The sequence below is a fragment of the Methylobacillus sp. DLP286 genome (assembly GCF_056636515.1).
This window is the reverse complement of record NZ_CM153145.1, coordinates 2,675,565-2,729,920: the sequence shown is the minus strand read 5'-3', so window position 1 is coordinate 2,729,920 and position 54,356 is coordinate 2,675,565. Positions and strand designations below refer to the sequence as shown.

Below are 54,356 nucleotides of genomic sequence, written 5' to 3'. Positions count from 1 at the left end.
TGCGCGCGGTATCGCCCTGCATCAGCAGCGGGTACTCCAGCCCCTCGGCCGCAAAGACATCCTTGAGCAGCGCATGCAATTCGCGCATCGCGCGCAGGCTGGTGCAGAGCACGAACGCACGCCCGCGGCTAGCCTTGATCACCGGCAACGCCATGGCGGCGACGGCGGCCGCATATCCGGCGCTATTGGGCTCGGGCATGCCCTGCGGCACGTAGAACAAACCTTGCCGGCCGTACTCGAACGGGCTGTCCCAATGGCCGGTGGTGGCCTCCTGCAGGCCCATCTGCGCGAGGTAATGGCTGAAATCGCTTTTCACCGCCAGGGTCGCGGAGGTGAAAATCCAGCCGCGCGGCTGGGCGTTGAGCTGCTTGCTGAACCCTTCGGCCACGGAAAGCGGCGTGGCATGCAACTGCACCGACTGGCTGAACACTTCGACCCAGCGCACCAGGTTGTCATCGGCGGCGGCATGCCAGCGTTGCAGCAAGGCCTGCAACGCAAGCGCGCGCTGCCAGCAGTTATCGACGGCCGGATCGCGCTCCGCCTGGGTTTCCAGGACGTTTGCCAGCTCGGCGAGCTTTTCCTGCATCGTCGCATAGGCGGCCTCGAAGTTGCGCAATGCCAGGGCTTTCTGCACCGGCAAGCGCGCGCCCTCGTAGGCGAAGATCAGGCGGAAATCGCGCACGGCTTTTTCCAGCGCGGCCGTCGCCTCCGGCAATGCCGTGCAATCCTTGACCGTGGTGAGGTATTCGTTATGGGAGTCGCGCGCCAGCTCCATGAGCTGGCTGGTGGAATAGCCCTCGCCGAAGAACATGCCCGCGACTTCGGGCAACTGGTGGGCCTCGTCGAAGATCACGGTATTCGCCGCGGGCAACAGCTCGGCCACGCCTTCGTCGCGCAGCATCACGTCGGCGAAGAACAAGTGGTGGTTCACGACCACCACGTCCGCGGCCAGCGCGCGCTTGCGCGCCTCCATCACGAAGCAATCCTTGTAGAAGGCGCACTCCTGCCCTACGCAATTGTCGCGGGTGGAAGTCACCGCGGGCCAGACGGTAGCGCTTTCGGGCACCGAAGTCAGCTCGCTCTTGTCGCCCGTGGCGCTGTTCTCGGCAAAGGCCTGGATCTTGTGGACATAGGCCGCGTCTTCGCGCGAATAGAAGCGGCCCTCGCTCATCGCGCGCTGCAGGTGGAAATGGCAGACGTAATTGGCGCGCCCCTTGAGCATGGCGACGGTGACCGGCACCTTGAGCGCGTCGCGTACGGCAGGCAGATCGCGGTTGAACAATTGGTCCTGCAAGGTCTTGGTGCCGGTGGAAATGATGACCTTGCCGCCCGACAGCAGCGCGGGCACGAGGTAGGCGAAGGTCTTGCCCGTGCCGGTGCCGGCCTCGGCTACCAGCTGGCGGTTGTGCTTGATCGCCTCGGCGATCGCCTGCGCCATTTCCTGCTGTTGCAGGCGCGCGCGATAGCCTGGGATGGTTTCCGCCAACGGGCCTTGCGCGGAAAATACATGGTCTAGGTCGCTCAAGCGGGACTTTCAGGGTGATCTATCGAAAACCCTGACATTATACTGGACTTGCGGCTGGATTCCGTGCGGTTCTTGACCGCGGCACATCAACACCAGTCCGGGTTGGGCAAAGCGGCAAACACCTCGCGCAGGCCGTCGGACCAGCCCTGGCGTATGGTGTTGTAGTAGGGGTCGCTTTCGGTAAGGCGCTGCCTGCAATCCGCATGGAAGCTATCCGTGCGGTAGATCAGCAGGTCGATCGGCGCGGCTACCGAGATATTGCTGCGTATAGTCGAATCGAAGGAGATCAGCACGCACTTCACCGCCTCCATGATGTCGCTCTCGTGCGTGATCACGCGGTCGATGATGGGCTTGCCGTACTTGGTCTCGCCGATCTGGAAGTAAGGGGTTTCCTGGCTGGTCTCGATGAAATTGCCCGCGGCGTAAATCGAGAACAGCTTGGGCGGCTCGCCCCGGATCTGCCCGCCGACGAGGATGCTGGCGTTGAAATCGGTGTTATGGTTCTTCAAATGCTCATGGTCGAGCTCGTACACCACCCGCAGCTGCTCGCCCACCAGCTGCGCGGCATCGAACATGCTCGCGACGTTGTGCAATGTCGCGCCCTCGTTGAGCTTGATCGCGTCGCGCAGACGGTTGATCACCGCCTGAGTGATGGCAAGGTTGCCTGCCGTCATCAAGGTAATCACCCGCTCTCCCGGCACGTCGAACACGCTCATCTTGGGGAACACGGCCACCTGGTCGACGCCGGCATTGGTACGGGTATCGGACGCCAAGACCAGCCCCTGGTCGAGCAACAAGCCTACACAGTAAGTCATGCGGAAAACACGGTGATTGAGTTGGGTTCATCATACGCATGCGCGCAGGGCTCGACAATACCACAAGGGGAGTAGTGCCACCCGCCTACGCAAAATGACGTACACTTGCCTTTTTCCCACAGACTCAGGGACAGTCACATGGAATACCGCAAGCTAGGCAAATCAGACCTCGACGTATCCGCCATCTGCCTGGGCACCATGACCTTCGGCGACCAGAACACCGAAGCCGAGGGCCATGCCCAGCTCGATTACGCGCTATCGCAAGGCATCAACTTCATCGACACCGCCGAGATGTACCCGGTGCCGCCCAAGGCCGAGACCTATACCCGCACCGAAAGCATTATCGGCACCTGGCTCAAGCGCCAGCCGCGCGACAAGATCATCCTCGCGAGCAAGGTGGCGGGCGGCAACCGCAAGCTCGACTGGATACGCGGCGGCCCGAGCGCGGTAGACCGCGAAAATGTGCGTTCGGCCATCGAAGGCTCGCTCAAGCGCTTGCAGACCGACTACCTCGACCTCTACCAGATCCACTGGCCGGAACGCAATGTGCCGATTTTCGGGCAATACCAGTTCGACCCAGCCAAGGAAACCAAGGCCTGGGTGTCGATCCAGGAGCAGCTTGAAACCTTGGCCGAACTGGTGAAGGAAGGCAAGGTACGCTACGTCGGCGTGTCCAACGAACAGCCTTGGGGCGTAATGGAATTCCTGCGCGCTTCCGAGCAATACGGATTGCCGCGCATCGCCTCCATCCAGAACAGCTACAGCCTGCTCAACCGCGGATTCGAGTTCGGCATGACCGAGATTGTCTACCGCGAGCAAGTGAGCCTGCTTCCCTACTCGCCCCTTGCATTCGGCCATCTCACGGGCAAATATATCGACGACCCGCAGGCCAAGGGCCGCGTCACCCTGTTTCCCGGCTACGCCCAGCGCTACACCAAGCCCAACGTCACCCCTGCCAGCGCGGCCTATGCGGGGCTCGCACGCAAGCATGGCCTCAGCCCTGCCGAACTGGCGCTCTCGTTCGTCTACCACCGCTGGTTCGTGACCAGCACGATTATCGGCGCCACCAGCCTGGATCAGCTGCAGGAAAACATCGGCGCCTGGCAAAAGCCTCTTTCGCAGGACATTTTGCAGGAGATCGAAGCGATCCACCTGCGATACATGAACCCCGCGCCTTGAGGCGATATTCCTAGCGGCATGCAGTTGCCCAGCCTGAATACCGCACGCTTGGCGCTGCGTCCCTACGTGATCCAGGATGCGCCAACCGTGCAATCGATGTTGGAAGACCGGCGAATTGCAGCCATGTGCGCTTCCATTCCCTGGCCTTACCCGCCCGATGCAGCCGAGGAATGGTTCGGCACCCATGAAGTTCATCACGACCAACTGACGGGCGTCATTTTTGCCGTGACCAGGCGGCAGGACGACGTCCTGCTTGGCACTGTCAGCCTGCTGGATATCCATGCCGCCGACCGCCGTGCGGAAGTCGGCTATTGGATTGCCGCCGAGTACTGGAACCAGGGTTACTGCACGGAAGCCTTGCAGGCGCTCATGGCGTTCGCGCGCAACACGCTGGGCATTACGCGCATTACCGGGCGCTGCCTAGCGCATAACCGGGCATCGGCACGCGTGCTGGAAAAATGCGGCTTGCTCCAGGAAGGTGTGCTGCACGCGCATGCCCGCTCAGAAGGGAAATACCACGACGTACTGGCCTTTGGCGTTTGCTGGCCAGAGCGCGTGTACTCTGCGGACGGTTGAAGACTTATTGCCAGCATCCGCTGGCAGTTCGCATCAGCCTAATTTGAACCTGCCCACCGCCAAAGCCAGCTCGTCCGCCTGCTGCTGCAATGAGGCTGCCGCTGCAGCCGCCTGCTCGACCAGGGCTGCGTTCTGCTGCGTGACCTGGTCCATCTGGCTGATCGCGATGTTCACCTGTTCGATACCGCTGGTCTGCTCGCGGCTGGCGACAGTGATTTCGGCCATGATATCGATGATGCGCTGCACGCTCTGCACCACTTCCTGCATCGTCGCTCCCGCTTCCGTCACCAGCTTTTCCCCGGTGCCAACACGCTCCACCGAGTTGCCGATCAGCTCCTTGATTTCCTTGGCAGCCGAAGCGGAACGTTGCGCCAAGCCGCGCACCTCCGCAGCGACCACGGCAAAGCCCCGCCCCTGCTCGCCAGCCCTGGCGGCTTCGACTGCCGCATTCAATGCTAGGATATTGGTCTGGAAGGCAATCCCGTCGATCACGGCGATAATATCGACAACCCGCTTGGAAGCCTCGTTGATCGATTCCATGGTTGATACCACCTGCGACACCACATTGCCGCCACGCAAGGCAATTTCGGAAGCGGAGGCGACAAGCTGGTTGGCTTGCTGGGCATTATCCGCGTTCTGGCGCACTGTAGCGGTGATTTCCTCCATGGAGGACGCGGTCTCCTCCAAGGCGCTGGCCTGCTGCTCGGTACGGGAGGATAAATCCAGGTTGCCTGCCGCGATCTCGCTGGAGCCAGTCGCAATCGCGTCGGTGCCTTGGCGCACCCTGTTCACGATGCGCACCAGGCTGTCATTCATTTCCTTCAATGCCGAGAGCAGCTGGCCGGTTTCGTCCTGAGACGATATGTTGATGTCAGCTGTGAGGTCGCCGGCGGCCACGGTCTTTGCGATTGCAATAGCGCTGTTGAGCGGGCGCGTCACGCTGGTGATGATCCAATAGGTCAGCCCGGCGCCGGCAGCAGTCAGGATAAGCAGTGCCAGCAGAATCGACGAGACGGCAAGATCGTGCTGCTTCTGCGCCGATGCTTGATTGCGCTCGCGAATGCTTGCCGAGTGCTCGCTGACAAACGCCACGATCTGGTCGATCTTTTGAGTAGGTTCGCGGTCCATGCCCTTGACCAGCTTATCGACGGCCTGCGTGCTCTCGAGGCGGGCGCTGTCGAACTGCTTGAGCGCATCAAGATAATCGAATTCAAGCTTGGCAAGCGAACTTTTCGCCTCGGTCACCATGTCCTCATCCAGGCCGAGCTTAGCGAAAATAGTCTGCAGCCTGCCTAACTCCTCTTGCGTCTCTTTGCCGCTCTTGATGAAGGCATCCCGGTATTTGGCAAACGCTTCCATATCATGGCCGCGTAACAACGTGTTCTTCCACTCCTGGATCTGTATCTTGAATATGACTTGTGCCTTGCGGGCAGTATCCACTGCCTCTTCCGAGGACGCGGCCTGTTCCAGCGTAAGCTGGAGCAGAGCGTTCGTTTTCGACAGCGCGATCCAACCCGTCAGCCCCAGGATCAGCGACCCCAGCAGAAGAAACACGCTCAGGCCGATCAAGCGCGTGGAGATTTTTATATCATGGAGTTGCATTGTCTTACTCGGGAGTTGGAACAGGTTGGATGGGATGAGGCCACACTAGCGGCAGCTTCGTCATTTACGGCATTCCCCAGCGAAACTGAAGACATAAAGCGCGTTGCCCGCATGACAATTTCGCCACATAAATATTGCAATTTAATGTCATTTTGACGAATTGAATTAAAGACCCATCAACGGAGCGCCTATTAAGTACTCGAGAAGATAGAAAATAACCATATAAATACAAAATCTTATGGAAATATTTTTATCAAGGGGTGTCCTTTTTTCATTCTCGCGTGTCATTACTAGTAGAAGACCTGAAAATTTCAGAGTGATCGGCATAACAATTTGAAGCGAAGCTCATTCGCCGGCACATTTCCCTGACGTTGGACGTATCCACCCTCCCCTCGCGGGAGGGCTTGTTTTGCGCTTGGCCGCGCGGCTGCTTGGCTGCGGCCTGTATTGATGTTTTAATCAAGCCATCGAGCCTGCCGCCCGCCAATGTAAAGGAGTCCGATGCGCATCGTCTTTTTCAGCACCCAGGTATACGACCGGGAAAGCTTTCTTGCCTTTCCCAAGCCCCAGAATACCGAATTCATCTTCCAGCAGCCCAAGCTCACGGTGGATACCGCCGTGCTTGCCGCAGGAGCGGAAGTCGTCTGCGCCTTCATCAATGACGACTTGTCCGCCCCGGTGCTGGAGAAGCTGGCAGCCAACGGCACCAGGCTGGTCGCATTGCGCTCCGCGGGCTACAATCATATCGACCTGGAAGCCGCACAAAGGCTCAACCTCGCCGTCGTGCGCGTGCCCTCCTATTCGCCGCATGCGATCGCCGAGCATACCGTCGCATTGATCCTTGCGCTCAACAGGCACCTGACGCGCGCCTACAACCGTACCCGCGAAGGCGATTTCAGCCTGCGCGGATTGACGGGGTTCGACCTGGTCAACAAGACCGTAGGCATTGTCGGCACGGGGCAAATCGGCGCAGCGTTTGCGCGTATCATGGCAGGCTTCGGCTGCAAGATACTGGCCTACGATCCCTATCCCAACCCGGAAGTCACTACGCTGGGGGCCAGCTACCTCGAGCTCGACGCATTGTTGGCGCAATCCCATATCGTCAGCCTGCATTGCCCGCTGAGCCCTGCGACCCACCACCTCATCAATGCCAGCTCGCTCAGCCGCATGCAGCAAGGCAGCATGCTCATCAACACCAGTCGCGGCGCATTGGTGGACACGCCCGCCGTGATCGACGCATTGAAGCGCGGCCACTTGGGCTACCTTGGCTTGGACGTATATGAAGAAGAAGCGGACTTGTTCTTCGAGGATTTATCCGATTTCCCATTGCAGGATGACGTGCTGGCGCGCCTGCTGACCTTCCCCAACGTCATCATCACCGCCCACCAGGCTTTCCTCACGCGTGAAGCGCTCGATGCGATCGCCGGCACCACGCTTGCCAATATCAGCGCCTGGACGGAAGGTAAGCCGCAAAACCTGGTCAGGCTGGAAACATGAGCCTGATTCCCAGCCAGCTTCCCGAAGGGCTGGAAGCCTACAAGCGTACCCCGGACTTCACGCCGGACAACCTGCCAGCCGCCCTGCAATCGCAGCATTCCACCAAGGCCGGCGTCTGGGGCCTGCTGCATGTGTTGGAAGGCCAAGTCGTCTACCGCCTGGCGCCGCCGAATGAAGCATCAGCGATTGCCAATGCGGGGGAAACCATCGTCATATTGCCGGAGATCGTCCATTGGGTGGAATTCGGCATCCCCGGCAGGTTCTATGTTGAGTTTTACCGCGCAGCGGCAATTGAGTAGCAGCTTTCACGCTTCGCGGCGGCTCGGTCACGGCTCCGCGCTCTACCGAAACTGCGACTGCTACCCATCAGGCTAGAGAACAGATAGCGCTAAACAAGCACTATCCTCAAGTATCGAAAGGCTGATGACGCCTTTGCTTTGTCTAGTCCCTTTCCACGACCCAGTCCAGCAAGCGATCGATCCGCGGCGCAATCAGGATAATGGACAGGAACACCACGGGCCATGCCGTGATGAAAGCATGGGCCCATTGATGCAGGAAGAGAGGCGCAGGCACGCCGCGCAACGCCAGGATCACCGCCGACACGATCAGCGAGGTTACCGCCGACATGACAAAGGCGAACAATGGCTTGCGGTACCGGGAGTGCAGGCGCCTGCCATGCGGCGGCAACCTTACCAAGGCAATGCTTCGCCCTGATGGAAGAATCCGCCGGTTGGCCCTTCCGCGTCCAGCGTGGCGAGTTGTGCGCTGGTCTTGCCGCTGCCATCCACCTCCATCGGGGCGTTGGCGCCGCCAAGCGCTGTCTTCACCCAGCCGGGATGGGCCGCATTGACCTTGATCGCCGTATGTTTGAGCTCGTGTGCAAGATGCACGGTATAAGCGTTCAAGGCAGTTTTGGATGTGTTGTAGGCGACGCTCTTCGCCTGCTCGATAGGCGAATCCGGCATGCTGTGCAGGCTGAGTGAAGCGAGGATGCTGGAAAGGTTGACGATCCGCCCGGCCGTGGAGCGCTTGATCAAGGGCAGCAAGGCCTGGGTCAGCTCGATAACGGCGAAGAAATTGACCTCGAAGGTATCGCGCAGCACGTTGCCTTCCACTTGACTGCTGTTGTTGCCGCCGACCAAGTTCTCTTTCAAGATGCCTGCATTATTCACCAGGATATCCAGCTTGCCGAAATGCTGCTCGACAAACGCCGCCACCTGGGCGGCGGCCCCTGGCTTGCCCGCCTCGTAAGGCACCACGACAGCCTTGATGCCTAGCGCCTGCAATTTTTCCGCTGCGGCTTCGCCGCCTGCGGGGTCGCGCACAGCCAATATCACCTGAATGCCTTGCTCCCCCAGTTCCTTAGCGGTTTCGAAGCCGATGCCGCGGTTGGCGCCGGTAATCAATGCAACCTTGCTTTCCATGTTACTCATGCTGATCTCCTATATTTATGTACCAAACGGTAAATAAATATTAAACGGTGCGGAATTACATTGTCAAATAATTTTCAACCAAGTGGTACAATATTATTAATTCGATAGTGACTGCGAGTATGAACATGGCTGACACCAAGAAACCACGGGGCCGCCCCAGCAAATTCGACCCGGAGGCATCCCTGGAGATTGCGATGCGATTGTTCTGGGCCCATGGCTATGAAGGCACCTCGGTCGCAGAATTGACCGATGCCATGGGAATCAACAAGCCAAGCCTGTATGCCGCGTTCGGCAGCAAGGAGGAATTGTTCGAGAAAGCGCTGCAGCGATACATCGCCGGCCCGATTGCATTCGTTTCGGCCGCGCTCGGCGAACCCACTGCCTACCGCGTGGTGGAAAAGCTATTGTCGGAAAGTGCAAAGTCCCTGACCGAGCCTGACCAGCCCCATGGCTGCATGATCAATACGGGATCGTTAAGCTGTGGAGTGCAGGCCGAAGCAGTCAAACAGCTGCTGATCGAGCGGAGACAAGCATTGGAAGCGGCACTCATTGCCAGAATGCAGCGCGCCAGCCTGGAAGGGGAGCTAGACGAAGACACCGACCCAGCCGCCTTGGCGAAATATATCGCCACCGTGCATCAGGGAATGAGCGTGCAGGCCGCTTCAGGGGCGAGCCGTGAATCACTGCTCGCAGTTGCCCGGACAGTATTGAGCCTCTGGCCAGGGAAACGCTAAGCCGGGCGCTTCGCGAAAAACTGCACCGGTTGCGGTTGCGGCAGTTGCAGCACGTTCTTGCGCACCTTGCCCATCACGTGCATTTCGCAGCGCTTGCAGTCGAACTTGAGGCTGATCCTGTCCTTGCCGCTGACGAGGGTCATGGGTTCGGCGGTAATCGTGCCCTGCACGCCGATCACGCCTTTGGCTTCCTTCGGGCACATGGCGAAGCTGTAGCGCAGGCAGTGCTTGGTGATCATCACCGGCACTTCGCCCAGTTCCTCGTTCGCCTCGTAGGCGGCGGCAATCGCCTGCACGCCGTGCTTTTCGTAGAACTCGCGCGCTTTCTTGTTGTAGACGTTGGAGAGGTAGCTCAGCGTATCCTGCGGGTATTGCGCAGGCGGCTCGGCGGGCTTGCCGGGCCTGGGGCGCTCGTAACCGAGCAAGCGCGTGGCCTGCAGCTGGGCCACCGCCTCGCGCCGGAGCTGGTTGACGACGGAACTGGGAATGAACCATGCCGCCTTGAGGTCCAGCGCAACTTCGCCAGCTGAAAACTCGGTATTGCCGAGCTTGGCAAGATTGTCGCGGATACTGGCTTGCGCCTTTTCCGCCTGCTCGGCCGGCTGCTTTTCCGCGCTGGTTTGCACATAGGCCATGAAGCCGTCTTCGTCCTGCATGCTGAGCGCGAAGCCGTCCACCGTTTCATGCAGCGTCATCGCCACACTGATTTTTCGCTGGGCGGAATCCTTTTCCAGCAAACGCAGGAAGGCATGGTCGCGGTTGCGGTAGACCTTCATGTTGCGGCGCATGTCGGCGGGCATTTCGTTCGGGTAGAGGCGCTTGCCCTGCACGGTGTTGATGCGCATGCCGGTGAGTTCCTTGTGCACGTCGAAGAAACACACGCCGTCGCCGTTGTGCAATTCCAGCGAAGTTTCCACTTCAAAATAATCCGGCCCGACCTTGGTGACGCGGCCGATTTCCTCGCCCGCGAACTTGGGCGTATCGAACGCGCCGACGTCCTCGCCGCGTCCGTGCAGGAAGTATTCGGTGGTGCTGCGGTTGAAGGTTTTTTCCGGCTGCGGCACGAAGCTGAAGATCGCGCGGCCCGAGGAGGCGCGGCGGTAATGCGGGTTGTCCTCGAGGATGTCGTCCAGCAACTGGCGGTAGTAGGCCGTGGCGTTCTTGACGTAGGCGATATCCTTGTAGCGCCCCTCGATCTTGAAAGCGCTCACGCCCGCCTCCGCCAGCGCGCGCAGGTTGGCGCTCTGGTCGTTGTCCTTCATCGAGAGCAAGTGCTTATCCTTGGCGAGGATGCGGCCCTGGCTGTCTTCCAGGGTATAGGGCAGGCGGCACTCCTGCGAGCATTCGCCGCGGTTGGCGCTGCGCCCGGTGTGGGCGTGGCTGATGTAGCACTGGCCGCTGAACGCCACGCACAACGCGCCGTGGATGAAATATTCAAGATTACAACTGGTAGCGGCAGCGACCTTGCGTATGGTGTTGAGGTCCATCTCTCGCGCCAGCACGATCTGGGTGAAGCCGACCTGGTCGAGGAACACGGCCTTTTCCACGGTGCGGATGTCGGTCTGCGTGCTCGCATGCAGTTGGATCGGCGGGATGTCCATCTGCAGCAGGCCCATGTCCTGCACTATCAGCGCGTCCACGCCCGCGTCGTACAATTGCCAGGCGGTCTGCCGCGCGGTTTCGAGTTCGTTGTCGTGGAAGATGGTGTTGAACGCCACGAACACTTCGGCATGGTAGCGGTGCGCATGCGCCACCAGCCGCGCAATATCCTGCACCGAGTTTTCCGCCTTGGCGCGCGCGCCGAACGCCGGTCCGCCGATATACACGGCATCGGCGCCGTGGTTGATCGCGGCAATGCCGTAATCGGCATTCCTGGCCGGAGCGAGCAATTCAAGATGGCGGCGGCTTTGGGTCATGGCTTGTAGGAATAAAGCGAATGGCAAAAGGATGCGCAATATACCATAATCATGCAAGGGATAGCGCCGAATTGCTCAGGCGCATCAATACGATACAAGCAAAAACAATATGATCAGGAGCACTCCATGCGCATCAACACCATCCGCAACATCTGCTTCACCATCTGCATCCTGTGCATACTCGCCAGCCTGCTGCTCGGCGTCGCCATGATCTGGGACTGGATCAAGGATTCGGATTTCATCCACAAGAGCTTCATGACCCTGGGCGTATTGTTCGTTGCCTCGCTACTGACCTTGACGGTGGCCAAGAAGCTGGGCGTGGGTAACGATTAGATTGTGGCTGATTCCTTGACACCAACCTCTTGACATCAACCCAGGGATGCCCCTGATTTTACGCCTTCCTCACGCCCGGCCGCTTCGGTGAGCACCGCCACGTTGTCCTTGGTGAAGAAGCCCTGGAAATCGCCGAAGCGCTGCACGTACTCCACGATCAGGGACGAATGTTCGGAAGCGTTGGAGAATATCTGCTTCAAGCCCTCCTCGCGCGAACCGATGACGTCGAGCAGGAAGCCCTTTCCTTGCGAGGCGATCGCATTCACGGCGAACTCGATGTGCTCGATGCCGTCGCGCTCGCCATCCCTTACCGCCACCGCGATGTGGTGCAGGCGCGGCCCGTAGTTGCGCACGAAGGTCTCGGTGGGCGACGGCAGCTTTTCCAGGTGGTTAACGAAATAAGGCGTGTTGTTGGCGGTGAACACCTTGGCCGGACTCTTGGATTCCGGCAGACCGTGCGCACTCTTGGTGACGTTGGTCGATGAGTTCTGGTCGAAAATATTGTAGGCGCCCCAGAAGTAATAGCTCGACCACGACAGGTATTCCAGGATCGCCACCTCGCGGTTCTGGCTGTAGACCCGCGTCGCGAGATGGTCGATCGGCAGCAGCAGGTCGCCGAAATTGAGCTTCTGCTGCAAGGCCTTGGCAGCTTCATAGGCCATCTGCAACTCGGGATCGACTCGGCTTACCCCGAGCGAATACACCCGCATTTCATCCGGCTTGCGCTCCATGTAGGCAACGATGTTGTGGGTGTAAGGCGAGGGCTTGCTCACTGCAAGGTTGCCCGGCAACTCCAGCTTGCGTACCTCGTCCTGGGTGAAGAAGCGAAATTCCCGCTCCTGCTGCAGCTTGACCACGTCATGCAGGCTGTCCACGCGGATGATCTCGCCCATGTAGCGGCTATTCGGCTTGCGCGCCCCCACCGGGTAGATTTCGTTGAGGCTGCGAAAAATGCCGCGCAGGTTCGGGTCCTTCACTTCCCGCACCAACAGGTCGGGCGAGTCCAGGTCGATGCGCAGCACATGCGTCCAGTGCGATTCGCTCTCCAGCGTCACCAGGTAATGGTACGAAGTCATGAAGCATAGCTCCGCGACATACTTGACCGAATGCCCCGGGTCCACCGTGATCATGAGCGCATCGATTTCGTGCACCATCGCGGTCAAGCCCACCGCATCGCGCTCTTCCAGCAACTTGACCAGGTATTCCTCAAAAAATGCCGAGTTTTCCTTGTCCCCGTGGCGGGGAAACTGCAATGAATTCATGCGTTTTCCTTGTAATACTTTCGGCTACCTAAACCAGGAACCCTAAAAACCGGTGGACAAATCCCCTAAACCGAGCGCTGCAGAAAAAGTGGCTGGCAAGGCACATCCACGCAGACAGTACACTGAAGTACGGCAAGTGGATGCAACGCCGCCAGACGCTTTTTCTGCATCGCGATCATTGTTGGGATTGGAGTTGGCTGACATGCACCCCCACCGTCATCGTCTCCAACCCGCCGCCCACGCGCATGCCGCTCACCGGGCAGGCATCGCCGTAATCCAGGCCGGTCGCCAGGCGCACGTGCACGCCATTGGCCCTGCAACGGTTGGAGACGTCGAAGCTAGTCCAGCCGGACGGCATCCATGCATCAGCCCAGGCATGGCTTTCCATCAAACTGCCGTCATTAGTGAACAGGTAACCGCTCACATAGCGTGCGGGGATGCCCAGGTAACGGCAGCAAGCAATAAAAATATGCGCATGATCCTGGCAGACGCCGTGCCCGCTGCGGAATGCTTCGGCAGCGGAGGTATCCACGGCAGTCACGCCACGGTTGTACGGCACTTTGTCCACGATCGCATGCATCATGTCGTCCAGCGCTTGCTCGTTAGGCTGATTGACTCGGAATTGCTCCGCAAAGTTGCGCAGGATTGCATCCGTAGCCGTCAGTGCAGTGGTACGCAAATAAATCTCGCGCGGCAGCATATCGTATGCAGGCGGGATATCTAGGCCTGTTTCCACCTCACCCGTGGCCAGGATATTGATTTCTTCATGCGGGGTATCCAGCACCAGCAGATGCGCTGCATTGCCATAGGCATCATCGTGACGCTGCAGGTGGCCATTGACCCGGATTTCCCAGCGCCTCACCCGCTGGCCGAAGCCGTCCTGCGGCGTCAAGCGCAGTTTCTGGATGGTGTAATTGACAATATCAGTGTAGAGATAATGCGTGCGGTGGTTGATCGTGAACTGCATGGCAATGCTCCATTCATTCAGTCTCGGCGGCTAGGCCATTGATCGGCGCATTCAAGAAGGTGCGCTGGATCTCGGCACCGAGATTGTTGTTGGAAGTGATGAAATCGGTGAGGAATTCGTGCAGCCCTTCCTGGAAAATATCGTTCATGCGTCCATAACGCAGCCGTGCGTGCAGCTCGCCTGCAAGACGCCTGCATTCGCTGCTATGGCGGCCGCTGAGCTGGTCGAGGATGGGCGTGATCTCGGAAAAGCAGGCATGCAACGAGCGCGGCATATCCTCACGCAATACCAGCAATTCCGCCACCTTCCATGGCTCGATCGCGTCGTTGAACACCTTCTGGTAGGCCTGGAAGGCGGAGACTGCGCGCAATATCGCGCTCCACTCGTAATAATCCACCGCGCCGCCCACTTCTTCGTCGCGGGGCAGCAGCAAATGATATTTGACGTCGAGCAGGCGCGCGGTATTGTCTGCCCGCTCGATGAACGTCCCCAGGCGCAGAAAGCGGAACGCGTCGTCCCGCAGCATGGTGCCGAAGCTCACGCCGCGGAACAGGTGGGAGCGGGACTTCACCCAGTCGCAGAACTCGCCCAGCCCCTTCTGCATCAAGTCCATGCCGACAAACTGGCTGAATTCCAGCCATAGCGCATTGATGTTTTCCCAGGTTTCCGCAGAGAGCGTGACGCGCACGGAACGCGCGTTTTCGCGTGCGCTGCGCAAGGTCGAATAGATGCTGGAGGGGTTGTGCGTATCCATGGCGAGGAAGCGCACCACGCCGGCCGCCGTCACTTCGCCGTAATCCCGGCGATAGCTGTCCACGCCGCCGGCAATCTGCAATGCAGGTTCCCATAGCGTGGTTTCGCTCTGCGAGGCGTTCGGCACCAACGACATGTTGTAAGTCACGTCCAGCACGCGCGCCATGTTCTCGGCGCGTTCGATGTAGCGCGCCATCCAGTACAAATGATCTGCGGTTCTGCTCAGCATGGCATCAATCTTTCAAAATCCAGGTGTCCTTGGTGCCGCCCCCTTGCGAGGAATTCACCACCAGGGAGCCTTCGCGCAAGGCGACGCGGCATAGCGCGCCCGGCACCAGGCTGACGGTCTTGCCCGACAGCACAAAGGGCCGCAGGTCGACGTGCCGTGGCGCGATGCCTTGTTCCACCAGGGTCGGGCAAGTCGACAGTGCCAGCGTCGGCTGGGCGATGTAGTTGGCCGGGTTGGCCAGGATGCGCTGGCGGAAATCCTCCAGCTCCTGCTTGCTGGCGGACGGCCCGACCAGCATGCCGTAGCCGCCCGACCCCTGGACCTCCTTCACCACCAGTTCCGCCAGGTTGTCCAGCACATACTTGAGGTCGTCCGCCTTGCTGAGCTGGTAAGTCGGCACGTTCGACAGAATAGGCTCTTCGCCTAGATAGAACCGGATCATCTCGGGCACATAGATGTAGGTGCCCTTGTCGTCCGCCACCCCGGTGCCCACCGCATTCGCCAGCGTGACGCCGCCATTGCGGTAGACCGAAAGCAGGCCCGGCACCCCCAGCATGCTGTCGGGACGGAAGCTCAACGGGTCGATGAAGTCGTCGTCGATGCGGCGGTAGATCACGTCCACGCGCTTGGGGCCTTCGGTCGTGCGCATATAGACCGCGTTGTTGCGTACGAACAGGTCCTGGCCCTCCACCAGCTCGATGCCCATTTGCTGGGCGATGAAGGCATGCTCGAAATAGGCGCTGTTGTAGGCCCCAGGCGTCAGCAGCACCACCGTCGGCTCATGCACGCCGGCCTGCGCCACGGCTCGCAGGTTGTTGAGCAGAACTTGCGGGTAGTGCTCGACCGGCGCCACCGGGTAGCGGCGGAACAATTCGGGAAACAGGCGCATCATCATCTTGCGGTTTTCCAGCATGTAGGAAACCCCGGAAGGCGTGCGCAGGTTGTCTTCCAGCACGTAGAAGTCGTTTTCGCCGGTGCGGACCAGATCGACGCCGGCGATGTGGGCATAAACGCCCTTGGGCACGTCCACGCCGAACATTTCGGGGCGGTATTGCGCGTTCGCCAATATGCTGGACGGCACAATGCCCGCCTTGATGATGTCCTGGTCATGGTAGATATCGTGCAGGAACATGTTCAGCGCCTTGACGCGCTGGATCGCGCCGTCGGACAGACGCGACCACTCGCCGGCGGAAAGAACGCGCGGCACGACATCGAACGGGATCAGGCGTTCCGCGCCGGCATCCTCGCCATAGACGTTGAAGGTAATTCCTACCCGGCGAAACAGTAGTTCTGCTTCCTGGCGCTTGCTCTCAAGCTGCTGGTGCGGCACCCCTTGCAGCCAGGCAGCGTACTCGGCATAGATCGGCCGTACCGCTTCGTCTTGCAGGAGCATCTCGTCAAAAGGTTTTTTCTTAGCGGTATCCATGCAGAGACTCTCGCAAGGGTCATGCCAGATAAAAACTCCTTGTTATTCATTGCGTTAAAAATACGACAATCAATAACATCCGGCATTTGCACCAAAATAGTGCGCATGCCAGCTACCGCCGGGTGCCAGCACCAGGCTGGCGATGGAGAGCTCAATCCTTGCCTGAACGCCAGATTGAGATCATCAACATAATGCCGATGACGAATGCTAGGAAAAAGCCAAGGAAGCCGAACGCGGGCAGGCCGAAAAGCTCGGGCCCGCCGCGCACTGTCATGACGATGGAAGAGCCGATGATCAACGAGGCTGTGATCAGCGCCATGGTGAGCCGGTTGGTGCTGTGGTCGAGCTGGTGCCCGAAGTGGTCTAGGCGCTTCAAGTCCAGGTTGAGCTTCAACCTGCCCCGTCCCGCCTCCTTCAGCACCTGCGATACGTCGCCGGGCAGGTCGCTCACTGCGCCCAGCGTCTTGCTGAAACCGCGCGTGCCCTTGCGCCACAGCGTCTTGGGCATGTAGCGCTCGATAATGATCTTCTTCACAAAAGGCGTGAGGTGGCTGACGATCTGGAAGTCCGGATCGAGCTGGCGCCCCAGCCCTTCCAGGGTGATCAACGCCTTGAACAGCATGGTGAGGTCAGGCGGCACCGACAGATGGTTCTCGCGCATGATCGTGGTGAGGTCGTTCAGCAGGATGCCGAAGCTGATGTGCTTGAGCGGCGCATTGTCGTAGGTGCAGATAAATTCGTCGACATCGGCCCCCAGCTTGTCCTCGTCCACCACTACATTGCCAGCCCACGTGATCAGGATACCGCGCAGGGTATCAATGTCGCGCGACACCAGCGCGGCGAGCAGGTCGGCAATTTCGTTGCGCCGGTCTATGCTGATGCGCCCGACCATGCCGCAATCAATCACGGCGATCTTGTTTTCCGGCAGGAAAAAGATATTGCCGGGATGCGGGTCGGCATGGAAAAAGCCGTCGATCAAGACCATCTTCATGACGGCATCCGCGCCGCGTGCGGCAAGCAGGGGCAAGTCCATCCCGGCTTGGCGCGCCTCCTCCAAGCTATTGCCCGGTATGCCGTTGATCTTTTCCATCACCAACACGCTTTCGCTGGTGTAATCCCAATAAATCTTGGCGAAACTGGTGGTTTTGTCAGTGAGGAAGTTGCGCGCGAAGCGCTCGGTATTGCGCCCTTCCAACGCGAGGTCGAGCTCGCGCTTCAATGACTTGGAGAACTGGTCCACGATCTCGGTGGGGTTGAAGCGCCGCGCCTCCTCCACTTCAGCCTCGATCAGGCGCGCGATGTGGTGCAGCAGGCGCAGGTCGGCGTCAATGTTCTCGCGTATGCCGGGCCGGCGCAATTTCAGGATCACCGGGGTGCCGTCCTGCAGCTTGGCTTGGTATACCTGGGCAATCGAGGCGCCCGCCACGGGCGTGGTATCGAAATCGCGGAATACCTCGAACGGGGATTTGCCAAGCGCTTCCTGCAGGCCGGGCAGCATATCCTCGAACGGCACGGGCGGCACCTGGTCCTGCAGCTTGGACAGCTCTTCTATCCAATTGGGAGGGAAAATATCCGGGCGCGTTGCCAGCACCTGTCCCATCTTGACAAAGGTCGGTCCCAACTCCTGCAGCGCCATGCGCGCGCGGACTTCAGAAGGCAGTTGCATGATTTCACGCGAGGCTTCCGAATTGAGCGCATTGCCCGCGCGGCGCAACCAACTGCGCTTGCCGAGCCGTTCCGCAATATCACCCCAGCCATAATGCATGAGGATGCGGCCAATCGCACGCACACGCTTGAAATCACGCATTACCGAAATTGTTTCACGCAGCATAGTCTTCCCGGCCAAAAAACTGAGTTTGTATTATTCGTCCTGATCCAGGCGATCGGCACGCTGCTCGATGCGCGCAGCCATTTCCTTGAGCTTGTGGCTGGCGGCATGGGCCACTTTCGCGCCCACATGCTTGACCGCCTGCTTGCCCGCGCGTTTCAGGCGGCTGCCCGTCCCGTGGATGCGCCTGGCGACAGATTCTGCCAGCAGCCGCGCCCGCTCGCGCGACCCCAGCCTGAAATGGCTGGCATATTCCGCCAGGGTTTGCTCCATTTCTTCCGAACTCAAATGGTGCAGCACCTCGCGGCGCCTTGCATCGTCAAGATTGGTCTTCAATTTCTGCATAAGTGGATAAGCGCTCGAACTCATGATGACATGCCTTATTCCAACATCGACAAAGCCATTCTACACCAAGCCATCAAGCTTCCCTTTCCTTATTGCCAAGACAGTCGCGCTGGCGTTCGAGTTTCAGGAAAACTTAAAGAACTGGTTTACAGAACCGAAAATAAACTAATAGAATCGGGACTAGTGATGAAATTACCCGTCATTTTTGCTGTTTTTGTATTGCTGAACCATGTCCCTACCTGGGCGGGAGAGGTCAGCGCTGCCCGGCAGCTTCAGCAGGACGCCATGGAGGCGACCCAGGGCTGGACCGAATCCGTGCAGGAAGTGCTCATCAATGCCCTGAGCTTGACCGGCATCAAGTACAGCTACGGTGGAATATCGCCAGAAACCGGGTTCGATTGCAGCGGTTTTGTGCGTTATGTCTTCCAGCAGTCCACCAGCATGACCCTGCCTCACGGCGCAAAAGCCATCAGCAAGCTCGGACAGCCGGTCTCACAGGAACAGCTGCAGCCGGGGGATTTGGTGTTTTTCAACACCTTGAAATCCGCGTTCTCGCATGTCGGGATTTATCTTGGCAACCAGAAGTTCATCCACGCCCCCAGTTCGGGCGGCGGCGTGCAGGTCGTCGATATGACGGACAATTACTGGGCCAAGCGTTTCAACGGCGCCCGCCGCATGGAAGACAGCCGCTAAGTTCCTCAATACTGCACGTCAGGCCAGGGCAGTATCCAGCATCATCATCAGCACGAAGCCGATAATCAAGCCGCTGGTCGCAAAGACTTCATGTCCCTTGCGGTGCGACTCTGGAATAATCTCGTGACTCACCACGAACAGCATGGCGCCTGCCGCGATACCCAAACCCCAGGGCAATAGCGCCGCAGAAGAGCTCACAATCGCAGCGCCGAGCACGGCGCCTGCGGGCTCGACCAGCCCGCTCGCCATCCCGATCAATATCGCGGTGCGGCGGGAATAGCCCACCACCGCCAAGGCCATCGCCACGACGAAGCCTTCCGGGATATCCTGGATCGCGATCCCGGTAGCCAGTGCGCCGCCGCGCACGACGTCGCCGCCCGCAAAGCCTACGCCAATCGCCAAGCCTTCCGGCACGTTGTGCAACGCAATGGCAAATACGAATAGCCAGGTACGCTTCAAGGCCAGCGTATTCTCGCGTTCCATGCCCTTGATGAAGTGCTCGTGCGGCACCCAGCGCTCCAACGCCAACAACAGTGCGGCGCCAATAATGATGCTGCCGCCCACCATGGAGGCGGCGCCCCATGCGCTCGCGCCTTGGGCCTGGGCCGACTCGATGCCCGGCACGATCAGTGAAAAGGCGCTGGCGGCGAGCATGACGCCCGCCCCAAAGCCGAACAAGGTATCCATGATGCGGTCAGGCAGCTGCTTCCAGAAGAAGACCGGCAAAGTGCCTGCCGCCGTTGCCAATGCCGCGGCGGAGCCTCCCCAAAAGGCATCGCGCACCTGGGGTACGTCCCAGGCGGCTTGCCCCCAATCCCCAAACGATTGCACCAAAAACAGAATCAAGCCCAGAATACCCAGGGCTATCATCCACAGCCATAGCTTTTGCCGGTTGTTAGCGAGAATGAAGGGGAAGTTCATGACACGTTCCAGTCCCTACTTGGACAAGGCTTCCTGGTAACGGCGTGCGACCTCATCCCAGTTGATGACATTGAAGAACGCGCCGATATATTCCGGGCGGCGGTTCTGGTAGCGCAAGTAGTAGGCATGCTCCCAGACATCCAGGCCGAGAATCGGCGTGTTGCCGTGGGACAAGGGGTTATCCTGGTTGGCGCTGCTTTCCACAATCAGCTTCTTCTCGGGAGTCACGGACAGCCATGCCCAACCGCTGCCGAAACGCGTCAGGGCAGCCTTGGTGAAGGCTTCCTTGAATGTATCGAAACCGCCGATGTCGGCCTTGATCGCGTCCGCCAAGGCGCCGGTAGGCTCTCCGCCGCCATTGGGGGACATGACCTTCCAGAACAGGCTATGGTTGGCATGGCCGCCGCCATTGTTGCGCACCGGGCCGCGCAGGTTTTCCGGCAAGCTGTCCAGCTTAGCGACAAGCGACTCTACCGGCTCGTCGGCAAAAGGCGTGCCTTCGATGGCCGCATTCACGTTGTTGATATAAGTCTGGTGATGCTTGGTATGGTGGATTTCCATGGTCTGGGCATCGATGTGCGGCTCGAGGGCCGTATAAGCATAATCAAGGGGGGGTAATGTATACGCCATTATTTTGCTCCTTAGTTTTTTGATCGTTAAATTTTAGAGGGAATGTTGAACCCGATTGCCGCAGTCAATCTGCACGAGCTATCTTATGCTTTTTAGCACAGAAAATCTCACTGGGATTCAGGATTTAGTGTAGCGGCTGGTCTTGCAGACTACAGAACTGCCCGCAGACGCGCAAGGTCCTCGCTACTAAAGGATGTTGACTATACAGATGGCTAAAGTTCAATAGTTCTCTGTATGTACGGCGCCCGTGACGCTGGGCTGCTTCGCGCAATGCGCAATGCATCGCGGGATCGGAGCAAATGCGCGACAGGCATTGGTGCACCTCGCACAGCCGGCATGCCGCAGTATTGATATCTCCCTGGCGGGCATAGACATTGGCGAGGTTATGGTGGGATACCACATAGGCGGCAAACACGGTATCAATGGGCACGGCCTGCTCATCCGCCTGCACGCACTCCCTGAGCAGCAACTTGGCCTGCTCGAGCGCTGTCTGGTATCGCTGCAATGCAAGCTGGTCCTGCTTGTCGGAGTAGGCGCGGTTTCCCTGGCGAATGGTATTTTCCCAAGTCGCGATCGTATGGTCGGATGCTTCTTCAAGTAGGGAAGATATGGTGTCGTGATGCCTGACCGGGCTCATGTGGCTGGCTCTACAATTAATAATGACAATGAGAGGAATTATTATTTATTTGCAACCGCAATACAACTCCCTTCCGTCATAAAAATTGGGAGGAGCTTTACAGCTAGCCCAAGTCCAGCGATAGCAGGCGTCTAATGCGCCTGCAGATTCTGCTTGGAAAACAAGCGCCCCTGCACACAGTCCACCCGCATTTTTCGCGCCCAGTCCAGGGCTGCGCAGGTGTCCACGTCGGTCATCACCGTTTGCACGCCGATCTGGCGCGCCGCCCCTACCAGCCAGTCCACCATGGCCTGGGCGGCCTTGCCGTCCAGCTCCCGCAGCGCCCGGCTGCTGAACTTCACCATGGCGGCATCAAGAAAGGCGCTCAAGGAGAACATGCCCCAGGACAGCCCGGCATCCTCCAGCGCGACCGAGGTGCCGGAATGCTGCAACAGGTCCATCATGTGCTGGGTGCGGAAAGTCTCGTGCATGGTGTGATTCTGGACGACGTTGATGACGATCTCGCGTTCGGACCAGGCATATTCCTTGAACAGGCCAAGGAACGGGTTGTCCTCCCCCTCGCCCCCGGCAAAGAAGCTATCCATGTCAAGGTCCAGCATCAGCCAGCCCTCGCCCGGAAAGCTGGCAATCTGCAGCTTCTTCAATTCCAGCTCGAGATGAAACAGCAATAACGGATTCTTGCGCAGGCTCACCCTCAACTTGTCTGCATTCAACGGCCTGCCGTTGCGCGCCCAGAACCGTGCATGGGCCTCATAGCCCAGCATCTCGATCGATTGCACGTCCACGATAGGCAAATAATCAGTGCCGAATTGCCGCGCCATCACCACGTCCAGCAATTCGTTGGGTGCCATGTCGTGCGGCTCGATCTCATGATCGAGCAATAAGGCCCCTATTTCCGATTGGTTAAATGCATTCATGTTGATGAACCTTCTACAAAATCCCGTCAGGAAACATCATAAATGAGAACAATTTACATTTAAAGAGTTATTTCCAACTATTTTAGTCGGATATTATTTTCCTCCCGCAAAATCCTATTTAAATAATTAGATTTCAGCTACTTGCGCTCGCTATGGCCGAGATCGCGCTCGGGATCGATACGGTCGCGCACCAGTTGCTTCAATTCCTTCGACTCGGGAAAACGTCCGTGCTCCTTGCGAGAAAATAGCAGCTCGCCATTCAACCTGACCTCAAAAATCCCTCCCGTTCCCGGAACCAGACTGACGCGCTTAATGTCTGACTCGAACGTTGTCAGCAGCTCCTGCGCCATCCAGGCCGCTCGCAACAGCCAGCGGCACTGCGTGCAATATTCGATTTCCAGTTCCGGCAACTTGGGCAGACTCATTGACTAACAGCTCCATATGTAAAATAAAGAAATTTAGCGTTCAAGTGATTGAAAAGCAAAAAATGACTGTGCGATACTCTGCAACGTTTTGCAATGACAACATAAATAGCGGAAAATGGGCTAGTCGCTCCCTGTCTTCCAATTACAACCATTAGTATTCAACCATTCTGGTTTTTCCATTGAGGAATCGTTTTACATGCGCAAACTTAAAAAGATCGGCTTGATCGTCGCAGGCCCGTTGCTTGGCGTCATGCTGAGCTTGAGTTACTCCGCCATTGCGGACAAGGAAACCAAGCCGCAGCTGCCGCTTGATGACCTACGCACATTTGCCGAAGTATTCGGCAAGATCAAGAGCGACTATGTAGAACCGGTTGAAGACAAGAAGCTGCTGACCGAAGCCATCAACGGCATGCTATCCGGGCTGGACCCCCACTCGGCCTACCTGGACGCTGATGCATTCAAGGACTTGCAGGCAGGCACCCAGGGCGAATTCGGCGGACTGGGCATTGAAGTCGGCATGGAAGACGGTTTCGTCAAGGTGGTTGCCCCGATCGAGGACACACCCGCATACAAGGCCGGCCTCAAGAGCGGCGACCTGATCATGAAACTGGACGACACGCCGGTGAAAGGCATGACGCTCACCGATGCCGTCAAGCGCATGCGCGGCAAACCGGATACCAAGATCACCCTGACCGTGCTGCGCAAGGGCGAAGCCAAGCCGCTGACCTTCGTGCTCACGCGCGCCATCATCAAGACCCAAAGCGTCAAGTACAAACTGTCTGAACCCGGCTATGCCTATATCCGCGTCACCCAATTCCAGGAGCATACCGGCGAAGACCTCGCGAAAGCGCTGAAAGCCATGCGCGAACAGAACAAAGAAGCCTTCAAGGGCCTGATCCTCGACCTGCGCAACAACCCTGGCGGCTTGCTGAATGCGGGTGTCGGTGTTTCCGCAGCCTTCCTGCCCAAGGGCGAGCTGGTGGTCTATACCGAAGGCCGTGGCGAAGAAGCCAAGATGCGCCTCACCGCCAACCCTGAAAACTACGTGCGTGGCGGCGCACGCGCAGACTACCTGCGCGACTTGCCAGCCGACCTCAAGACACTGCCTATCGTAGTGCTGGTCAATGGCGGTTCCGCATCCGCTTCGGAAATCGTCGCCGGCGCATTGCAGGATCACAAGCGCGCAATCATCATGGGCACCCAGACCTTCGGCAAGGGCTCTGTGCAAACCATTCTGCCGATGAACAACGGTGCGGCCATCAAGCTCACCACCGCCCGCTATTTCACGCCGAAGGGCCGCTCGATCCAGGCCAAGGGCATCGTGCCAGACATCTTGGTGGAAGAAGCAACTGTCAACTCACAAGAGCACGCTGCAATGTTGCGCGAGGCTGACCTGAGCCGCCACCTGAGCAACCCCAAGGACGGGGAAGAGGCTCCTATCGTCCAGCCTGCGCCAGCCGAGCAAGAGGATACCAAGCCCGAGGCACCTGCTGCCGAGCCTGACAACAAGGAGCAGAAAGACAAGGCAGCGCCAAGCGGCCCGATCGAGCCAGGCTCCAAAGCCGATTACCAGTTCAACCAGGCGCTCAACCTGCTGAAGGGCCTGCAGATCCTGCAACGCAAATAAGCAAAACCCCAGGCCGCCTCAGGCGGCCTGGCCTCTGCAATCCTGCAATTCCCGCCATGCTAGACCGCCTCATCATTGAATTCGACAAAGGCCTGCGTACGCTGTTGGCTACGCCGGCCAGCCAGCGCCCATATCCAGGCGCCGCCCTGCCAGAAACGCTCACTGAGAAACAAGACAAACGGCATGCCGCCGCCTTGATGCGCGTCAACCATACCGGCGAGATATGCGCACAAGCCCTCTACAGCGCTCAAGCCATTAGCGTGCGCAGTCCTGAAACAGCCGCCACGCTTCGTGCAACTGCACAGAAGAGAGCCGAACACCTGGCTTGGTGCGAAAAGCGCATCAAGGAATTGGGTAGCCACACCAGCTTCCTCAATCCGCTGTTCTATGGCGGCTCTTTTGGCATGGGATTGCTCGCAGGCGCGTTGGAAGACCGCTGGAGCCTAGGCTTCGCAGCGGAAACCGAACGCCAGGTCAGCAATCAACTGGCCCGCCATCTTGAGACATTGAACGCCGACGACCAAAAAAGCCGCTCAATCATCAGCCAGATGCAAGCCGATGCGGCGGGCCATGCGCAGCAGGCGGCTATGCAAGGAGCAAACGGCCTCCCGTTCCCGCTCAAGGCAGGCATGCGCATTCTTTCCAACATCATGACAACGACGACTTATCATCTATGACGACATTCAGCGAAATACTGGCTGGCCTCGAGTCCAGCGACCATATCCAGAAAATCGAGCTGCTCGACATCAAGGGCAGTGCGGCAGGCACCATTGAGAACAAGCCGGGCAGCCAAGGCTCCGTGAAGGTATACCACCACCTTTACAAGAAATATGGCAGCATCAGCGTGGCGGCAGCCCGGGAAGGGCTGGAGATTTATGCCGAGCATACCGGCGACGCCGAGGCCAACCCGGGCAAACATCCCAATATTGATCGCTTGTTCGAGATCATCAGGAACGAACAACCGCTCAACGTCAACATTATCTAGCCCCCAAGCCCCAATCGGGGCTTTTTGTTGCATCAACTCCAAAATTGCCATAACTCCGCATTTCCAATACCTAAAAAATGTAAATTGTTGTTATTTTTCTTTGCAAATTATTCACATTACCAATAGCACCCATTATCATTTCACCGCTTTTTAATTCATCAGGGAAATGAATAATGCAACCTCGTTTTAAACTCCGTGCAGGAGTATTGGCACTGCTTTGCCTGTCAAACGGCCAATTGGCCCTGGCTGAGGATACATTGCCTGAAATCCAAGTGAAGGCTGAAGGTGCCTCCGAGCCTCAAGTGACGGAAACCACCAAGTCCTACACCACGAAGACCAGTACAACTGCGACCAAGCTCAACACTTCATTGAAGGAAACGCCGCAGTCGATCTCAGTCATTACCAATAGCTTGATCAATGACTTCAAGCTGTCTTCGGTCAATGACGTGCTGGATCTCGCTACCGGTATCCGTGTAGAACGCGCCGAGACTGACCGCACTTACTATACTGCCCGGGGCTCGGACATCACTAACTTCCAGATCGACGGTATAGGCGTTCCTTTTCAAACTGGATTGCTGATCGGCGACATGGATAGCATCATCTATGACCGTATCGAGGTATTGCGGGGTGCCAATGGCCTGCTGACAGCTACCGGTAATCCATCCGCCACCATCAATTTCATACGCAAGCGTCCCACCAGTGATTTCCAGGCCAAGATCAACCTAACAGTGGGTTCATGGGACAGGCGCCGCATAGATGCGGATATCTCCGGCCCGCTCAATGAAGCAGGCAACGTGCGTGGACGCCTGATCATGGCACACCAAAAACGCAACTCCTACCTCGACCACTACAGCCAGGAACGCAACCTGGCTTACGGCATCATTGAGGCAGATATTACCGACAACACTGCCGTGGCCTTCGGCCATACCTATCAGCAAAACAACAGCAATACTCCGACCTGGGGTGCGCTGCCCTTGCTATATGCAGATGGTTCCAAGCGACATTACAGCCGTTCCACCATGCCGGCACCGGACTGGACTTACTGGAACACCCTCAACAACACCAGCTTTGCTGAGCTGACCCATACCTTCAATAATGGCTGGAAGATCAAGACGCAGTTTTCACGTAAGACTGAAACCGGCCAGTCCAATTTGTTTTATGTCATGGGCAATGAAGACCCTAATACAGGGGCAGGCTTGATATATTACGGCGGCAATTACCATGACACTTTCAAAGAATATGTTGCCGACATCTATGCATCCGGCCCCTTCTCTCTCGCGGGCCGCAAGCACGAATTGGTAGTCGGCTCCAGCTGGTCACGCGCTTATGGCCGAGCCAGTGGCACCGGTACAGGCTACATTGCGCTTAGCAGCTTCGATAGCATCGCCACTCTGCCAGAACCCAACTGGGTAGGATGGTCAAACTTTGGCTCTAGGTCGCAAAAACGCCTCAACCACTATGCTGCCGCCAAGTTCAATCTGACCGAAAACTTGAAACTCACTACTGGTGCCAGCATGCTGACCTACAAGTACGAAGGCGATTACTATGGCGGCAACAACGATGCAGAAGCACATGACAAGGTAACCCCTTACGCAGGCATTGTGTACAACCTGACCGGACAACACACCCTCTATGCCAGCTACACAGGCATATACAACCCGCAGACAGCATTGGGCGCCAATCTTCAGCCTCTGGCTCCACTAGAGGGTAAAAACTATGAGCTAGGTATCAAGAGCGATCTGCTGAGCAATCTCAATACTTCATTTGCCCTGTTCAAGACAGTGCAAGAGAATCTGGCAGAATCTACTAATCAGCAAATTGGGAATGTCTATATCTCCAGGGCGATTGATGCCACTACCTGGGGTTATGAATTTGACATGTCCGGTGAAGTCACCGACCGCCTAAAAGTGAATGGTGGCTATACCCGACTTATAAGCGTCAAGGGTAAGAATGATGAAAACCAGAAACCTTATACCCCGAGGCATCTGATCAAGCTGAGCACGACGTATCAAGTCCCACACATCGAGAAATTGAAAGTAGGAGCATCAATCAACTGGCAAGACTCCACTCATTACAACTATGACAATGGCACACGCTATACGCAGGATAGCTATGCCGTGATCAATGTCATGGCAGACTACGAGCTGGATAAGCATTGGACAGCGGCAGTCAATGTCTACAACCTGACCAATGAGAAGTACGTCAGCAGTCTAATGTTCGGTCAGAGCTTCTACTCAGCCCCCATGAATGCCAGCGCTACCCTGACTTGGCAATACTAAAGCTAATATAACTAAGCAAAAGCCCCGCAATGCGGGGCTTTTTTATGTCTAGAGCCTGCCGGAAATCGGCGGGTGGTAGATGATCTGTACGTGAGTCCCGGCGGGGTCGGCGCAATAGAAGCTTCTCGCGCCATCGCGATGGGTTTTGGGCGCCATGAGTATCTTGACGCCGTTGGCGACAAAATGGGCATGCCACTCGTCCACCAACTCTATATGGCTGATGATGAAACCGATATGGTCGAGTCGCTGCTTGCCATCCATAGCTTCGTTGCTGCGGTGCAATGCGAGGTTGTCGTTGCCCGAGGTGAGATAGTAGTTATCGGGGTCGGGCTGCCACTCGACCTGCATGCCGAGGATGTCGACATAGAAATGCAGGCAGGCTTCGATATCCTGCACGAACAAGGCCACATGGCGCAGCCCTTGCATGCCCCGGGGTCGGCTCAAAGCTCGGCCTCTTGGATTTCGAAGCCGTGGGTGATCTCGGCCGCCTTGCCAAGCATGATGGAAGCCGAGCAATACTTCTCGGCCGATAATTTGACGGCGCGTTCCACCTGGGCCGGATTCAGGCCCTTGCCGGTCACGACGAAATGCACGTGTATCTTGGTGAATACCTTGGGGATTTCGTCCGCGCGCTCGGCGCTGATCTCGGCCACGCAATCCGTCACGGGCTGGCGCGACTTCTTGAGGATGGTAACGACATCGAACGACGTGCAGGCGCCCATGCCGATCAGCAGCATTTCCATCGGTCGCATGCCCAGGTTGCGGCCACCAGCTTCCGGCGCGCCGTCAAGCACCACGGCATGACCGGTCTCTGACTCGCCCATGAAACAGACGTTCTCAATCCACTTAACACGTGCTTTCATTTTGCCTTTTGTCCCACTCAACCTAGATGGAAAAAACATCCACGGCACATACCATGGATGCCATTAGCAAGCGCTTACTTGACGCCCAGCAGCTCCACATCGAATACCAGGGTGGCATTAGGCGGGATTACGCCGCCGGCGCCGCGCGCGCCATAGCCGTACTCCGGCGGGATGACGAGGGTGCGCTTGCCGCCCACCTTCATGCCGGCAAAGCCTTCGTCCCAGCCGCGGATGACCTGCCCGCCGCCCAGATAGAACACGAAAGGTTCGCGGCGGTCCACGGAGCTGTCGAACTTGGCGCCCTTGCCGTCGGGTTTGCTGGGGTCGTACAGCCAGCCGGTGTAGTGCACGGTCACGTTCAGGCCGGCTTCGGCTTCACGGCCCTCACCTACCTGGGTGTCGATTTTCTGTAATTCGGTGATGTTGTCGCTCATTACGATTTTTTCCTTGTCACTATTGGTATCGGCTGAACAGCCACTCATGGCGAGCATGGCCAGCACGAACGCGCTTGCCAGCATGGCAATTGGTTTCATGGATTACTCCGATAGCAGGTTTACAACAGCAGCGCACTCGCCAAACACAGGCGCTTGCACGCGGCGCGAAGCCAGTATGATACCTAGATTATGCGGCCCTGTGCGGATCAAGGCTGCTGGTAGACCCAGTCGATGAGCGCATCCTGCGCCGCGCGCGAGGCGCTGGCCTTGGGATCGTTCACCATGATCACGGCTACCCAGCGCCGGCCCCTGCGGTCGTGCACATAGCCCGCCAAAGCGCTGACGCCGTTGATGGTGCCGGTTTTCAGGTGCGCGCTGCCCCTGGCCTGGCTGTTGCGCAAGCGGTTGGCCATGGTGCCGTCCACCGAGGGGATAGGCAGCGCGGAAAGATATTCCGGCATCACCGGGCTGGCATAGGCCGCCAGCAGGAATGCCGCCATGTGCCGCGCCGTGATCTGCTCATCGCGCGAGAGTCCGGAGCCGTTCTCCAATATCAATTCAGGGAAATGCAGCCCCTTGCTGGCAAGCCACGCCTTGACGACATGAACGCCATCGGCCTCGGTCGCCGGGCTGGCAACCCGCTCTGCCGCCATGGTCAAGAACAATTGCCTCACCATGAGGTTATTGCTGTATTTGTTAATGGTGCGGATAATTTCCGACAACGGCTGCGAGTCATGGGTCACCAAGCGCTGGGCGCCTTCGGGCAATGCGCCATAACGCCACCCGCCGCGGAGCTTGCCGCCTAACGACAGCCAATTGCTACGGAACAAGCCGTAGGCATATGGCCCATCTTCCAGCACGTTCAATTCCAGGGTCTTGCCGCGGCAAGCCGAGGGGTATTCTCCCCTGAAAGTCACATTCACCTCGTCGCCCACCGGTTCCACCACGAACTGCAGCCGGCTTTTCCAATCCCCGCAATCGCCGCGCACCAGGTTCAGCTGGTTGTGAATATGGATTTCCGGCAGTTCAGGATCGGCCTCGATGTTCAGCTTGCCTCCCTCGACCAGGAAATGGAACGAGGTGGACTTGATATTGACGGCAAACGCGTTGGGCACGGCGTTGTAGGGCGCATGCGGCTTGTCGTCGAACTCGGCGGCGTCATGGTAGCGCCGGGCAAAATAGCGGGTATCCAGCACGATATCGCCCCGGATGTCCTCCACGCCCGCCAATTGCAAGTCCTCCAGCATCGCCCGCATATCGGCGGCAAGCAGGTAGGGATCGCCACGCCCTTGAATGATCAAGTTGCCGTGCAAGACGCCATTTTCCAGCCTTCCATCATGGTAGACCTCGGTGCGCCAGCGATAGGCCGGCCCAAGCAGCTCCAGCCCGGCATAGGTGCTCAGCAGTTTCATAGTCGAGGCGGTCTTCATCGGCCGGTCGCTTTGGTGATCCACCAATGGCGACGGCTGGTCGACACGCTGCACATAGACAGAGACATTCTCGGCAGGAATGCCGTTTTTCCTCAGCAACTCGCCGACCGGTTCCGGCACCGCGGCATGCACCAGCGTGACCATCCCCAGCAGCAGGCCTACCCAAAGCAACCTCATATGCTCTCCTCCAACGCAGCCAAGGCTTGTTCCAGCATCCAGTCCATTTCTTCCTCGCTGATGACGTAAGGCGGCATGAAATAGACCGTATTGCCCACCGGCCGCAACAACAGCCCCCGTTGCAACGCCGCCTGGTAGAACCGCTGCTGGAAACCGGGCTGGCCAGGGATGGCGTCGAACGCCCAGATCATGCCGGTATTGCGCAAGTGGGCAATCGGCAGGCTTTGCCATGCTGCCAGCTTGCGGTTGAGATAATCGGCCTTGCGGCGGTTGCTGTTCAGCACATCCTGTTGCGCGAATATCTCCAGTGTGGCGAGCGCCGCGCTGCATGCCAGGGCATTGCCGGTGTAGCTGTGCGAATGCAGGAAGCCTCGCGCGACATTGTCATCGTAGAATGCGGCGTAGACGTCATCCGTCGTCTGCACGACGGAAAGCGGCAGGTAGCCGCCCGTGATGCCCTTGGAAAGGCAAATGAAATCAGGCTTGATGCCGGCCTGCTCGGTGGCGAACATGGTGCCGGTGCGGCCGAAGCCCACGGCGATCTCGTCCGCGATCAGGTGCACCCGGTAACGGTCGCATAATGCACGCAAGCGCTGCAAGTAGATGGGGTGATACATCGCCATGCCCGTGGCACACTGCACCAGCGGCTCGACAATCACTGCGGCAATCGCGGCATGATGCTCAGCGATGTATGCCTCGGCCTGCTCCGCACAACGCAAGGCATATTGCTCCGCGCTCTCGCCCGGCTCCGCAAGCCGCCAATCCGGGCTGGGCAACGATACGGACTCGCGCAGCAAAGGCGCATAGGTATCCTTGAACAGGGCGACATCTGTGACGGAAAGCGACCCCAGGGTTTCGCCGTGGTAGCCGTTCTGCAGGCTGAGAAAGCGCGTCTTGCCGGGCTGCCCATGGTTGCGCCAGTAGTGGAAACTCATCTTGAGCGCGATCTCGGTGGCGGAGGCGCCGTCGGACGCGTAGAAACTATGTCCAAGCCCGGTAAGCGCAGACAGCTGTTCGGAAAGCCGCACCACCGGCTCGTGGGTGAAGCCCGCCAGTATCACGTGCTCGAGCTGGTCCAGCTGTGCCGCGATTGCCTGCTTGATATGGGGATGGTTATGGCCAAACAGGTTGACCCACCACGAACTGACGCCGTCCAGGTAGCGCTTGCCGTCAAAGTCTTCCAGCCACACGCCCTCGCCGCGCCTGACCGGCACCAGAGGCAACGCTTCATGCTGCTTCATCTGGGTGCAGGGATGCCAGACGGAAGCCAGGCTGCGCTGCAACAAGGATGCGTTACTGGTCGTCATGCGCTGGTTTAATGCAGGACGTAGGATGCCGCCTCGTCCGCCAATACAATACGATCCGTCGTCAGGCCCAGGTCCCAGGCGGCTTCCTGTGTCGCCAATTGCAGCATGCTGCTCAAGGCATGGCTCAATTCCGCTGTCAGCGCGATGCTATAGACTTCCCCGGCCTGGCTATGCAGCTCCAGCATGGATTCGGTATGGTCCATATGGACCAGCTTGCACTCGGCAATCAGTACCGGCGGCTCGGCGGTCGCCAGCTTGATGTCATGGTAGGCGCCAGAAAGGTTGATGCCCTGTATCAGTGGCAAACTTTCCACCTCCTGGTTGAAATGCTCTAGCAGCTCCTCGGCCGTCACGGCCAGGGTTTCATGCATGTTCACGGGAGAGAGCTCGCTATCCTGCAGCAATCCCCACAGCACACGCACGATACGCCGCGTCAGCCAGGCATTAAGCTCTGCCGCATCAGCCAGGCTGATTTTGAGCAACATGCGATCCTGGTGGCTGCTGTAGCTCAAATGAAGCTGCTGGATTGCCACATCCTCAAACCCTTCCGACATTTACTGCTCCCTGCAAAACGACTCGATTGAATATGCAATTATAAGGCTTTAAACAACTCTTTACCGGATAATCCACGGAGCTCCCCGCAACGTGAGGCGTCGCCTGGCTACACAATGGCCTGGTGGGCTTGATACGCCAGCGGTTCCGGCCGTGTGCCGACATCTATTTTCGAAATCAGGAAACCAATTTGAACCTCGGCAGTCGAACCGCTTAACTGCAAGAGCGTTAAGTATTCCTATTGCAATAATTTTTTTACCCATGCTAGGATGAATATCGCCTTTAATGTGTCGGGCAGCCCCGATGCATGTAATTGGTAACGATTGAACATAAGAAACGTAATGGAACAAAGATTAGATCCGACTGCCTTGAGAATTCGACTGATATTGCTGTCAGTCGTATTGTCTTTGCTCAGCTTGGCCTATATCTGCATGCAGCTGCCTGACGCACTCTACGTCACGGATGCCAACGTTGTTCAAATCGTCAAAGTCGAATCTTCTCCCACGGGAGGCGGCGAACCGCCTTCCACGCTGGCGCTATCCTTCACTGGTTTCCTACTCACCGCGCTTCTGCTCGTTGCCAGCGCACCGGTCTCCTGGACGCGGACAAGCAACACCACGGCAAAACGCCTTTATTTCTCCACCAACGCAAGACCCCGAGATCCTCCATCTCTTGCCTAAGGGCCGCTAACAAAATCCTTCTCTGGCGTCGTTGTTCTGCTGTCTTACCGTACTAGTTGTACTGTCTGCGGCAGAACGCCTAGCCAGAACCGTTGCACTGAATTTTGTTTGCGCCTCAAAGGGCATTTCCCGCCCACGCAGTATTTCCACCGGACGTTAACAATGCGATGAGATCGTATTCAGGCATGGGCTTGTTTTACCCAATGACTTGAATACCTCGAATACCACTGCATGCAGTGGCAAGCAAACGGCTTCATTCGCCATTGCCACGCCTCATGCTGCCCGGTATTCAGCAACGCTGACTGCTCCTGCGGAAATCCTGCCCGGTAACACCCCTAACTCACGCTGACCATTGCCCGCCTGACCCTGTGCGCTTGATGCACATGCGTCGCAAGGCCTTGCACGCGATGAATTCAGGACTTGACCTCTTTATTAACCGAGCATCGATCAATCTTATGATGAAAAAACTTTCTTTCGCCCTAGGCGTGATGGCGGCGCTGCTGAGCGGCTGCCACCAGGCTGAATCCAACGAACCCCATGAACTGCCCAAGCTCAAGGTGACCTCGCCGCTGCGTCAGGACACCTCCATCGTGAAGGAATACGTTTCCCAGATCCGTGCCATCCGGCATATCGAGGTCCGCGCCCTGGAACGGGGCTACCTGCAGGACACGTTTGTCGACGAGGGGCAGCAGGTCGCCAAGGGCCAACCCATGTTCCGCATCATGCCCAACCTCTACCAGGCCGATCTGCAGAAGGCCAAGGCCGAGGCCAACATGACCAAGATCGAATACGACAACACCAAGGCGCTGGCGGACAAGAACATCGTTTCGCCCAATGAGCTGGCGCTTGCCAAGGCCAAGCTGGACAAGGCTAACGCCGAGGTCAACGTGGCGGAAACGCATCTCGGCTTCACCAATATCAAGGCGCCTTTCACCGGCATCATGGACCACCTGGAAGCCAGGAACGGCAGCCTGGTGGATGAGGGCGACTTGCTGACCACGCTGTCCGACATCAGCAGGATGTGGGTGTACTTCAACGTACCGGAATCCGAATACCTCGACTACGTCCAGAGCAAGAAGAACCACGCCCAGGACAAGGAAAAGGTGAAGCTGAAGATGGCGAACGGCGACGTGTTCGACCAGGAAGGCGTGGTCGAGACCATAGAGGCCGATTTCGACAACAAGACCGGCAACATCGCCTTCCGCGCCGCCTTTCCCAATCCCAACCAAGTACTGCGGCACGGCCAGACCGGCAGCATCCTCATGAATATCCCCTACAAGGATGCCTTGCTGATCCCGCAGAAAGCCACGTTCGAGATTCTCGACAAGGTCTACGTCTACGTCATCGACAAGGACAACAAGATTCAGCAGCGGCTGGTCACCATCGATGCGGAGCTGCCCCACCTCTACATCGTCAAGGACGGCCTGGAAGCGAGCGACAAAATCCTGATCGAGGGCTTGAGGAAAGTCCATAACGGCGAACAGGTCGCCGTCGATTTCATCTCCCCTGACAAGGCCATGTCGGACCTGAGCCTTTACGCTGAATAACCCAACCAGGCGACGAGATCAATGCTGAATATTTTCATCAAAAGACCGGTCATGGCGATTGTATTGTCGCTATTGATCGTATTCATGGGGTTCTTGTCGATCAAGACCCTGCCCACATCGCAGTTTCCCGACATCGCGCCGCCGCGCGTGATCGTCTCGCTAGCCTATCCCGGCGCCAGCGCCGACGTGCTGGTGCAATCCTCGCTGATCACCATCGAGCGCGCGATCAACGGCGTGCCCGGCATGAAGTACATCGTATCTGATGCGACGAGTGCCGGCGAAGCCACGATCCAGGTGATCTTTGACCTCGGCGTGGACCCCAACCAGGCCATGATCAACGTCAAGACCCGCATCGACCAGGTAATGAGCCGCCTGCCCGAGTTGGTGCAGATGGAAGGCGTGGTGGTCGAGCGCGTCCAGCCCAGCATGCTGATGTACATCAACCTTTACAGCAAGGATAAACACGCGGACGAGAAATTCCTCTTCAACTACGCCAACGTCAACATCATCCCCGAGATACAGCGCGTCAACGGCATCGCCCAGGCCAAGATTCTCGGCAGCCGCCAGTACGCGATGCGCATCTGGCTCAACCCCGAGCGCATGCGCGCCTACAACGTCTCCACCGAGGAAGTCATGGAGGCGATCAACAGCCAGAGCGTGATCGGCCGCCCGGGCCGCCTGGGCCAGAGCTCGGGCATCACCGCGCAGTCCAAGGAATACGTGCTGATCTACCAGGGCCGCTACAACAAGCCCGAGCAGTATGCAGACATCATCATCCGCGCCAATTCCGAAGGCGAGATCCTCCACCTCAAGGACATCGCCAAGGTCGAGCTGAACAGCGAGTTCTACGACATTTACTCCAACAAAGATGGCTATCCTTCGGCGGCCATTGTGCTCAAGCAGAACTACGGCAGCAACGCCACCGAAGTGATCGAGCATGTGAAGGAAAGAATGGAGGAACTGAAGACCTCCTTCCCCGAAGGCATGGATTATGAAGTCAACTACGACGTATCCAAGTTCCTGGATGCCTCGATCGAAAAGGTGATCCACACCCTGATCGAGGCGTTCGTCCTGGTAGCCCTGGTGGTGTTCATCTTCCTGGGCGACTGGCGTTCCACCCTGATCCCGATCCTGGCGGTGCCGGTTTCGCTGATCGGCACCTTCTTCGTCATGCAGATGTTCGGGATTTCGATCAACCTGATCACGCTGTTCGCGCTGGTGCTGGCGATCGGTATCGTGGTGGATAACGCCATTGTGGTTGTGGAAGCTGTCCATGCCAAGATGGAAACCGAGCACTTGACTCCCTACAAAGCCACCCAAAAGGTGCTGGGGGAGATCGGCGGGGCGATCGTCGCCATTACCCTGGTGATGACCGCCGTGTTCGTGCCCGTGGCCTTCATGACCGGGCCGGTGGGCGTGTTCTACCGCCAATTCTCCATCACCATGGCAGCTTCCATCATCATCTCGGGCGTCGTCGCCTTGTCGCTGACGCCGGTGCTGTGCGCGATGCTGCTGAAGAACAACCACGGCCAGCCCAAGCGCAAGACCCCGGTCAGCTTGTTCATCAATGCCTTCAACCATGTGTTCGAGAAGGTGACGGGACGCTACACCCAGTTGCTGGATATCGTCGTCACGCGCCGCATCGTCACCTTCCTCATGCTGGCCGCGTTCGCCGCCGGCACCTTCCTGGTCGACAAGACATTGCCCGCGGGCTTCATCCCGGGCGAGGACCAAGGCATGGTGTATGCGATCATCCAGACTCCGCCCGGCTCCACGCTGGAAGTCACCAACAAGATCGCCCGGCAGTTGCAGGGCATCGCCTCCAAGGTCGAGGGCGTGCAATCGGTATCTTCCCTGGCGGGGTACGAGGTGCTGACCGAGGGCCGCGGCTCCAATGCCGGCACTTGCATCATCAACCTCAAGGACTGGTCCGAGCGCAAGCAATCCGTGCACCAGATCATCGAGGAGCTGGAAGAGAAGACCAAGGACTTCGGCGCCGTGATCGAGTTCTTCGAACCGCCAGCCGTCCCCGGCTATGGCGCGGCATCGGGCCTGGCGCTGCGCCTGCTCGACAAGACCGATAACACGGATTACCACGAGTTCGACAAGATCAACCAGGACTTCATGAAAGCGCTCGCCAAGCGCAAGGAGCTCACCGGCCTGTTCACCTTCTATGCGGCGAACTACCCGCAGTATGAAATCCAGATCGACAACAAGCTCGCCATGCAGAAGAAGGTCTCGATCGCCAAGGCGATGGACAACCTGGACATCCTGATCGGCAGTACCTACGAACAGGGCTTCATCCGCTTCAACAACTTCTTCAAGGTCTACACCCAGGCCGGGCCGGAATTCCGCCGTTACCCTACCGACATCCTCAACTACTACGTGAAGAACGAGGAAGGCGAAATGGTGCCCTACTCGGCCTTCATGAAGCTGAAGAAGATGCAGGGCCCGAACGAGATCACGCGCTACAACCTGTACAACTCCGCCACCATCCGCGCCATGCCTGCCGACGGCTACACCACGGACGACGCGATCAAGGCCGTGGAACAAGTGGCGAAAGCCACCCTGCCGCACGGCTATGACGTCGGCTGGGAAGGCCTGTCCTTCGACGAGGCCAACCGCGGCAATGAGGCCATCATCATCTTCGGCGTCGTGCTGGTGTTCGTCTACATGGTGCTGGCGGCGCAGTATGAAAGCTTCATTTTGCCTTTGGTTGTGGTGTTGTCACTGCCCGCGGGCGTGTTCGGCTCATTCTTCCTGCTCAAGGCATTGGGCCTCGCCAACGACATCTACGCCCAGGTCGGGCTGGTGATGCTGGTCGGCCTGCTCGGGAAGAACGCGGTGCTGATTGTGGAATATGCGGTGCAGAAGCATGCGCAAGGCCTCTCGATCAAGGATGCCGCGATCGAGAGCGCACGCGTGCGTTTCCGCCCCATCCTGATGACCTCGTTCGCCTTTATCGCCGGCCTGATCCCGCTGGTCGTCGCCACAGGCGCGGGCGCGGTGGGCAACCGCACCATCGGCAGCTCGGCGCTGGGCGGCATGCTGTTCGGCACCATCTTCGGCGTCATTCTCATCCCTGGCCTGTACTACATCTTTGCCAAGCTGTCCGACGGCAAATCGATGATCAGGAACGAAGAAGTCGAGCCTTTAACTGAAATCTATCACTACAGCAAAAACGATGATGACCAAGAATAAAGCCATTCAACTTGCCGTGTTGGGATGCCTGGCGCTCATGGTGCAATCGTGCGCCATCCCGATGATCACGAAAAAAGAGCCGCAGGTCGCGCTGCCCGAGCATTACAGCAGTGCGAACGATAGCGCTGCTGGCGCGGGCAGCGCTGCCCGCATCAACTGGAGGGAGTTCTTCGAGGACCAGCACCTGGCGACGTTGATCGATACCGCCATTGCCAATAACAAGGAGATCAACATCCTCATGCAGCGCATCAGCGTTGCCGAGAACGAGATTCTGGCGCGCAAGGGCGAATACCTGCCCTCGGTCGGCATCGGCGCCACCGCCGAAACCGAGAAGACCGCGCGCTATACCCGCAACGGCGCGATCGAGGAAGGCCTGGAGATCAAGGAAGGCAAGCATTTTCCCAAATACTTCGGCAATTACCAGTTCGGGCTGGTCGCCTCCTGGGAGCTGGATGTCTGGAAGAAACTGCGCAATGCCACCAAGGTCGCCACCATGGAATACATGGCGTCGGTGGAGGGGAAGAATTTCCTCATCACCAACCTGGTGGCGGAGGTGGCCAACTCCTACTACGAACTGCTCGCGCTGGATAACGAGCTCGACAACCTGGACAAGAACATCGCGATCCAGGAAAACGCGCTGGGCGTGGTGAGGGAGCTGCAGCAATATGCGCGCACCACTTCGCTGGCGGTAAAGCGGTTCGAGGCCGAGGTCAACAAGAACCAGAGCCAGCGCTATGAAGTGAAGCAGAAGATCGTCGAGACGGAGAACCGCATCAACTTCCTGCTGGGCCGCACACCGCAGCCGATAGCACGGTCTTCTGCCGGCTTCATGAAAATGAAGCCCAAGATGCTGGATGTGGGCATCCCTTCCCAGTTGCTGGAAAACCGTCCCGACATCCGCCAGGCGCAACTGGAGCTGGAAGCCGCCAAGCTCAACATCGAGGTGGCGAAGACGAACTTCTATCCATCGTTTGCCCTCAAGGCCGGGCTGGGGTTCCAGGCGTTCAACCCGCGCTACCTGCTCAACATGCCTGAGTCGGTTGCTGGCTCGTTCGGCGGCGACCTCGTCGCGCCGCTGGTCAACCGCAACGCCATCATCGCGACCTACAAGAACGCCAGCGCTAGGCAGATCAAGGCCGCGTTCGAATACGAGCAGGCCATCATCAACGCCTATGGCGAAGTGGCAACCCAGTTGTCGAACCTGGACAACCTCGACAAGAACTACCAGTTGAAGAACAGCCAGGTCGACACCCTGACCAACTCGATCGAGATATCCAACCAACTGTTCCAATCCGCCCGCGCCGACTATATGGAAGTGCTGCTGACGCAGCGCGACGCGCTGGAGGCCAAGATGGACCTGATCGAGACCAAGCAGAAGCAGATTTCCGCAATGATCAACTTATACAGAGCGTTGGGAGGTGGATGGCAATAGACACTAGCAAACGTATCGCAAAGCAATTACCAATATTAATGATTTGATTTTCAGGAGATTTATCATGAAACAGGCAATTTCGATTCTGACCTTCGCGTTATTGGCCTCCTCCGCACTGCTGGCCCAGGCGCAAAACGGCAATACGCTGCTCAATGGCCAAGTGCTGGCGGCTGCCAATATCAGCCCGCTCAATGTCACTTTCGATGCGCGCATTGCGGAAACACAGGCGGTCGGGACATCCAAGAACGTGGCCGTCATCACCAACAACCGCCCGCATCCCAAGTACGGCTTCAACATCAACCGCATCAATACCTCCGCCGAGCGGGCGGACCGCAACCTGGGCAAGCACTTCGTCTATGTGCTCCATCCCAAGAACGGCTTCCTGGTCAAACGCTACGTAGGTTGATCAAGTATCGATCAAGGGCAGACTGGTAAAAAAGCTCGAAACTCTGCACCCTCGGCCTGGTTCGATGAATTAGGCCTTTTTTTTTGCATATTGGCGCAAGGCATCCAGACCGGTCGGACTCTCCATCAAGGCAGCTTAATTGTCTTGAGTACGGCAGAGAGCACCCCGGGGAATTTCTGCTCGATCTCGGCAAGCCGCAGGGAGTTCAAGTGCTCCTTGCCGTCGATCACGGTTTCCACTAGCCCGGCGGCACGCAGGATCTTGAAGTGATGCGACATGCTGGACTTGGGGCGGTTCAAGTCCAGTTCGCCGCACGTCATCTGCCGTCCCGCCTGCGCCAAGTGCCCAACGATGTCCATGCGGGCCGGATCTGAAAGCGCATACATGATGTCGGTCAGCTCCACTTGCTCGATGGCAGGATGTTTAATTTGTCTCATGGACAAAATTTATCATAGCCGTTAATATGTTTCCATAGTTCGAATATTTTGGAACTATGGAAACAAACCCTGACGCCATCAGGGAAATGCTTTCCCACCTACCAACCGTCGCTACTCAAAAGGAATGACAATGGCAGACCTATTTTCCTCATACCAGTTGAAAGATGTCGAATTAAAAAACCGCATTGCGGTGCCGCCCATGTGCCAATACATGGCGACCGACGGCTTGGCCAATGATTGGCATCAAGCCCACTACGCTTCTCTTGCTCGCGGCGGCAGCGGCCTCGTGATCGTCGAAGCCACCGCCGTCGCGCCCGAAGGACGCATTACTCCGCATTGCCTGGGCTTGTGGAATGACGCGCAAGCGGAACAGTTGCGTACGATCGCGGCCGCCATCAAGGCTGCCGGGGCTGTGCCCGGCATCCAGATCGCCCATGCGGGACGCAAGGCCAGCGCCAATATTCCCTGGGAAGGCGACGACCACATTCCCGAGGGCGATGCCCGTGGCTGGCAACCCATCGCGCCCTCGGCCAAGGCATTCGGCGGCTTGCTGCCGCGCATGCCGACCGCCATGAGCGTTGCCGACATCCAACGGGTGCAGCAAAACTTTGTCGATGCCGCCCGGCGCGCCGTCGCAGCGGGGTTCGAATGGCTGGAGCTGCACTTCGCCCACGGCTACCTGGCGCAGAGCTTCACCTCCATCCATTCCAACCTGCGCACGGATAAATACGGCGGCAATGCTGAAAACCGTAGCCGCTTCACGCGCGAAACCCTGGCCGCCGTGCGCAAGGTCTGGCCCGAAAACCTGCCCTTGACCGCACGTTTCGGCGTGCTGGAATTCGACGGGCAGGATGAGCAGACCTTGAGCGAATCCATCCAGCTGGTCAATGAGTGGAAACAGCTTGGCCTGGACATGCTCAGCGTCAGCATCGGGTTCAGCACCCCAGAGGCCAGGATTCCGTGGGGGCCTGCCTTCCTTGCCCCGATCGCCCAGCGCGTGCGCAACGAGGCCAATATCCCTGTGTCCTCCGCCTGGGGATTCGGCGCGCCCGACCTCGCCGACCAGGCCGTACGCAACGAACAGCTGGACATCGCCATGATAGGCCGCGCCCATCTCGAGAATCCAAACTGGACCTACCAAGCAGCCAAGGAACTGAACAAGGAAAACCCGGCCTGGGTGCTTCCGCCTCCTTATGCCCATTGGCTGGCGCGTTACCACGACCCAAGGCAGCGTTAACCAGCCCCGCCATCCCGATCAGCCTACACGGCTCATCGGGGTGAGCGCGATCAGCTCAACCACCTCTTCCACAAAAGCCTGGGCCAGGCGGCATGTCAGGCACGCATGACATTGCGTATTGGCCTTGGCTTTTCTTCCCGGATCGGCAGATTCACCAACGCCGCCGCAATCGCCAGCACGATGTCGGCATACCACATCCATGAATAATCTCCATTCATGTATAGGGCGACCCCGCCCAGCCATGCCCCGAAAAATCCGCCGACCTGGTGGCTGAGCAAGGCCAGGCCGAACAGCGTGGCCAAATAGCGGGCACCGAACAGCTTGCCGATCAGCCCGGCTGTCGGGGGCACCGTAGACAGCCAAGTGAAGCCCAATACCGCTGCGAATAGATAAAAGGTCGACTCCGTCTTCGGCGCGAGCAGGTAAAAACCAATCGCCACGGCCCGGGAAGCATACATCCAGAACAACAGCATTTTCATCCTGCGGGTCTGGCCCAGCCAGCCTGCGTAAAGGCTGCCGAGCACGTTGGCCAACCCGATGATCGCGATGGATGTCGCGCTGATGGAGGCAGGCAGCCCGCAGAGGTCAATCTCCCCGGGCAGGTGGGTCACCAGGAAAGCGATATGGAAGCCGCAGGTGAAAAACCCTGCATGCAGGCAAAGATAGCTGCGATCCTTGAATGCGATGCGCACCTGGTCCGCCAGCGTCATGCGGCCCAATGAATCAGCCGCCTGCGAATGAACCGCGGCTTTCCTTTCCCTCAGCGGAATCGCCAGCAAAATAACGCTCAGCGAAGTCGCGGCCAGCACCATGATTGCCGTGACCCAGTTGAATGCATGGATGAGCGCCTGGGCGAACGGGGCGAAAATAAACTGGCCCAAAGAACCCCCGGCATTGATCACGCCTGCGGCAAATGACCGCTGCTCGCCAGGCAACCGTTGCGCCGCGGCTCCCATCAGGATGGAAAAACTCCCTGCGCCTGCCCCCACTGCCGTCATGATGCCCACCGCGAAAACCAAGCCCAACCCTGACTGCATGAACGGGGTGATCGCCAGCCCAATGGCCATCATCGCCGTCCCCAGCACGATGACTTTGAACGAGCTCACCCTGTCGGCCAACATGCCGAAGAGCGGCTGGGCCACGCCCCAGGCCAATTGTGCAATCGCCATGGCCATGCTGACCGTCACAATGCCCAGGCCGGTAGATGCGTTCAAGGGCGAAACGAATAGGCCCATGGATTGCCGGATGCCCATGGTGACAGCCAGAATGGCTGCGGCAGAGACCACCAATGTCCAGAAAGTCCGCTTAGCGCTCATTTCCATCAACACCTAAATTTTTATTGATATGCTTGAGGCTGAGTAGAATACATGCGAACTGGCGGCATGTGTTCCTCCTGCCATCAATGCGCACGAATCATGACGCAATCTGGCATGATCAAGATTGACGGTGTTCTACATGCCTTCGGACAAGCAGAGCACAACATTGGCATGAATACTTGCCGCCATTCAACATCTCGCGGCGCACAACGGGAAGGTCGATATGCATAACCCTAGTATATTCAGAGAAGAACGCTTGGATGTTTTATACCAGCTGATCACTGAGCATCCGCTCGCCACGCTCATTACGTCCGGCCCGCAAGGCTTGATGGCAAACCTGCTTCCCTTCGCGCTCCACCTGGATGGGGAAAATGGCGTCTTGCGCGCCCACCTTGCCAGGGGAAACAAACAACTGGACGAACTCCGTGCAGGCGGAGAAGCATTGGTGGTTTTCCAGGGGCCGCAATTTTATGTCACGCCCTCGTGGTATCCGTCCAAAGCAGAACACGGCAAAGTCGTCCCGACCTGGAATTACACTATGGTCCAGGTGCGGGGAACTCCCCTCGTGATTGACGACCCTGATTGGCTATTGGCACAGGCCAGCCACTTGACGCAGCACAACGAAGCAGAACGAACCCAGCCTTGGCAGGTTGCAGATGCGCCGGCAGATTTCATTGCATCCCAATTGAAAGCGATTGTGGGCGTGGAAATTCCGGTCCAGTCCATTGCGGGCAAATTCAAGCTAAGCCAGAACAGAAGCGCGCAGGACAGACAAGGCGTCATGCAAGGTTACGAGACAGAGCAATTTCCCGGGGAATAATGCGGTGGGTCGTAGAAGCTGTGCGCTCGCGAATTACACCGCAAGAAGCGGAGTGCTTGCGATTGAACTCGACGATATCCTGAATACATGGACAGGATGAGGATATCGCAATGGAACCCGGCATGAGCAAACCGGCTTATCTTTCCGACGAGGCACGCTGGCAAGCAGTCGCCAACCGGGATGCGGCAGCGGACGGTTGTTTCGTCTATGGCGTGAAGACTACCAGAATCTATTGCAAGCCCAGCTCCCCGTCCCAGCTCCCCGTCCCGGCTGCCCAAGCGTGAAAATGTGGAATTTTTCGCCACCCCGGCATTGGCCGAAGCCGCCGGTTACCGGCCCAGCCAGCGGACGCAAGACAAAAATACGGTCGCCGCTGAAAGGGCCGGCCTGGTTGCCAAGGCATGCAAACTCATCGAGGCATCGGAAACGCCGCCCAACCTGGAAGCATTGGCCGAACGCATCGGCCTGAGCGCCTATCATTTTCACCGCATCTTCAAGGCAGAAACGGGATTGACGCCCAAGGCCTACGCAACCGCCTACCGCGGCCGCAAGCTGCGGGAAGAACTGAACACGCCGGATATTTCCGTCACGGATGCCATTTACGGCGCCGGCTTCAATTCCAACAGCCGCTATTATGAGACTGCCGACCAATTGCTCGGCATGCGCGCGAGCGATTACCGGGCCGGCGGCCCAGGCGCCGTCATCCGTTTTGCCGTCGGGCAATGTTCGCTGGGCGCGATCCTGGTCGCACAAAGCCGAAAGGGAATATGCGCCATCCTGCTGGGCGACGATCCTGAACAGATCGTGCGGGACCTGCAGGACCAGTTCCCCAAAGCGCGCCTGATCGGCGGCGACCAGGATTTCGAGCAGCTGGTCGCCCAGGTCGTCGGCTTCGTCGAAGCGCCGTCGCTCGGCTTGAACCTGCCGCTGGATATCCGCGGCACTGTATTCCAGGAAAGGGTATGGCGAATCCTGCGGGAAATCCCGCCCGGCGCTACCGTCAGCTATGCCGAGGTTGCGGAACGCATGGGCTGCCCGCGCGCGGTCCGCGCCGTGGCGCAGGCCTGCGGCGCCAACAAGATCGCGGTCGCGATTCCCTGCCACCGCGTGGTGCGGCGGGATGGCGATATCTCCGGCTATCGCTGGGGCGTCGAGCGCAAACGCGAGTTGCTCGCGCGCGAGCAGGAATCATGAATACCGTGCCGCTCGCGGCTTTGAATTTAGGAACCAACTATCTTTCAATCGCCATCCAGGGATATTTCTTGCACTGCGTGATAGGAGACAGTGAATGCCGCACCTATCGTTATTGATGGAAAGAATGAATACGCCGATTGGACAAATGCTGCTCGTCACGGACGAACATCAACGCGTTCGCGCCCTGGATTGGCACGATCATGAAGACCGCCTGCACCTCTTGATGCAAAGGCAATACCGTGGCGATACCGTCATGTTGAATACGCATTCAGGAACATCTCCAGCGGCCTTGGCAATGCAGGCGTATTTTGAAGGCGACCTTCAGATCATAGACACTATCGCAATTGCAACCGGAGGCACCGACTTCCAGAGAACGGTGTGGAAAGCATTAAGGGATATCATCCCGGGAACGCCCATCAGCTACGCCGCCCTGGCGGAGAAGATAGGCAAGCCCTCGGCCGTGCGTGCCGTTGGGCTGGCGAATGGCGCCAACCCGGTCGGCATTATCGTGCCATGCCATAGAGTGATCGGGTCCGACAAATCCCTGACCGGATATGGGGGAGGATTGGAACGTAAAAAATGGCTGCTGAATCATGAACTGCCTAAAACAACAGCAGGGCAATTTAGCTTGCACTATTAATCAGCGTCTTAACCAAGGACTTGGCATGGCCAACGAAATCGCTGCCTTGCTGGCTTCTTTCCGTAATGGCCGCCCCTTCCACCACTAGCGCCAATTGCAATGCCAAGGCCTCGGCTTGCCTGATGCCGGCCTTCTCCGCCAACTCCGCAAACTGACTTCTCAATTGCCTGGAAAACTCCCGGGATCTCTGATTGACCGGATGATCAGACTGGGGAAACTCGACGCCGGCCTTGATCGAGGCAAACCCTTTGAAATCCTTTTCCCCGATGATATCCAGCAGGCCGACGACCAATGCCTCCAGTTCAGCTAACGCGCTTTCTTGCCGTGACGCCTCGGCCAGCTTTTGCCAGAGCTTCTCTTCCTGGGTGCGGAGGTGCTCGATGATGAGAAGCTCCTTCGACTTGAAGTATTTGTACAAGGTCACCTTGGCGACCTGCGCCTGGGCGGCGATGTTGTCCACGCTCGTCGAATTGATGCCTTGCCTGGAAAACAAATCGCCAGCTACCTCCAAGATGTACTCACGCATCCGTCTTGCCATATCAAACGCCCATTCCCAATATTATCTTTTGCTTGTTTTGCAACTTGGAGTAGCACTCCCAAGCCCGATGTTGTTCGTACCATGCCAACAATGCTTCCAGCTTCCGGCTATCCAATGCCGGGTTACTGGATAACCCAGACTGCACGACGTGCATGTAAGTCTGCAACTGATCCTGGGGAACGCTCGCATAGCTGGGGGCCGGGCAGATTCCCGACTGAATATTGCGTTTGAAGACAAGCGCCTTGAGCAGCAGGGCCGGGTCGATGGCGTCCACAACCGCAGCTTCTTGATATTCGGTGCCCTGCTGGGCAAATTGCGCCTGTTGATGTTGTCCTGAAGGCCAGACATGCAGGCCGAGAATAGCGATGGCAGTCACTGCCGCGGCATACCCGCCTGCGAGCAAGGATTTCTCAATCCTCGTCGCGAGCGGCGGCCGCGCATCCGCCAATACGGCCTTTGCCGCCTGTTGGGCGGTTAGCAACGCGTCCGTCCCGGGGCTGCGCAATTCCTCAGCGACCGCCCCTTGCAACAAAATCATCAACTGTGCGACGACGGCTGCAGGATTCTGCAGCTTTGCTACCGTAGCGAGTCGAAGCAAGTGCGCGCTTAATACGGGACAGGCCGCAGCCAAAGAATGTTGCGATGCATATTCCTCAAGCGCCCTCTCCCGGATGCCGGGCGCACTCAGCCAAGTATCGAGAAGGGAATATACGCACAGCAGCTTCTCGGCCGGTTTTTTGCCGCTGCGCTCTATCATGTGGATCAACCATGCGCTATTGAGTAAATCCATTGCCTTGCCTTATATGTACTATACCGTTCATTCTGACACATATGCGTTCATCGAGCTATGAATGCAGTCTGGTGAACAGCGCGGTAACTTCAGTTATTTGGCGGCTTCGCTCAACTGTTCGAGCTTATCCTTGATCAATTGGGCAAGTTTTTCCGCTGTGCGTATTGTGGTGTTTTTATCGCTCCACGAACTCTCCAGCTGGGCAGACTTGGACATGACGACAGCACGCTTTTTGACGTCCACCAAGATCAATCGTGGATAGACAAATAAATAGGTGGGTTTCAAGGCCACGCCAATCACCAGGTAATCCGCCCCGGTTTCCTTGTTGAGCTCAATCGCCGTTTCTACGTTGTCATAAAGATAGGTAGGCGAATGCTGCTCCACCTCCGATTTCACCTTGGCACCTTCCTGGATGACATTCACTTCCTTGTTTTTAAGCGCCTCTTTGAACTTGGTCGACAATAAATCGATGCGCTGCAGCTCTTCCGGCGCATTAGGCAGATTGGTCAGATCATTGAGCTCGAATGCCAACACTACGACTTGGGGCGGCTGTTCAACCGCGAGGACAGTTCCCCACAACCCCAAGCCCAGGACTACCATCAATAATTTAAAAACCATGTGCATATTACAATCTCCATAGACTTTCCCGATAAAACCAAACCATTTAGTTTAAAACTAAACTGTATAGTACATTTTTAGCATGAAGATGCAAAACTTCTTGTGCATTCCATCCTAGCGGGCATCTGGATCAGCCGCGCCTTTCATCCACAAACCCTCAATTTGAAAGACTATGCAAATGAAAAAGCCGGGCCCCTAGGGCCATGAGGAAAGGTACGTAACCAAGTGAGCGACAAAATGCCAAGTAAAGGAATCGGCAGAGTTATTGCTGTTGCCGTACGGCTTGGATTGGCATCTGTGGATTGACGATGAGGTATGGCGAGGTCTGCAGGCGCCAGATTTGGCAGGGATGCCGATGATGCAGCCGCTGACGGTGACTTTTTCGTGGATATTGCCCAGAGATAGGCAAATCACTCGCTTACAAAGCATCTTGCAAATCCACTACTTTATATTTGCAACATAATTTGAGAAGAATTCTGGCAATCGAGCTCCAGGCTTGCATTGTTTTTTTATGCAATGATCAGCATTTTCCCCTTAAGTCCTTGCTTGGTTTCGCTGATACCAGTCCTTGCTGCGATTGACGATACAAACTACTGCGAGCATGGCCGGAACTTCAATCAGAACGCCAACGACCGTGGCTAAGGCCGCCCCCGAATGAAAGCCAAACAAACTGATAGCGGTGGCAACTGCCAATTCAAAAAAGTTACTCGCACCGATCAAGGCTGAGGGACAAGCCACGCTATGTCGTTCACGCGCTTTGTAGTTCAGCCAATAGGCCAGTCCAGCATTGAAGAATACCTGGATCAAGATAGGGACTGCCAGGAGTGCAATGACAAGTGGCTGATCAATGATGGAGCGCCCCTGAAAGCCGAATAACAAAATCAATGTCAGCAATAATGCAGCAATCGACCAGCTACCCGCAGCTTTCATGACCCGCTCAAAACTAGCTTGTCCTTTGGCCAGCACTACCTTGCGCAGCAATTGAGCCACCCACACCGGAATCACAATATAAAGCACAACAGATGTCGTGAGCGTAGCCCACGGCACGCTGATCGCAGAAATGCCCAGCAGCAACCCGACCAAGGGAGCAAAGCCAAAGATCATGATGGTATCGTTCAGTGCTACTTGGGATAAGGTAAACAAGGGGTCGCCTTGCGTGAGCCGGCTCCAGACAAACACCATCGCCGTGCAAGGAGCGGCAGCGAGCAGTACTAATCCGGCGATATAGCTGTCTACCTGATCAGCAGGCAGCATGCCGCCAAACAAATGTCGAATGAATAACCAGGCAAGCAATGTCATTGAGAATGGCTTGATCAGCCAATTCACAAATAGCGTGATACCGATACCTTTGACGTGCCGGCGTACTTGCCCCAGAGCTGAAAAATCCACCTTGGCCAGCATAGGGATGATCATGACCCAGATCAAAAACCCAACCGGTAAGTTCACTTGGGCAAATTCAAGCCGGGCAATCGCCTGGAATACGTCAGGCCAAAGCTGCCCTAAGGAAACCCCTATCAGTATGCACAAGGCTACCCAGAGGGTGAGATAGCGTTCAAACATACTCATTTGATGCTATCCAGCAAGTGTTTGATATCGGAGGCACTCATAGCCTCTACTGGCAGGCTGATGAAGCGTTCCACGCAACGCTGTATCTGCCCGCGGATGCGTGAAAAAGCAATCCGCTTATCTTCATCGCTACCTTCAATAGCGGCGGGATCCTCAAAACCCCAATGTCCTGAAACCGGAGTACCAGGCCAGATGGGGCAGGCTTCTCCGGCTGCGTTATCACAAACAGTAATGACAATATCCATCCTTGGGGCCTCTGGTTTGGCAAACTCATCCCAGCTCTTGCTACGCAATTCTTCGGTGGAATACCCAAGGTCAGCAATTTGCTCGATGGCGAAGGGATTCACTTTGCCCGTGGGGTTACTGCCGGCACTATAGGCCTTGAATCTGCCCTGACCTAATTTGTTGAACAAGGCCTCTGCCATGATGCTTCTGGCGGAGTTGCCTGTGCAAAGGATGAGGACATTGAAAGTTTTAATGGTCATTTGGCAGATGCTTTAGAAAGTTGAAATTGCACTGGAGTGCACGGAACGCCGCCACAGCAATTCTCAGTGAGGTAGGCCAGGACACTGTGCATGTGCTCGTAATTGGCTGAGTAGATGACAAAACGGCCTTCATTACGCGACGTCACTAGCTGGGCATGGCTGAGTTCTTTCATATGGAAAGATAATGAAGACGGGGCGATGCCCAAAGACTCGCTGATCTTGCCTGCGGCCAAACCAGCTGTCCCAGCCTGCACGAGAAGTCGATATATTGAGAGCCGGGATTCCTGGGCAAGAGCGGCTAAAGCTGTAACGATGATTTTTGATTCCATATTTCAATAATATTTGAATAATAGAACCAAATCAATCAACGCATAATCACGATTTGCTTATTTAAACTGGGCAGGCTGGGCTATCCCGGCATTGGCCAGGGCGAATAATGGCATGATGCCGAATGCCACCCAGGAATGAAGTGCCATTTGGATGCGAGTCACCGGCGGCGGCTCGCGTTGGGCAATACGGAGCTTACGCAGTGGTTGTGCCAGTTGTTAGTTATCTGAGGACGCTTCCTTGAACAACTGGCGATGAACGCGTGAGAAAGCACCGGGGTCATGAGCCCGAAGACTACGCCAGCCAGGCTGGGATGGGCTCCGGTGATGAGCAACCCGATCCAGATGATGGCACTAGGCAGAACCTATGCCCATACGCTGTAGCAGGATGAGGCTGCTAATACTCTGGATTTAAATTGCAAACGACATGACCCACCCCCCTAGCGCAGCTATCAGGACGACTAGGGCAGGCGGTACACGGCCATAAACCAGCAGCCCAAATGCAGTCAGCGCAAGCCCAAAGTCTGCTGTGCTATGAATGGAGCTGGTCCACACCGGATCATAAAGGGCTGACAGCAGGATACCGACCACACTGGCGTTGATCCCTGCTATTGTAGTTTGGATACCCCGGCGGTGGCGGAGGCTTTCCCATAAAGGTAGCGCGCCGATGAGCACCAGACAAGCCGGCAGGAAGATTACCCCAAGTAACACGAACCCACCTAACCAGCCGTGTAGTGGACCCTGAGCCACGGCGCCCAGATATGCCGCGAAGGCGAACAGCGGCCCAGGTACAGCTTGAACTGCGCCATAGCCTGCTAGAAAATCAGCATTGCTCACTGTTCCACTGGGTATGACCGTGGCCTGGAGTAACGGTAAGACGACGTGACCGCCACCAAAGACAAGTGCGCCAGAGTAATAAACGCCTTGGAGCAGTGCCCAGCTCGAAGAACCGCTGACTGCAGCCCATAGTGGCAGGACAACTAATGATACGGCAAATAGCAGCAAGACGACGATGCCGAGTTTGCGCGAGACGGGATATACATGTGCTTGGCTAATAACCTGCTGTGATAAAGTGAGTCGCCAGCGGCCCAGCAGGCCTCCAACGACGATGGCAGCGATCTGTCCCGTGGCAGTTGGCAGGAGCAGGGTCAGAAGCGCGCCTAGGATAGCCAGGACGGCACGAGGCTGATCTGGGCATAGCGACTTGGCCATATTCCAGACCGCCTGCGCTACTATTGCCACTGCGACGACCTTCAAACCATGCACCCAGCCTGATTCGATCAATCCTTGGTACTGAATGATGCCGAAGGCGAATAGGATCAGCGCTATTGCCGATGGCAAGGTAAAGCCCGCCCAAGCCGCCAGCATGCCCGGCCAACCCGCCCGACCCAGGCCTAGCGCCATACCAACTTGGCTGCTGGTCGGTCCCGGGAGGAGCTGGCAGAGTGCGACAAGATCAGAATAGCCACGGTCATCAATCCAGCAGCGACGCTCGACGAATTCCGTACGGAAATAGCCCAGGTGTGCGATAGGACCGCCAAAAGAGGTTAGTCCCAGCCTTAAAAACACCAAAAAAACATGCCAGGCATTGTCATGCACTGTGGTGGCCGATACTGACATCACATGGCTTTCTGCTACAGGTGCCGAGACAAGGCTTCGACCCTATTCTTGCGTTCGCCGTATCTGTCGACAAGTAACGGGGAGATATCACGAGTGAGTATAGTGAACTTCACCAACTCTTCCATGACATCCACCACCCGGTCATAGTCGCTAGAAGGCTTCATGCGACCAGCCTCATCAAACGCCTGAAATGCTTTGAGCAATGATACCTCTACATTAGCTAAGCCATCGTCATGTGTATTCATTGAGGTCAATCCTTGTCTACTGTCGCCGATACCAAATCTTACTATTATTGACGATGTACACCACGGCCAGCATCGCTGGAACTTTAATTAACACGCCAAGACGGCGGAAGGCAGGGTTGAAAAGTGGCTTACTACACAAGTTCAAGAGGACTCTTGAGTCGCGCCTCCGTGTGCTGGCAGCAACGATTCGCGCTTCTCCGCCCATTTCAGCATTGCATCCAAAGCGGGGCACAAGGCCTGCCCCCACTCCGTCAGTCGGTACTCGACCTTTGGGGGTACTTGCGGATAAAGCTTGCGCGAAACGATTCCGTCCGCTTCCAACTGACGAAGCTGCTGGGCCAGCATCTTCTGAGAAATCCCGGGAATCAGCTTCTCGAAGTCGGAATAGCGTTGCACTTGTCCACCGAAAAGATGGAAAAGAATGATCAGCTTCCATCGGCCTTCCAGTAGCCGAATGACTTCTTCTACGCCAACGGCGGCAGTGGCGGGTGTGTATATTTTTCCCATGACTCAGTAACTTACTTTTTAGTGCGTTCTTGATAGTTTGAAAGTATATGGCGAAAATTCTCATACAGTAAATCACAGCGAGAACGCAACCATGCCCCTTTCACTACCGAATCCAGTCGCCCTTTACTTCGAGATCAGCAATGGCTCGGACATCTCTCAAATTTCCCATTGCTTCACATCGGATGCGATTGTTGTGGACGAAGGCAAGACGCATCGGGGGCATGTAGCCATCCAAGCATGGCAGCGTGAGGCACAGAAGGCATTCAAGTACACGGTTGAGCCTGTCAGCGTTTCCCGAGAAGGAGATCGCTTGAAGGTCACAGCCAATGTCGTCGGCAATTTCCCTGGCAGCCCGGCGCAACTCGACCACGTGTTCGGCGTGGATGGCGACAAGATCAAGTTACTGGAGATCGGTTGATGTCCATGAACCTGGAATTACAAGGGCCTTTCATTTCACTGCCTGCAGCAGGATCAAACTGCAGGTGAACGATATCCCTACAAACCTTCCTTCTGATAGACACCTCCAAGGCCGATCCAACCCCCAATTGCTGCAAGGGCGCAGCAGGTAATCGAACACTCGCGCTATTACCCCATTAAAGATATCCAGCAAGGTAGCCAAATATAACCATCCTTCACGGGGTTCAACCAGGGTGCAACCGTATAGCAACTCAATCTCTCGACCCTAGAAGGCCTATACCATCATGATATAGACCTTGCTGCTTACATGCTTCCCAAGTCCTCTATGGCATCGATCACCATGCCAGTGCCAATAGCGATCATGAGAATGTCTGCTGCCACTCTGACATATTTATAGCCACGCGGTGGTGGGTCCAGTCTGGCCATGATGACTGGAGGTAGGTCGTAATACACGACATCGCGCGGTAGTGGATAGCCTCTACGCCATTTTTTGGCTTGTCCTGGCGGCATGCAGCCATTATTCTTTTTCGCTAACCCAGGTGGGCAATGGCCTGCGTGGTATTGATCGCGATAGTAGTCCTGGATGATGACGCGTTGGTTGGTGGAGAAGTGGATGTCGATATCGATGTTGCCTCCATCCCTGCGACCATCGTAGGAGTAACGGTCAGAGCCTCCTCCTTGTTGTTGCTGTTTTTTCATTTGTCCGGGAGGGCCACCATTTCCATTGCCTTTTCCGTGTGGTGGGTCTGCTAGTAGCGGGCTGCTTAAACTCAGGCTGATACAGAAGGCTGAGATACCCAGCAATATCTGTTTGACTGTTGCGTTCATGGCTCTCTCCATAGTTGTGAGAATATAAGTTTTATTATGATGGGGTTTTGCAATGTTGAGACTGAGTATCATTTATTTTATTAAAATCAGTCACTTCCAGTTCGAACAGCCTATTGTAACTAATCCTGGACTATAGAAATACGCGCCATAACAATAAAATTGAATCATTCATTCCAGTTGCCCTCTCTGTCAGGTATTTTCATGCTGAGCAATTGGAAAGAGCAAGCATTTGCATTCCAGGCCCGCCACATGCCGTCGATCATGGCGAACTATGTCAGCCATTGTGGAATAGGCGTGGAAAATTCTTTCAACGCCTATGGCCTACTCGGCGTCCTGCAGAGCGTGGACGCGCTTGCCGACTGTTTCTGTATAACTGATCCCGCCACCCAAGCAACGCAGGCACTATCGTCGCCTTGACCAGCGGCAGCATATCCTCCTCCACTTAGGGTTGTCCCATTAATATCAGAGAACATACTCTTGAATTCAATAATCTAGTTTTCGATTGCAAAAATCTTGATTTAAATTTCAGGCGACAAAAAAATTTCAAAATCCACCCTTGAAAAACCACTACATCGTCCCTATCATTAGCACTCAATAGGGTGGAGTGCTAAACCGCCCTAGCAACCAAACTTGTAACAAACCCAATGATCATTTAAAGATTTTAGGAGAGAAACTCATGGCAATTCGCCCATTGCAAGACCGCGTTATCGTGAAACGCCTGGAAGAAGAGCGCAAGACCGCATCCGGGATCGTGATTCCTGACTCCGCAGCTGAAAAACCAGATCAAGGTGAAGTGATTGCTGTTGGTCCTGGCAAGAAGGACGACAACGGCAAGGCGATCGCCCTGGACGTCAAGGTGGGTGACAAGGTGTTGTTCGGCAAATATGCAGGCCAGGCCGTCAAGGTAAACGGCGAAGAAGTGCTGGTGCTGCGCGAAGATGACATTCTGGGTGTTGTGGAAGCCTAATAGCGGCACAACATTAGCTCAAACAAGTTTATTAGGAGATATAAATGGCTGCAAAACAAGTGATTTTCGGCGATGAGGCACGTGCCAAGATCGTTAATGGCGTGAATGTTCTGGCAAACGCCGTCAAGGTGACCCTGGGCCCTAAGGGCCGTAATGTTGTCCTGGAGCGTTCCTTCGGCTCCCCAACCGTCACAAAGGACGGCGTTTCCGTTGCCAAGGAAATCGAGTTGAGCGACAAGCTG

Annotated in this window: 62 protein-coding genes (2 of these 62 cut by a window edge); 25 read left to right on the top strand and 37 right to left on the bottom strand. The window is 57.0% G+C overall.

What is annotated here, in order from left to right:
* Together yoaA and ACWXTG_RS13125 are read right to left on the bottom strand one after the other, a co-directional pair.
* Positions 1–1,525 carry the 5' portion of a DNA repair helicase YoaA gene (yoaA, locus tag ACWXTG_RS13130; RefSeq protein WP_480220146.1) on the bottom strand. The gene continues 416 nt to the left of window position 1, outside the view, so 1,525 of the gene's 1,941 nt are visible here — the first part of the coding sequence; it begins with the start codon at positions 1,523–1,525; the stop codon falls past the left edge of the window.
* Positions 1,526–1,611: 86 nt separating this feature from the next.
* Positions 1,612–2,340 carry a proteasome-type protease gene (locus tag ACWXTG_RS13125; protein WP_407994686.1) on the bottom strand — a complete coding sequence of 243 codons (729 nt, stop codon included), beginning with the start codon at positions 2,338–2,340 and terminating at the stop codon, positions 1,612–1,614.
* A 138-nt stretch (positions 2,341–2,478) separates the two neighbouring features.
* Here ACWXTG_RS13125 and ACWXTG_RS13120 point away from each other — a divergent pair, with 138 nt between their 5' ends.
* Together ACWXTG_RS13120 and ACWXTG_RS13115 are read left to right on the top strand one after the other, a co-directional pair.
* A complete protein-coding gene (locus ACWXTG_RS13120; protein WP_480220145.1) occupies positions 2,479–3,519 on the top strand; it encodes an NADP(H)-dependent aldo-keto reductase in 1,041 nt (346 codons plus the stop codon).
* An 18-nt stretch (positions 3,520–3,537) separates the two neighbouring features.
* Positions 3,538–4,095, top strand: a complete 558-nt coding sequence (locus ACWXTG_RS13115) for a GNAT family N-acetyltransferase (protein WP_480220144.1) — start codon at positions 3,538–3,540, stop codon at positions 4,093–4,095.
* 33 nt (positions 4,096–4,128) lie between these two features.
* Here the strand turns inward: ACWXTG_RS13115 and ACWXTG_RS13110 are convergent, their stop codons facing one another.
* Entirely contained in the window at positions 4,129–5,697 is a 1,569-nt protein-coding gene (locus tag ACWXTG_RS13110) for a methyl-accepting chemotaxis protein (protein ID WP_480220143.1), read from the bottom strand.
* A gap of 501 nt (positions 5,698–6,198) precedes the next feature.
* On the opposite strand from ACWXTG_RS13110, the gene ACWXTG_RS13105 reads away from it, so the two are divergent.
* Positions 6,199–7,194, top strand: a complete 996-nt coding sequence (locus tag ACWXTG_RS13105) for a 2-hydroxyacid dehydrogenase (RefSeq protein WP_480220142.1) — start codon at positions 6,199–6,201, stop codon at positions 7,192–7,194.
* A complete protein-coding gene (locus tag ACWXTG_RS13100) occupies positions 7,191–7,493 on the top strand; it encodes a TehB family protein (RefSeq protein WP_480220141.1) in 303 nt (100 codons plus the stop codon). Before ACWXTG_RS13105 ends, ACWXTG_RS13100 begins: the two co-directional genes overlap by 4 nt.
* A gap of 142 nt (positions 7,494–7,635) precedes the next feature.
* Here the strand turns inward: ACWXTG_RS13100 and ACWXTG_RS13095 are convergent, their stop codons facing one another.
* Together ACWXTG_RS13095 and ACWXTG_RS13090 are read right to left on the bottom strand one after the other, a co-directional pair.
* Entirely contained in the window at positions 7,636–7,890 is a 255-nt protein-coding gene (locus tag ACWXTG_RS13095) for a DUF2798 domain-containing protein (RefSeq protein WP_480220140.1), read from the bottom strand.
* Complete coding sequence (locus ACWXTG_RS13090) at positions 7,884–8,627, bottom strand: SDR family oxidoreductase (RefSeq protein WP_480220139.1); 744 nt, start codon at positions 8,625–8,627, stop codon at positions 7,884–7,886. Before ACWXTG_RS13090 ends, ACWXTG_RS13095 begins: the two co-directional genes overlap by 7 nt.
* 125 nt (positions 8,628–8,752) lie before the next feature.
* On the opposite strand from ACWXTG_RS13090, the gene ACWXTG_RS13085 reads away from it, so the two are divergent.
* On the top strand, positions 8,753–9,361 hold the full coding sequence (locus tag ACWXTG_RS13085; RefSeq protein ID WP_480220138.1) for a TetR/AcrR family transcriptional regulator: 609 nt from the start codon (positions 8,753–8,755) through the stop codon (positions 9,359–9,361).
* Here the strand turns inward: ACWXTG_RS13085 and ACWXTG_RS13080 are convergent.
* On the bottom strand, positions 9,358–11,277 hold the full coding sequence (locus ACWXTG_RS13080) for a peptidase U32 family protein (protein WP_480220137.1): 1,920 nt from the start codon (positions 11,275–11,277) through the stop codon (positions 9,358–9,360). The two genes, ACWXTG_RS13085 and ACWXTG_RS13080, sit on opposite strands and share 4 nt — an antisense overlap.
* A gap of 126 nt (positions 11,278–11,403) precedes the next feature.
* Between ACWXTG_RS13080 and ACWXTG_RS13075 the strand changes: the two genes are divergently transcribed.
* On the top strand, positions 11,404–11,610 hold the full coding sequence (locus ACWXTG_RS13075; RefSeq protein WP_309564314.1) for a hypothetical protein: 207 nt from the start codon (positions 11,404–11,406) through the stop codon (positions 11,608–11,610).
* Between the two features lie 35 nt (positions 11,611–11,645).
* On the opposite strand, the gene ACWXTG_RS13070 is transcribed toward ACWXTG_RS13075, so the two are convergent.
* From ACWXTG_RS13070 to ACWXTG_RS13045, 6 genes are all read right to left on the bottom strand, one after another.
* Complete coding sequence (locus ACWXTG_RS13070; RefSeq protein WP_480220136.1) at positions 11,646–12,872, bottom strand: hypothetical protein; 1,227 nt, start codon at positions 12,870–12,872, stop codon at positions 11,646–11,648.
* A gap of 175 nt (positions 12,873–13,047) precedes the next feature.
* Complete coding sequence (locus tag ACWXTG_RS13065; RefSeq protein ID WP_480220135.1) at positions 13,048–13,839, bottom strand: transglutaminase family protein; 792 nt, start codon at positions 13,837–13,839, stop codon at positions 13,048–13,050.
* A gap of 13 nt (positions 13,840–13,852) precedes the next feature.
* Positions 13,853–14,821, bottom strand: a complete 969-nt coding sequence (locus ACWXTG_RS13060) for an alpha-E domain-containing protein (protein ID WP_309564311.1) — start codon at positions 14,819–14,821, stop codon at positions 13,853–13,855.
* Positions 14,822–14,825: 4 nt separating this feature from the next.
* A complete protein-coding gene (locus ACWXTG_RS13055; RefSeq protein WP_480220134.1) occupies positions 14,826–16,247 on the bottom strand; it encodes a circularly permuted type 2 ATP-grasp protein in 1,422 nt (473 codons plus the stop codon).
* A gap of 151 nt (positions 16,248–16,398) precedes the next feature.
* Positions 16,399–18,054, bottom strand: a complete 1,656-nt coding sequence (locus ACWXTG_RS13050; RefSeq protein WP_480220133.1) for an ABC1 kinase family protein — start codon at positions 18,052–18,054, stop codon at positions 16,399–16,401.
* Positions 18,055–18,108: 54 nt separating this feature from the next.
* Complete coding sequence (locus ACWXTG_RS13045; protein ID WP_480220132.1) at positions 18,109–18,444, bottom strand: hypothetical protein; 336 nt, start codon at positions 18,442–18,444, stop codon at positions 18,109–18,111.
* A gap of 162 nt (positions 18,445–18,606) precedes the next feature.
* On the opposite strand from ACWXTG_RS13045, the gene ACWXTG_RS13040 reads away from it, so the two are divergent.
* Positions 18,607–19,113 carry a C40 family peptidase gene (locus ACWXTG_RS13040; protein ID WP_480220131.1) on the top strand — a complete coding sequence of 169 codons (507 nt, stop codon included), beginning with the start codon at positions 18,607–18,609 and terminating at the stop codon, positions 19,111–19,113.
* 18 nt (positions 19,114–19,131) lie between these two features.
* Here ACWXTG_RS13040 and ACWXTG_RS13035 read toward each other — a convergent pair whose 3' ends face one another.
* From ACWXTG_RS13035 to ACWXTG_RS13015, 5 genes are all read right to left on the bottom strand, one after another.
* The gene (locus ACWXTG_RS13035) at positions 19,132–20,034 is read right to left on the bottom strand and encodes a ZIP family metal transporter (RefSeq protein WP_480220130.1); all 903 of its coding nucleotides are present in this window, start codon (positions 20,032–20,034) and stop codon (positions 19,132–19,134) included.
* Between the two features lie 15 nt (positions 20,035–20,049).
* Positions 20,050–20,664, bottom strand: a complete 615-nt coding sequence (locus tag ACWXTG_RS13030) for a superoxide dismutase (RefSeq protein WP_309564305.1) — start codon at positions 20,662–20,664, stop codon at positions 20,050–20,052.
* A 124-nt stretch (positions 20,665–20,788) separates the two neighbouring features.
* Positions 20,789–21,301 (bottom strand): hypothetical protein, encoded by a 513-nt coding sequence (locus ACWXTG_RS13025; RefSeq protein ID WP_480220129.1) that lies wholly within the window; start codon positions 21,299–21,301, stop codon positions 20,789–20,791.
* A 131-nt stretch (positions 21,302–21,432) separates the two neighbouring features.
* Positions 21,433–22,218, bottom strand: coding sequence for an EAL domain-containing protein (locus tag ACWXTG_RS13020; RefSeq protein WP_480220128.1), 786 nt, complete (start codon positions 22,216–22,218; stop codon positions 21,433–21,435).
* Between the two features lie 137 nt (positions 22,219–22,355).
* Positions 22,356–22,643 (bottom strand): Rdx family protein, encoded by a 288-nt coding sequence (locus ACWXTG_RS13015; protein WP_480220127.1) that lies wholly within the window; start codon positions 22,641–22,643, stop codon positions 22,356–22,358.
* Between the two features lie 196 nt (positions 22,644–22,839).
* On the opposite strand from ACWXTG_RS13015, the gene ACWXTG_RS13010 reads away from it, so the two are divergent.
* The 4 genes from ACWXTG_RS13010 (at position 22,840) to ACWXTG_RS12995 (ending at position 27,534) form a co-directional block, all read left to right on the top strand.
* Positions 22,840–24,270: a S41 family peptidase gene (locus ACWXTG_RS13010; RefSeq protein ID WP_480220126.1), complete on the top strand. Its 1,431-nt coding sequence runs from the start codon at positions 22,840–22,842 to the stop codon at positions 24,268–24,270.
* 56 nt (positions 24,271–24,326) lie between these two features.
* The gene (gene coq7, locus ACWXTG_RS13005; protein WP_480220125.1) at positions 24,327–24,947 is read left to right on the top strand and encodes a 2-polyprenyl-3-methyl-6-methoxy-1,4-benzoquinone monooxygenase; all 621 of its coding nucleotides are present in this window, start codon (positions 24,327–24,329) and stop codon (positions 24,945–24,947) included.
* Positions 24,944–25,255, top strand: a complete 312-nt coding sequence (locus ACWXTG_RS13000) for a DUF2322 family protein (protein WP_480220124.1) — start codon at positions 24,944–24,946, stop codon at positions 25,253–25,255. The genes coq7 and ACWXTG_RS13000 overlap by 4 nt, the downstream gene beginning before the upstream one ends.
* Positions 25,256–25,428: 173 nt before the next feature.
* Positions 25,429–27,534 (top strand): TonB-dependent siderophore receptor, encoded by a 2,106-nt coding sequence (locus ACWXTG_RS12995; protein WP_480220123.1) that lies wholly within the window; start codon positions 25,429–25,431, stop codon positions 27,532–27,534.
* Between the two features lie 48 nt (positions 27,535–27,582).
* Here the strand turns inward: ACWXTG_RS12995 and ACWXTG_RS12990 are convergent, their stop codons facing one another.
* The 6 genes from ACWXTG_RS12990 to ACWXTG_RS12965 all read right to left on the bottom strand — a co-directional run bounded on the left by ACWXTG_RS12990 (position 27,583) and on the right by ACWXTG_RS12965 (position 32,299).
* The gene (locus tag ACWXTG_RS12990) at positions 27,583–27,960 is read right to left on the bottom strand and encodes a VOC family protein (RefSeq protein ID WP_309565110.1); all 378 of its coding nucleotides are present in this window, start codon (positions 27,958–27,960) and stop codon (positions 27,583–27,585) included.
* A gap of 14 nt (positions 27,961–27,974) precedes the next feature.
* The gene (locus ACWXTG_RS12985; RefSeq protein ID WP_480220122.1) at positions 27,975–28,397 is read right to left on the bottom strand and encodes an OsmC family protein; all 423 of its coding nucleotides are present in this window, start codon (positions 28,395–28,397) and stop codon (positions 27,975–27,977) included.
* A gap of 74 nt (positions 28,398–28,471) precedes the next feature.
* Positions 28,472–28,930: an FKBP-type peptidyl-prolyl cis-trans isomerase gene (locus ACWXTG_RS12980; RefSeq protein ID WP_407994657.1), complete on the bottom strand. Its 459-nt coding sequence runs from the start codon at positions 28,928–28,930 to the stop codon at positions 28,472–28,474.
* Positions 28,931–29,037: 107 nt separating this feature from the next.
* Complete coding sequence (gene dacB / locus ACWXTG_RS12975) at positions 29,038–30,438, bottom strand: D-alanyl-D-alanine carboxypeptidase/D-alanyl-D-alanine endopeptidase (protein ID WP_480220121.1); 1,401 nt, start codon at positions 30,436–30,438, stop codon at positions 29,038–29,040.
* The gene (gene bioA / locus ACWXTG_RS12970; protein ID WP_480220120.1) at positions 30,435–31,745 is read right to left on the bottom strand and encodes an adenosylmethionine--8-amino-7-oxononanoate transaminase; all 1,311 of its coding nucleotides are present in this window, start codon (positions 31,743–31,745) and stop codon (positions 30,435–30,437) included. Before bioA ends, dacB begins: the two co-directional genes overlap by 4 nt.
* Before the next feature lie 8 nt (positions 31,746–31,753).
* Positions 31,754–32,299, bottom strand: a complete 546-nt coding sequence (locus ACWXTG_RS12965; protein ID WP_407994654.1) for a hypothetical protein — start codon at positions 32,297–32,299, stop codon at positions 31,754–31,756.
* A 339-nt stretch (positions 32,300–32,638) separates the two neighbouring features.
* Here ACWXTG_RS12965 and ACWXTG_RS12960 point away from each other — a divergent pair, with 339 nt between their 5' ends.
* The 5 genes from ACWXTG_RS12960 (at position 32,639) to ACWXTG_RS12940 (ending at position 39,563) form a co-directional block, all read left to right on the top strand.
* On the top strand, positions 32,639–32,977 hold the full coding sequence (locus ACWXTG_RS12960; protein ID WP_407995583.1) for a hypothetical protein: 339 nt from the start codon (positions 32,639–32,641) through the stop codon (positions 32,975–32,977).
* Between the two features lie 455 nt (positions 32,978–33,432).
* On the top strand, positions 33,433–34,524 hold the full coding sequence (locus ACWXTG_RS12955; RefSeq protein ID WP_480220119.1) for an efflux RND transporter periplasmic adaptor subunit: 1,092 nt from the start codon (positions 33,433–33,435) through the stop codon (positions 34,522–34,524).
* Between the two features lie 21 nt (positions 34,525–34,545).
* Positions 34,546–37,725 (top strand): efflux RND transporter permease subunit, encoded by a 3,180-nt coding sequence (locus ACWXTG_RS12950; protein ID WP_480220118.1) that lies wholly within the window; start codon positions 34,546–34,548, stop codon positions 37,723–37,725.
* Positions 37,709–39,157, top strand: coding sequence for a TolC family protein (locus ACWXTG_RS12945; protein ID WP_480220117.1), 1,449 nt, complete (start codon positions 37,709–37,711; stop codon positions 39,155–39,157). Before ACWXTG_RS12950 ends, ACWXTG_RS12945 begins: the two co-directional genes overlap by 17 nt.
* A gap of 64 nt (positions 39,158–39,221) precedes the next feature.
* On the top strand, positions 39,222–39,563 hold the full coding sequence (locus ACWXTG_RS12940; RefSeq protein ID WP_480220116.1) for a hypothetical protein: 342 nt from the start codon (positions 39,222–39,224) through the stop codon (positions 39,561–39,563).
* 125 nt (positions 39,564–39,688) lie between these two features.
* Here ACWXTG_RS12940 and ACWXTG_RS12935 read toward each other — a convergent pair whose 3' ends face one another.
* Complete coding sequence (locus ACWXTG_RS12935) at positions 39,689–40,000, bottom strand: ArsR/SmtB family transcription factor (RefSeq protein ID WP_480220115.1); 312 nt, start codon at positions 39,998–40,000, stop codon at positions 39,689–39,691.
* A 130-nt stretch (positions 40,001–40,130) separates the two neighbouring features.
* Here ACWXTG_RS12935 and ACWXTG_RS12930 point away from each other — a divergent pair, with 130 nt between their 5' ends.
* Entirely contained in the window at positions 40,131–41,237 is a 1,107-nt protein-coding gene (locus ACWXTG_RS12930; protein WP_480220114.1) for an NADH:flavin oxidoreductase/NADH oxidase, read from the top strand.
* A 95-nt stretch (positions 41,238–41,332) separates the two neighbouring features.
* Here the strand turns inward: ACWXTG_RS12930 and ACWXTG_RS12925 are convergent, their stop codons facing one another.
* Positions 41,333–42,553: an MFS transporter gene (locus ACWXTG_RS12925; protein WP_480220113.1), complete on the bottom strand. Its 1,221-nt coding sequence runs from the start codon at positions 42,551–42,553 to the stop codon at positions 41,333–41,335.
* Positions 42,554–42,776: 223 nt separating this feature from the next.
* On the opposite strand from ACWXTG_RS12925, the gene ACWXTG_RS12920 reads away from it, so the two are divergent.
* The 4 genes from ACWXTG_RS12920 (at position 42,777) to ACWXTG_RS12905 (ending at position 45,207) form a co-directional block, all read left to right on the top strand.
* Positions 42,777–43,373, top strand: a complete 597-nt coding sequence (locus ACWXTG_RS12920) for an FMN-binding negative transcriptional regulator (RefSeq protein ID WP_309564283.1) — start codon at positions 42,777–42,779, stop codon at positions 43,371–43,373.
* Positions 43,374–43,495: 122 nt separating this feature from the next.
* A complete protein-coding gene (locus tag ACWXTG_RS12915) occupies positions 43,496–43,657 on the top strand; it encodes an Ada metal-binding domain-containing protein (RefSeq protein ID WP_480220112.1) in 162 nt (53 codons plus the stop codon).
* A 4-nt stretch (positions 43,658–43,661) separates the two neighbouring features.
* Complete coding sequence (ada, locus tag ACWXTG_RS12910; RefSeq protein WP_480220111.1) at positions 43,662–44,567, top strand: bifunctional DNA-binding transcriptional regulator/O6-methylguanine-DNA methyltransferase Ada; 906 nt, start codon at positions 43,662–43,664, stop codon at positions 44,565–44,567.
* 94 nt (positions 44,568–44,661) lie between these two features.
* Entirely contained in the window at positions 44,662–45,207 is a 546-nt protein-coding gene (locus ACWXTG_RS12905) for a methylated-DNA--[protein]-cysteine S-methyltransferase (RefSeq protein ID WP_309564281.1), read from the top strand.
* Here the strand turns inward: ACWXTG_RS12905 and ACWXTG_RS12900 are convergent.
* The 11 genes from ACWXTG_RS12900 to ACWXTG_RS12850 form a co-directional block, all read right to left on the bottom strand.
* Positions 45,191–45,733, bottom strand: coding sequence for a TetR/AcrR family transcriptional regulator (locus tag ACWXTG_RS12900; RefSeq protein ID WP_480220110.1), 543 nt, complete (start codon positions 45,731–45,733; stop codon positions 45,191–45,193). The genes ACWXTG_RS12905 and ACWXTG_RS12900 overlap by 17 nt on opposite strands.
* A gap of 13 nt (positions 45,734–45,746) precedes the next feature.
* Positions 45,747–46,502: a hypothetical protein gene (locus ACWXTG_RS12895; protein ID WP_480220109.1), complete on the bottom strand. Its 756-nt coding sequence runs from the start codon at positions 46,500–46,502 to the stop codon at positions 45,747–45,749.
* Between the two features lie 126 nt (positions 46,503–46,628).
* Complete coding sequence (locus ACWXTG_RS12890; protein WP_480220108.1) at positions 46,629–47,159, bottom strand: DUF2380 domain-containing protein; 531 nt, start codon at positions 47,157–47,159, stop codon at positions 46,629–46,631.
* Between the two features lie 528 nt (positions 47,160–47,687).
* Positions 47,688–48,719: an ACR3 family arsenite efflux transporter gene (arsB, locus tag ACWXTG_RS12885; protein ID WP_480220107.1), complete on the bottom strand. Its 1,032-nt coding sequence runs from the start codon at positions 48,717–48,719 to the stop codon at positions 47,688–47,690.
* Positions 48,716–49,204 carry an arsenate reductase ArsC gene (locus ACWXTG_RS12880; RefSeq protein ID WP_480220106.1) on the bottom strand — a complete coding sequence of 163 codons (489 nt, stop codon included), beginning with the start codon at positions 49,202–49,204 and terminating at the stop codon, positions 48,716–48,718. The genes arsB and ACWXTG_RS12880 overlap by 4 nt, the downstream gene beginning before the upstream one ends.
* On the bottom strand, positions 49,201–49,533 hold the full coding sequence (locus tag ACWXTG_RS12875; RefSeq protein ID WP_309564274.1) for an ArsR/SmtB family transcription factor: 333 nt from the start codon (positions 49,531–49,533) through the stop codon (positions 49,201–49,203). The genes ACWXTG_RS12880 and ACWXTG_RS12875 overlap by 4 nt, the downstream gene beginning before the upstream one ends.
* 57 nt (positions 49,534–49,590) lie before the next feature.
* Positions 49,591–49,719, bottom strand: a complete 129-nt coding sequence (locus ACWXTG_RS12870; protein WP_480221242.1) for a Na+/H+ antiporter NhaA — start codon at positions 49,717–49,719, stop codon at positions 49,591–49,593.
* Positions 49,692–49,859, bottom strand: a complete 168-nt coding sequence (locus ACWXTG_RS12865) for a hypothetical protein (protein WP_473234710.1) — start codon at positions 49,857–49,859, stop codon at positions 49,692–49,694. Before ACWXTG_RS12865 ends, ACWXTG_RS12870 begins: the two co-directional genes overlap by 28 nt.
* 82 nt (positions 49,860–49,941) lie before the next feature.
* Complete coding sequence (gene chrA, locus ACWXTG_RS12860) at positions 49,942–51,150, bottom strand: chromate efflux transporter (RefSeq protein ID WP_407995570.1); 1,209 nt, start codon at positions 51,148–51,150, stop codon at positions 49,942–49,944.
* Positions 51,151–51,164: 14 nt separating this feature from the next.
* On the bottom strand, positions 51,165–51,395 hold the full coding sequence (locus tag ACWXTG_RS12855) for a hypothetical protein (protein ID WP_480220105.1): 231 nt from the start codon (positions 51,393–51,395) through the stop codon (positions 51,165–51,167).
* 141 nt (positions 51,396–51,536) lie between these two features.
* Positions 51,537–51,902: a winged helix-turn-helix transcriptional regulator gene (locus ACWXTG_RS12850; protein ID WP_480220104.1), complete on the bottom strand. Its 366-nt coding sequence runs from the start codon at positions 51,900–51,902 to the stop codon at positions 51,537–51,539.
* 91 nt (positions 51,903–51,993) lie between these two features.
* Here ACWXTG_RS12850 and ACWXTG_RS12845 point away from each other — a divergent pair, with 91 nt between their 5' ends.
* Complete coding sequence (locus tag ACWXTG_RS12845) at positions 51,994–52,320, top strand: nuclear transport factor 2 family protein (protein ID WP_480220103.1); 327 nt, start codon at positions 51,994–51,996, stop codon at positions 52,318–52,320.
* Between the two features lie 302 nt (positions 52,321–52,622).
* Here ACWXTG_RS12845 and ACWXTG_RS12840 read toward each other — a convergent pair whose 3' ends face one another.
* Positions 52,623–53,147 carry an RcnB family protein gene (locus ACWXTG_RS12840; RefSeq protein WP_407994635.1) on the bottom strand — a complete coding sequence of 175 codons (525 nt, stop codon included), beginning with the start codon at positions 53,145–53,147 and terminating at the stop codon, positions 52,623–52,625.
* Positions 53,148–53,348: 201 nt separating this feature from the next.
* On the opposite strand from ACWXTG_RS12840, the gene ACWXTG_RS12835 reads away from it, so the two are divergent.
* The 3 genes from ACWXTG_RS12835 to groL form a co-directional block, all read left to right on the top strand.
* Complete coding sequence (locus tag ACWXTG_RS12835; protein ID WP_480220102.1) at positions 53,349–53,564, top strand: hypothetical protein; 216 nt, start codon at positions 53,349–53,351, stop codon at positions 53,562–53,564.
* Between the two features lie 259 nt (positions 53,565–53,823).
* Entirely contained in the window at positions 53,824–54,114 is a 291-nt protein-coding gene (gene groES, locus ACWXTG_RS12830) for a co-chaperone GroES (RefSeq protein WP_309564260.1), read from the top strand.
* Between the two features lie 44 nt (positions 54,115–54,158).
* On the top strand, positions 54,159–54,356 hold the 5' portion of the coding sequence (gene groL / locus ACWXTG_RS12825) for a chaperonin GroEL (protein ID WP_309564259.1). It continues 1,437 nt past the right edge of the window; the window shows 198 of its 1,635 coding nt (coding positions 1–198); the start codon lies at positions 54,159–54,161; its stop codon lies off the right edge, out of view.

What these genes read in the sequence shown, in the direction of transcription:
- ACWXTG_RS12855 (WP_480220105.1), bottom strand. Translation starts at nt 51,395, where the DNA reads ATGAATACACATGACGATGGCTTAGCTAATGTAGAGGTATCATTGCTC.
- ACWXTG_RS13100 (WP_480220141.1), top strand. Translation starts at nt 7,191, where the DNA reads ATGAGCCTGATTCCCAGCCAGCTTCCCGAAGGGCTGGAAGCCTACAAG.
- ACWXTG_RS13035 (WP_480220130.1), bottom strand. Translation starts at nt 20,034, where the DNA reads ATGAACTTCCCCTTCATTCTCGCTAACAACCGGCAAAAGCTATGGCTG.
- ACWXTG_RS13120 (WP_480220145.1), top strand. Translation starts at nt 2,479, where the DNA reads ATGGAATACCGCAAGCTAGGCAAATCAGACCTCGACGTATCCGCCATC.
- ACWXTG_RS13000 (WP_480220124.1), top strand. Translation starts at nt 24,944, where the DNA reads ATGACGACATTCAGCGAAATACTGGCTGGCCTCGAGTCCAGCGACCAT.
- ACWXTG_RS12900 (WP_480220110.1), bottom strand. Translation starts at nt 45,733, where the DNA reads ATGCGTGAGTACATCTTGGAGGTAGCTGGCGATTTGTTTTCCAGGCAA.
- ACWXTG_RS12840 (WP_407994635.1), bottom strand. Translation starts at nt 53,147, where the DNA reads ATGAACGCAACAGTCAAACAGATATTGCTGGGTATCTCAGCCTTCTGT.
- ACWXTG_RS12915 (WP_480220112.1), top strand. Translation starts at nt 43,496, where the DNA reads ATGAGCAAACCGGCTTATCTTTCCGACGAGGCACGCTGGCAAGCAGTC.
- ACWXTG_RS12835 (WP_480220102.1), top strand. Translation starts at nt 53,349, where the DNA reads ATGCTGAGCAATTGGAAAGAGCAAGCATTTGCATTCCAGGCCCGCCAC.
- ACWXTG_RS12960 (WP_407995583.1), top strand. Translation starts at nt 32,639, where the DNA reads ATGGAACAAAGATTAGATCCGACTGCCTTGAGAATTCGACTGATATTG.
- chrA (WP_407995570.1), bottom strand. Translation starts at nt 51,150, where the DNA reads ATGTCAGTATCGGCCACCACAGTGCATGACAATGCCTGGCATGTTTTT.
- ACWXTG_RS13045 (WP_480220132.1), bottom strand. Translation starts at nt 18,444, where the DNA reads ATGAGTTCGAGCGCTTATCCACTTATGCAGAAATTGAAGACCAATCTT.
- dacB (WP_480220121.1), bottom strand. Translation starts at nt 30,438, where the DNA reads ATGAGGTTGCTTTGGGTAGGCCTGCTGCTGGGGATGGTCACGCTGGTG.
- ACWXTG_RS12890 (WP_480220108.1), bottom strand. Translation starts at nt 47,159, where the DNA reads ATGCACATGGTTTTTAAATTATTGATGGTAGTCCTGGGCTTGGGGTTG.
- ACWXTG_RS12995 (WP_480220123.1), top strand. Translation starts at nt 25,429, where the DNA reads ATGCAACCTCGTTTTAAACTCCGTGCAGGAGTATTGGCACTGCTTTGC.
- ACWXTG_RS13010 (WP_480220126.1), top strand. Translation starts at nt 22,840, where the DNA reads ATGCGCAAACTTAAAAAGATCGGCTTGATCGTCGCAGGCCCGTTGCTT.
- ACWXTG_RS12950 (WP_480220118.1), top strand. Translation starts at nt 34,546, where the DNA reads ATGCTGAATATTTTCATCAAAAGACCGGTCATGGCGATTGTATTGTCG.
- ACWXTG_RS13070 (WP_480220136.1), bottom strand. Translation starts at nt 12,872, where the DNA reads ATGAATTCATTGCAGTTTCCCCGCCACGGGGACAAGGAAAACTCGGCA.
- ACWXTG_RS13090 (WP_480220139.1), bottom strand. Translation starts at nt 8,627, where the DNA reads ATGAGTAACATGGAAAGCAAGGTTGCATTGATTACCGGCGCCAACCGC.
- ACWXTG_RS12945 (WP_480220117.1), top strand. Translation starts at nt 37,709, where the DNA reads ATGATGACCAAGAATAAAGCCATTCAACTTGCCGTGTTGGGATGCCTG.
- coq7 (WP_480220125.1), top strand. Translation starts at nt 24,327, where the DNA reads ATGCTAGACCGCCTCATCATTGAATTCGACAAAGGCCTGCGTACGCTG.
- ACWXTG_RS13075 (WP_309564314.1), top strand. Translation starts at nt 11,404, where the DNA reads ATGCGCATCAACACCATCCGCAACATCTGCTTCACCATCTGCATCCTG.
- ACWXTG_RS12920 (WP_309564283.1), top strand. Translation starts at nt 42,777, where the DNA reads ATGCATAACCCTAGTATATTCAGAGAAGAACGCTTGGATGTTTTATAC.
- arsB (WP_480220107.1), bottom strand. Translation starts at nt 48,719, where the DNA reads ATGAGTATGTTTGAACGCTATCTCACCCTCTGGGTAGCCTTGTGCATA.
- ACWXTG_RS12925 (WP_480220113.1), bottom strand. Translation starts at nt 42,553, where the DNA reads ATGAGCGCTAAGCGGACTTTCTGGACATTGGTGGTCTCTGCCGCAGCC.
- ACWXTG_RS12990 (WP_309565110.1), bottom strand. Translation starts at nt 27,960, where the DNA reads ATGCAAGGGCTGCGCCATGTGGCCTTGTTCGTGCAGGATATCGAAGCC.
- ACWXTG_RS12955 (WP_480220119.1), top strand. Translation starts at nt 33,433, where the DNA reads ATGATGAAAAAACTTTCTTTCGCCCTAGGCGTGATGGCGGCGCTGCTG.
- ACWXTG_RS12850 (WP_480220104.1), bottom strand. Translation starts at nt 51,902, where the DNA reads ATGGGAAAAATATACACACCCGCCACTGCCGCCGTTGGCGTAGAAGAA.
- ACWXTG_RS12965 (WP_407994654.1), bottom strand. Translation starts at nt 32,299, where the DNA reads ATGTCGGAAGGGTTTGAGGATGTGGCAATCCAGCAGCTTCATTTGAGC.
- ACWXTG_RS13025 (WP_480220129.1), bottom strand. Translation starts at nt 21,301, where the DNA reads ATGAGCCCGGTCAGGCATCACGACACCATATCTTCCCTACTTGAAGAA.
- groES (WP_309564260.1), top strand. Translation starts at nt 53,824, where the DNA reads ATGGCAATTCGCCCATTGCAAGACCGCGTTATCGTGAAACGCCTGGAA.
- ACWXTG_RS13115 (WP_480220144.1), top strand. Translation starts at nt 3,538, where the DNA reads ATGCAGTTGCCCAGCCTGAATACCGCACGCTTGGCGCTGCGTCCCTAC.
- ACWXTG_RS12980 (WP_407994657.1), bottom strand. Translation starts at nt 28,930, where the DNA reads ATGAAACCAATTGCCATGCTGGCAAGCGCGTTCGTGCTGGCCATGCTC.
- ACWXTG_RS13015 (WP_480220127.1), bottom strand. Translation starts at nt 22,643, where the DNA reads ATGAGTCTGCCCAAGTTGCCGGAACTGGAAATCGAATATTGCACGCAG.
- ACWXTG_RS12895 (WP_480220109.1), bottom strand. Translation starts at nt 46,502, where the DNA reads ATGATAGAGCGCAGCGGCAAAAAACCGGCCGAGAAGCTGCTGTGCGTA.
- ACWXTG_RS13065 (WP_480220135.1), bottom strand. Translation starts at nt 13,839, where the DNA reads ATGCAGTTCACGATCAACCACCGCACGCATTATCTCTACACTGATATT.
- ACWXTG_RS13105 (WP_480220142.1), top strand. Translation starts at nt 6,199, where the DNA reads ATGCGCATCGTCTTTTTCAGCACCCAGGTATACGACCGGGAAAGCTTT.
- ACWXTG_RS12940 (WP_480220116.1), top strand. Translation starts at nt 39,222, where the DNA reads ATGAAACAGGCAATTTCGATTCTGACCTTCGCGTTATTGGCCTCCTCC.
- ACWXTG_RS12935 (WP_480220115.1), bottom strand. Translation starts at nt 40,000, where the DNA reads ATGAGACAAATTAAACATCCTGCCATCGAGCAAGTGGAGCTGACCGAC.
- ACWXTG_RS13055 (WP_480220134.1), bottom strand. Translation starts at nt 16,247, where the DNA reads ATGGATACCGCTAAGAAAAAACCTTTTGACGAGATGCTCCTGCAAGAC.
- ACWXTG_RS12880 (WP_480220106.1), bottom strand. Translation starts at nt 49,204, where the DNA reads ATGACCATTAAAACTTTCAATGTCCTCATCCTTTGCACAGGCAACTCC.
- ACWXTG_RS13020 (WP_480220128.1), bottom strand. Translation starts at nt 22,218, where the DNA reads ATGAATGCATTTAACCAATCGGAAATAGGGGCCTTATTGCTCGATCAT.
- ACWXTG_RS12905 (WP_309564281.1), top strand. Translation starts at nt 44,662, where the DNA reads ATGCCGCACCTATCGTTATTGATGGAAAGAATGAATACGCCGATTGGA.
- ACWXTG_RS13050 (WP_480220133.1), bottom strand. Translation starts at nt 18,054, where the DNA reads ATGCGTGATTTCAAGCGTGTGCGTGCGATTGGCCGCATCCTCATGCAT.
- bioA (WP_480220120.1), bottom strand. Translation starts at nt 31,745, where the DNA reads ATGACGACCAGTAACGCATCCTTGTTGCAGCGCAGCCTGGCTTCCGTC.
- ACWXTG_RS12985 (WP_480220122.1), bottom strand. Translation starts at nt 28,397, where the DNA reads ATGAAAGCACGTGTTAAGTGGATTGAGAACGTCTGTTTCATGGGCGAG.
- ACWXTG_RS13085 (WP_480220138.1), top strand. Translation starts at nt 8,753, where the DNA reads ATGGCTGACACCAAGAAACCACGGGGCCGCCCCAGCAAATTCGACCCG.
- ACWXTG_RS13030 (WP_309564305.1), bottom strand. Translation starts at nt 20,664, where the DNA reads ATGGCGTATACATTACCCCCCCTTGATTATGCTTATACGGCCCTCGAG.
- ACWXTG_RS13125 (WP_407994686.1), bottom strand. Translation starts at nt 2,340, where the DNA reads ATGACTTACTGTGTAGGCTTGTTGCTCGACCAGGGGCTGGTCTTGGCG.
- ACWXTG_RS12875 (WP_309564274.1), bottom strand. Translation starts at nt 49,533, where the DNA reads ATGGAATCAAAAATCATCGTTACAGCTTTAGCCGCTCTTGCCCAGGAA.
- ACWXTG_RS13080 (WP_480220137.1), bottom strand. Translation starts at nt 11,277, where the DNA reads ATGACCCAAAGCCGCCGCCATCTTGAATTGCTCGCTCCGGCCAGGAAT.
- ACWXTG_RS13060 (WP_309564311.1), bottom strand. Translation starts at nt 14,821, where the DNA reads ATGCTGAGCAGAACCGCAGATCATTTGTACTGGATGGCGCGCTACATC.
- ACWXTG_RS12930 (WP_480220114.1), top strand. Translation starts at nt 40,131, where the DNA reads ATGGCAGACCTATTTTCCTCATACCAGTTGAAAGATGTCGAATTAAAA.
- ACWXTG_RS12845 (WP_480220103.1), top strand. Translation starts at nt 51,994, where the DNA reads ATGCCCCTTTCACTACCGAATCCAGTCGCCCTTTACTTCGAGATCAGC.
- ACWXTG_RS13040 (WP_480220131.1), top strand. Translation starts at nt 18,607, where the DNA reads ATGAAATTACCCGTCATTTTTGCTGTTTTTGTATTGCTGAACCATGTC.
- ACWXTG_RS13110 (WP_480220143.1), bottom strand. Translation starts at nt 5,697, where the DNA reads ATGCAACTCCATGATATAAAAATCTCCACGCGCTTGATCGGCCTGAGC.